Here is a 56,941-nt window from a genome sequence, read left to right as displayed (position 1 = left end):
GCGTCGACGGCTACCGGCCGCCCGAATGGCCCGGCCAGGAGCGCCCGCAACAACTCCACCTGGACTTCGACGTCGACGACCTCGACACCGAGGAGGAGCGGGCGCTCGCCCTCGGCGCGACCCTCCTGGAGCGGACCGACCGGCTCCGCCCCGACGCCAACTGGCGCGTCTACGCCGACCCGGCCGGTCACCCGTTCTGCTTCTGTCTCCACTGAGCCACTACCGGGCTGGGGCGGGAGGCTCGCCCGGACGACCCTAGTAGTCGACCGGGGGATAGCCCTGACCGGCCGGGAAGGCGAACCAGATCTGGTTGTTACCGTTCCAGCAGTCCCACTGCTGGATGCGGACACCGTTGGTGTTCGCCCCGCCCGGGACGTCCAGGCACTTGCCGCTCCACGCGTTGCGCAGGGTGTAGCCGGTGCCCGGGATGTGGGTCCAGATCCACTTCTGGTTGGCGCCGCCGTTGCAGTCCCACTGCTCGGAGGGTGCGCCGTTGTCGGTGCTCCAGCCGCCGATCTCCAGGCACTTGCCGCTGTTCGCGTCGACCAGCGAGCCGTTCACCAGGCTCCAGTTCTGGTTGGCGCCGCCGGTGCAGGACCACATCCGGGCAGCCGCGCCGTTGTCGGTGCTCCAGTCACCGATCTCCAGGCAGTGCGGGCTGATGGCGCTGCCCAGGGAGACGACGTTCGGGACGCCGGACGGGTGGTAGTCGTCGGCGCTCGCGCTCGGGACGGCGACGGTGAGCGCCAGACCGGTGCCGAGGGCGGCAGCGGCTATGCGGGTCTTGAGGGCCAAGGTTGAGATCCTCCGTCAGATGGATGGGTGATGCCGTGGGCGCACCGTTCGCGAGCATGATCGCCCCGGCTGGTCGGCGGTCACCCTAGTGGATCAGCCCCGTGAGGATCACCGGGGTTTCCCGGCAGCGCTCATGACGGACCGGGCCCGCGCGGGCGGGACGGCCGCGTTCGGCGGGAGGGCCGGGTGCGAACGGCGTACGGCGCGGTGCTCAGTGCCGGCGCCGGGCCGGACGGCGGCGGGCCGGCTCGCGCGGGCAGGCCGGCTCGCGCGGGCGGGCCGGGCCACCGGGGTCCGGCCGGGGTTCCGCCGCGGCCGGGGGCTGCGTCCGGTCGGAGCGCAGGGCCAGGCCCACACCGGCGGCGGCCGTGACCAGGCCCAGCAGGGCGAAGGGCCGCGACCACTCGCCCGCCCCCGTGGGGGCGAAGGCCGGCGGCAGGACCAGCAACGAGGCGGTGAGGGCGGTGGCCGCCGCGGCGGGGCGGATGGTCGGACTCCCGGGCCCGAGCGCGTCGAGCAGCAGCAGGTGGGCGGCGAGCAGCACGGTCACCGCGAGCGCCCGCCACCAGGACGGCTCGCCGAGGGCGGCGAGCAGGACGGATCCGGCGCAGAGGAGCGTGGTGCGGGCGGCGGACAGCCGCGCCGGCCAGGTCCTGGCGGCGGGGCCGTCCGGTGCGGGGACGGCGGCCCAGAGGGCGCCGACGGCGACCGGGAGGAGGCCGACGGGCCCGAGCCGGTCGGTGACCGTGCCGTCTCCGGTGCCCGCCGCGGCCAGGGCAAGGGCGGTGCCGGTGCCGCGCAGGGCGGCGCGCTCCAGCCGGGAGGCCCAGTCGCCGCGCCGGGCGGTCCGGGAGCGGCGGGCCGGTTCGGCGAGCGCGCGGGCCGGTCCGCTCGGGCGGCGGTTCGACGCGTCGCTCGTCGGGCGGCCGGTCGACGCGCCGGTGATCGGGCGGCCGGTAGACGCGCCGGTGATCGGGCGGCCGGTCATCGGGCGGCTCCCACGATTCGGCGGCGCAGCAGGGGCGCGAGGGCCAGGTCCAGGGTCTCGCCGGGTGTGTGGCGGACCACCGGGATGCCGCGGCCGCGCAGGGTGGCGCGCATCGCCTCGCGTTCCGCGCGCCACAGGCGCAGCGCGAGGGCGTCGGTCTCGTCGCCGGGGCGGGCCTCCGGTTCGCCGACCGGGATCTCCACCACGACGAGCGGGTTGCCGCGCTCGCGGACCTGGCCGAGGACGTCGAGGACGCGCCGGTCGGCGAGCGGTGTGAAGGCGTAGACGAGGGCGTGGCCGGGCAGCGCCGCGAGCGGCAGGGGCGGGAGCGGGCCGCGCGGGTGGCGGTCCTGACGGACCTCCAGCACGCTCTCCACGATGCGGTAGAGCTGCCGCTCCCCGGTCGCCGCGGTGAGCAGGCGCAGGCGCCCGCCGACCGCGACGAGGCCGATCCGGTCGTGCCGCCGCAGGTAGGCCCGGACCAGTCCGGTGGCGGCGCGCAGGGTTTCGTCCAGGCTGCGCGACCCGTTGGCGGCGTCGATGTAGTCGGCGAGCGTGTCGAGCAGGACGACCGCGTCGGCGGCGCGTTCGGCGGCGAACTGGTTGATCTGGACGGCGTCGCGGCGGGTCGTGGACGGCCAGTGGATCCGCCGCTGCCGTTCGCCGGGCACGTGCGGGCGGACGCCGACGACCTCGACGCCGGTGCCCTCGTGCGCGGTGGTGTGCTCGCCGATCCGCTCGGGCAGGCGGACCGGGATCGGGGTGAGGCGGGCGGCGTCGGGGACGGGGAAGACGTCGACGGTGCCGAGGTCCGCGCGGACGGTGCGACGGGTCAGGCCGCGGACGTCCGGCACGTCGACGTCGACGACGCCCAGGTGCCGTCGGCCCCAGCTGTCGGCGCGGAGGACGAGGTCGACACCGGTGGGGGTGACGGTCAGCGCGTCCAGGGCGAGGCCGGGGCCGAGCGTCACCACGGGCTCGGGCGCGCCGATCCGGCCGTCGTGGTGCACGGTGACGTGCACGGCCACGGGTTCGCCCTCGAAGCAGCGCTGCGGCCGGACGGTGCTCTCGGCGGAGAGCCGGGTGGGGCGGGTGCGGCCGGGGGCCGCCAGCGCGAGCAGGGCGGCCGCGAAGGCCGCCGGGGCGAGCAGCCAGGCGTGGCCGGTGGCCAGGGCGGCGACGGCCGCGACGGTGGCCACCACGAGCAGGCGCACGGTCTGCTCACCGGGCCGCCAGTGCGGTGACGGCGGGCTGTCGGGCAGGCCCTCGGCGGTGGCGCGGACGCTGCGGGCGACGGCCAGTTCGCGGGCGCGGCGGTCGCGGCGGTCGCGGCGCGCGCCGCTGCCCGGGCTTTTGGCGTCCGGCGGCTCCGGGGGCCCGACGGCCATCGCTGCGCTGCTCACCGGGTCCCCGCGCGGGGCAGCGTCCGCGGTGCCGGGACGGAGGCGACCAGCCGGGCCATCACGTCGTCCGCCTCGATCTGGCGTACCCACAGTTCCGGCTTGAGCGTGATCCGGTGGGCCAGGGCCGGGCCGGCGAGCGCCTTGACGTCCTCGGGCGTCAGGTAGTCGCGGCCCTCCACCATGGCGTGGGCGCGGGCCAGTTGGATCAGCGCCAGGCCGCCGCGGGGCGAGGCGCCGACCTGGATCTGCTGGTCGTGGCGGGTCGCGTCGACGAGGGCGATGACGTACTCGACCAGGTCGTCGTCGACCTCCACCCGTTCCACCGCGGCGCGCATGGCGAGCAGTTCCGCCGGACCGGCCACGGTCTCCAGGAGCGGCTCGGGGGCCGCCCGGTCGATCCTGGCGCGCAGCATCGCCGCCTCCGTGGCGGTGGGGAGGTAGCCCATGCGCACGCGCAGCAGGAATCGGTCGAGCTGGGCCTCGGGGAGGGAGTAGGTGCCCTCGTACTCGATCGGGTTGGCGGTGGCGATGACCAGGAAGGGGTCCGGCAGGCGGCGGGTGGCGCCGTCGACGGAGACCTGCCCCTCGGCCATCGCCTCCAGCAGGGCGGCCTGGGTCTTGGGCGGGGTCCGGTTGATCTCGTCGGCCAGCAGCAGCTGGGTGAACAGCGGTCCCGGCCGGAACACCATCTCGCCGGTGCCGCGCTCGTAGAAGGGCGCGCCGGTGACGTCCGAGGGCAGCAGGTCGGGGGTGAACTGGATCCGGCGGAAGTCCAGGCCGAGGGTGGTCGCGAAGGAGCGGGCCAGCAGGGTCTTGCCGAGTCCGGGCAGGTCCTCGATCAGGACGTGCCCGCCGGCGAGGGCGCCGAGCATGACCAGCCGCAGGGCCTCGGGCTTGCCGACCACGGCCCGTTCGATCTCCGCGATCACCGCACGGGCCCGCTCACCGGCCTGCTGCGGGGTCAGCGGCGGCGAGGCTACGGGGACGGCTCCTCCCGGGACGGCGGCGGGCGCGGCCGGACCGCCGGGCCCGGGTACGGACGGGGCGGAGCCGTTGGGGCTGGTCGAAAGGTCGGACATGACGCTCCTGCAGAACGGTTCGGTCAACGGTGGTGGGTGGCGTGGCCGCCCCGGAACGCGGTGGGTCACAGGGAGTCGAGCCGGTCAACGAGCTCGCGCAGCACCTCCGCCGGGAAGGCCTCGGCCGGGGCGGGCCCCGACGGGTCGATCCACGGCCACAGCCGGGGCCCGAGGAGTTCGGCCACCCGCTCGCCGTCGGCCCACGGGTCCAGGCCGTGGACCTCCGTGAGCCGGACCGCGTACAGCCGCTGGAGGCGGAAGCGCAGCGGCCCGGGGTCCCCCTCGGGGTCGAGCCCTTGACGGACCGTCCAGCGCCAGTCACCGAGGCCGGGCTCGTACGCCTCCATCTGCCACGCCCGGTTGCGCAGCGTGCGGGCCCCGGATCCCGCTCCGGCCACCCGGAGGGCGACGAGCAGCCCGGTCACGGTCAGCAGGACCGCGCCGGCGCCCGCCCCGGGCCACCCGCCGACCAGGCCGAACAGCACCTCGGCGAGGACGGCGGGCAGCGCCAGCTCGATCAGGCTGTGGCGGACCGAGCCCGGCCGGGCGAGTTCGCGGCCGGTCCCGTCCCCGGGAGCGCCCTCAGGCCCCTCGCGTCGAGGCGCGGCGCCGCTCAACGCCGCTCCCCCGGGGCGGGGGCCGCCGCGGCCGCCGGAGGTTCGGCGGCCGCGAGCCGGGCGGCGATGGCGTCCAGCGCCGTACGGGCCCGGCGCACCTGGCCGTCGTCCATCGGGTGGGTCGAGTACCGGGCCTCACGGAACAGCGCGGTGAGCTCCCGTGCCCCGGCGGCGTCGATCCGCTCGTCGGACAGCGCGCGCCGCAGCAGCTCGGTCGGGCTCTCCCAGGACTGCCTGGGCAGGCCGGAGGCGGCCAACGAGCCCTCCATCGCCGCGTAGCAGGCGATCACCGCCGCTCGGGCGTCCGCTCCCGCGAGCGCCCTGAGGCCGGAGTCGACGGCCTCGGCGAGGGCGGCTTCGGGGTCGGCGGGCGCGGCTTCGACGGCCGGCAGTTCGGGTGTCTCCGGGCGCCGGGTCCACCGGCTCAGCCGGACCGCGACGACGACGGCGAGGACCACCGCGGCCACTCCCGCCAGGGCCAACAACGCGGTGAGCAGCAGCCCGGCCGCGCCCGCGGCGTCCACGGGGACCGGCGCCGTCGTGGCCGCGGGGACCGGCTGGGGGCTGAAGTCCGGCAGCGGGGGATGCGGCACCTCGGGCGCCCCTGAGGTGCGGCCCTGCAGGACCAGCAGGAGGACCGGCACCACGACGGCCGCCACCGGCAGCAGGACCATGGCCGTCTCCCGCAGGCGATCGGCCCGGGGTGTCGGCCCGTCCAGATGCCGGACCTCCTCACGGAAGCGCACCGCGAACCTGCCGACCAGCGCGCCCCAGCCGAGCACGAGCAGCACCACGAACCCGAGGCCGCCCACCGGCCCGGTGGCCACCGTCCCCAGCAGCCCGCCCTCGGGCCGCAGCGCCGCGGCGGCGGTCACCAGCCCGACGACGACCAGCAGCACGCCCGCCGGCCGACCACCCCGCCCGCGCGTTCGCGCCGGCGCCCCACCGCTCATCTACGAACCCCCCGGCTCCCCGCGCGCGGAACGGCGCGCGAGCTGCAGGGTCGCACACCGACCGTCACGGTGTCACCTCCCGTCTCGGGGGCCCCACGTGCCCCAGGGCCCGTGTGAGCCGGGGGCGACGCCAGCGCGACAACTCGCCCCGCCCGCAGCCGAGTCGACGCCCCACGGTACGTCGGGCACCGCGAGGGGCTCCGGTCACCCCCGCCGGCCACCCCCGCCGAACCCCTCCACCGAACCCCTCCGCCGGGGAACGCGCCACCTGTTCCTTCGCGGCACCACGACCGGCCGTTCCAGGGCCGTCACCCTCGGCGAGGGCCGAGACCCCAGCCCCCGGGCGGCCGGGCCGGTCGGGCATGATGCGTCGGTGTTCTACGAGGATCTCACCGAGTACGCCTACCGTCCCGAGGACGGGTTCACGGACCCCGAGTCCGGCGTCTTCGCGCTCTGGTACGCACCCGCCTACACCAGGTTGAACGTGGGCTGGTTGCAGGCGGGCGAGCCGTACCCGACCGGGGAGGTGCCGGCCGGGTTCGTGGCGAAGCTGGCGGCCGTCCAGCAGGTGCAGTGGATGAACGTGTGCCTCGGCGTGCACGAGTGCGACCTCTGTCCGCCGGGCGAGGGACCGGAGGGCAACGGCGAGATCCGGATCCCGGGCGCGCCGTCGATCGCCTACGCGGCGCCGTTCCTGATCGGCCACTACGTCACCGCGCACGGCTACCGGCCGCCGGCGGCGTTCGTCGACGCCGTCCTCGCGGTCGACGTCGACGCCTGGGCGGCGGCCCGCTGGCCGCAGGTGCCGTTCCCGTGGGTGCCGGAGGAGGGCGTCGAGTGGCTGCTGGAGTGACGGTGGGCGAGGTGGTTCCCGTCGAAGGGGGCACAGCACCGGTCGGGCCCGACCCCCACCCGGACGAGCACGTGCGCTTCGCCCGCTACCGGCGGGAGTTCGCCGAGGTGGCGCCGGAGGACGCGGTGGCGCTGGTGCGGCGGGTGCTGGGCGATCCCGATCGGGCGATGGCGGGCAGCGCGGTGTGCGAGCACCTGGACCGGCGGGCGGCGGAGCTGCTGACGGACCCGGGGTTCCCGGACTGGCACCGGGAGTTGGCCGGAGTGGTGGCGGTGGACGGGTTCGCCGCCCGGCGTCTGGCGGACTGGGCGTTGGCGCGGGCGATGGAGCTGGACGAGCCCTGGGAGGCCGAGCAGTTGCTGTCGGCGTCGAACTGGCTGCAGCTGCGGACGGCCGAGCGGGGATCGTCCGCCGCCGCGCTGACCGTCCTGGCCGGGGGCGGGCGCACCCGGCGCATCCGCAACGTCGCCGCGGACCGGCTGCGGCAGGTGCGGCAGGTGCGGCGCTTGAGGTAGCCGGGCGGAGGGGTCCGCTGCCCGGAGGACCCCTCCGCCCGGTGCCGGGGCGGTCGGCTCAGCCGACCATCGCCGCCAGGACCTCGCGCCAGGTCTCGCCCGGTTCGGGGGTGAGCGGGACGGCGAGCGCGTCGGCCCGGTAGCGCCAGGGGCGGCGCAGTTCCTCGTCGGCGTCGGGGCCGACCAGGACCGGGCTGGCGGAGCCGAGGAGGCGGACCAGTTCGGTGGTGAACTCCGCCCAGGAGACGTGTCCGCTCACCGCGTTGACGACCCGCCCGGCCGCCGGGTGGTCCGGTGCGGCGCAGGTGGCGAGTGCGCGGGCCAGGGCTGCGGCGTGCACCCAGGAGGCGCCGTACCGGTCGTCGGCGGCGGGCAGGCCGATCGGCCGGCCGGCCAGGGCGGCCTGGTAGAGGTCGCCGGTGGAGCCCCAGCGGAGCTGGTCGCGCAGGCGGTGGTGCGGGCCCCAGACGATGGGGGCGCGGACGGCGGTGACCGGACCGCGGCCGGCCCCGGCTCCGGCGGCCTCGAACAGGATCCGCTCGCAGTCCAGCTTGGCCTGTCCGTACGCGGTGACCGCCTCGCCGCTCGGGGCGCCGTCGGGGACCTCGGTGCCCGCCGGGCGGCCGTACGCGTCGATGCTGCTGACGAAGACGAACGGGCCGCCGCGCCAGCCGTCCACCAGGGCGCGCATCGCGGCCACGTCGGTGGCGTGGTCGGTGAAGGTGCAGGCGGAGTGGATGACGGCGTCCACGCCCTCGACGGCGCGCCGCAGGCTGTCGAGGTCGGCGAGGTCGCCCTCCGCCACCTCGGCGCCGTTCAGGGCGGGCAGGTGGGCGGACTCGGGCCGGACCAGGACCCGGACCGGCCGGCCCTGGGCCATCAGCTCCTGGAGGACCGCCGCGCCGACTCCGCCGGTGGCGCCGGTGAGCAGGACGGTGCCGGTACGGGCCCGGAGGCCCGGGCGGGCGCCGGTGCGGGCGAGGGCGGAGCGGCGCTCGTCCTCGCGGCCGGCGAGCAGGGCGGCGAGGGCGCGCGGGGTGCGCTGTTCCAGGATGTCGAGGCCGGTGAGCGGCAGTCCGGTGCGGGTGCGCAGGCGTTCGGCGAGCTGGACGGCGATCAGGGAGTGGCCGCCGAGGGCGAAGAAGTCACCGTCGGCGGGCGGCGTGGTGCCGAGCAGTTCGCCGAAGGCCGTCCGGACGGTGTCGACCGGGCCTTCCGGGGCCGGGGCTCCCGGGGCTCCCGGGGGCGGGCCTTCCCCGAGGCGGGTGGCGCCGGGCAGCCGGCCGTGGTCGGGGGTGCCGTCGGGGTTCCGGGGGATCCGGTCCACCAGGGTGACGGCGAGCGGCAGTTCGGCGGCGGGGAGGCGTCCGCGCAGGGCGGCCCGCAGCTGGGCGCCGTTCGGGGCGACCGGTCCGCGGACCACGGCGTAGGCGAGCGGCGGGCCCTCCCCCGCCGGGCCGGCGTTCTCGACGACGGCCGCCTCGACCACCCCGGGGTCGCTCAACAGGGCTTCCACCAGCGGGTGTTCGCCGGCGGCCAGCAGGGTGCCGGGCAGCTCGGACAGCCTCGGGTCCGCGCCCGTGGCCACGGCGGTGAGCACGGCGGCGAAGCCGTCGAGCAGCTTCCCCGCGGTGGCCTCGTCCAGCGCGTCCCGGTCGTGCTGGACCAGGCAGCGCGGTGCCGGACCGTCCTCGACCAGCATGGCCAGCCCGAACTTGGCCAGCCCCAGGTCGAGTTCCACGTGCTCGGCGTCGAGGCCGGGCAGCGTCAGCGGCGCGCCGGGCTGGACGAGGTCGCAGGTGACCGAGAGCAGCGGGGTGCCGTCCGCGCGGCGGGCCGCCGCGCCGAGCCGCTCGACCACGAGGTCGAACGGCACCTCGTGGTGCTGCTGGGCGTCGAGCAGCTCGCCGCGCACCGTCGCCAGCAGCTCCGCGAACGACGGGTCCCCGGTCGGGGCGACCCGCACCGCGAGGGTGTTGACCCCGAGGCCGACGGTGTTCCGCAGCTCGGGCCGGGCCCGGTGGCCGCTGGCGCAGCCGAGGACCAGGTCGTCCTGCCCGGCGGCGGTCCGCAGGGTGGCGAACGCGGCGGCCAGCACGACGGTGAACAGCGTGGCACCGTGCCGGGCGCCGAGGCCGCGCAGGGCCGCCACGACGGCGGGGTCCAGCGGCGCGGCGTGCAGCGCGGCCCGGCGTTCGCGGGCGCCGGGCGGCACCGGCCGCAGCAGTGCGGGCGGGCGGGCGCCGGCCAGTCGGGCGGCGATGGTGTCGGCCGCGGCCGTCAACTCGGCGTCCCGGGCGCGCTCCTGGCGGGCGTGGTCGGCGTACGACGGCCCGGGAGCCGGGAGTTGCGGCGGCACGCCGTCACGGGCGGCGGCGTAGAGCGCGGCCAGGTCCGCGGCCAGGACGGGCAGTGAGCCGCCGTCGACCGCGATGTGATGGATCGTCAGAACCAGGGTGTGATCCTGATGGCCGTGCCGCAGCAGCAGGGCGCGCAGCACCGGACCGGCCGCGAGGTCGAACGGACGGGCGGCTTCGGCGGCGAGCTGTTCGGCGGCCGCCGGCTCCGTCCCGGCGTCCACGACCGGCAGCGGCACCGGGGCCGACGGGTCGATCTGCTGGTACGGCTGTCCGCCCCGGCGCGGGTAGCGGGTGCGCAGGACGGCGTGCCGCTCGGTGAGTCCGGTGATCGCGGCGGCGAGGGCGACCCGGTCGAGCGGGCCGCGCAGCCGGGCGGCGATCGGCACGTTGTAGAGGGCGCCGCCCTGGCCGAGGTGGTCCATCAGCCACATCCGCTGCTGGGCGTGGGAGAGCGGGGCCGGGCCGTCGGTCCCGGCGGAATGCCGGGGCGCGGCGGTGGCGGCGCTCCGGCGGCTGCGGGCGCGGCGCAGCAGGTCGGCCTGGTCCACGGGGGTCACCGGCTTTCTCCTGAAGTGGCGGTTCCGGCCGGTGCGTCGGCGCCGTGAGCCGGATCCTGCGGCCCGTCGGCGTCCCGCAGCGCCCGTTCGAGCAGCTCCGCCTGCCCGGCGACGGTCGGGTGGTCGAGGAAGTCGGCGAGCGACAGCTCGACGCCCAGGTCCTCGCGCAGGTCGTCGACGACCCACATGGCGAGCAGCGAGTGCCCGCCCTCGGCGAGGAAGTCGGCGGCCGGGTCGGTGATCGGACGCTCCAGGGCCCGGCTCCAGGCCTCGGCGACGACCTGCTGGATCGGGGTGAGTTCGCCGCCCCCGGCGGACCGGCCCTCGGCCGTGTCGCCGTCGGCGAGCGCCCTCCGGTCGACCTTCCCGGTACCGGTCAGCGGCAGCGCGTCGAGCACGGTCCAGGCGGTGGGCACCAGGTGGGCGGGCAGCCGCTCGGCGAGCCGGGCGCGCAGCGCGTCGACGGCCGGTCCGGCGCCCTCGGCGAGGACGACGCAGGCGGTCAGGGCGGCGTCGGTCTGTCCGGCCCGCCGGACCACCACGGCGGCCTCGGCGACCTCGGGGAGTTGCAGCAGCGCGTGCTCGACCTCGCCCGGTTCGATCCGGAAGCCGCGCAGCTTGACCTGCTCGTCCGTCCGGCCGTGGAACTCCAGGACTCCGTCCGGCCGTTGCCGGACCAGGTCGCCGCTGCGGTAGGCCCGCCCGACATCCGGGAGTTCGCGGAAGCGCTCGGCGGTCAGCTCGGGCCGGTTGAGGTAGCCGAGGGCGAGGCGGTCGCCGGCGATCCACAGCTCGCCGACCGTGCCCGGCGGCACCGGTGCGAGCCGCTCGTCCAGGACGAGGGCCCGGGCACCGCCGAAGGTCCGGCCGATCGGGACGGCTCCGGCGCAGTCGGCCTGGGTGACCCGGTGCAGGGTGGTGAAGGTGGTGGCCTCGGTCGGCCCGTAGACGTTGACCAGTTCGAGCCAGGGGAAGGCGCGCAGCACGGCGCCCGCGTGCTCGGGCGAGAGCACCTCGCCGCCGACCGCGAGGGTCCGCAGCACCCCGAAGACCCGCGACTGGCGGGCGGCCAGGTGGTGGAAGAGCGCGCTGGTGAGCAGCAGGGTGGTGACGCCGAACCGTTCGACGTCGCGGCCGAGTTCCTCGGCGGTGGGCCGGTCGGCCGGGGAGACGGCGACGGCGGCGCCGCGGGCCAGCGGGGCCCACAGTTCGAAGGTGGAGGCGTCGAAGGTGACGGCGGAGTGGAACAGCACCCGGTCGCGCGGGCCGAGCGCGATGGCGTCCGGGGCGGTGACCAGGTCGGCGACGGCGCGGTGCGGGACGAGCACGCCCTTGGCCCGGCCGGTGGAGCCGGAGGTGTAGAAGACCAGGGCGGGCGCAGCCGGGTCGGCGGCGTCGGGCAGCGCCGGCCCGGTGGCGTCGGTGCCGTGCTCGGTCAGGACGAGGGTCCGGTCCTCGGCCAGGCCGGCCTCGGCGAGCAGCGCCTTGTCGCCGAGGACGAGCCGGGCTCCGGCGTCGGTGGTCATCTCGGCGATCCGCGGGCGCGGGTAGGCCGGGTCCAGCGGGAGGACGTGGGCGCCGGTGCGCCAGATCGCGAGCTGGGCGACGACGAGGCGGGTGGAGCGGGCGCAGAGCAGTCCGACGGCGCTGCCGGGGCCGATCCCCCGGTCGGCCAGTACGGCGGCCAAGCGGCCTGCGGCGTCGACGAGTTCGCGGTAGGTGAGGATGGTGGCGCCGTCGGTCACGGCGAGCGCGTCGGGCTGCCGTTCGGCCTGGCGGGCGATCAGCGCGGGCAGGGTCGCGGTGGTCATGGTGGTCCCTTCCGGGCGCCCCGGCGGTACTCGCCGGGGCGCCCTGCTGAGGAGGTACGGGGAGGGGCGGGCGGTCGCGGTCAGCCGGTCGCGGTCAGGGCGGCCACCCGCTCCTCGACCAGTCGGGCGACGGCCCGCAGGTCCGGCTGGCGCAGCACCAGGGGCGCGCGCAGCCGGATCCCGTACTCGCTTTCCAGGGCTTCCAGCAGCCGGGCGGCGGCGAGCGAATTGCCGCCCGAGGCCAGGAAGTTGTCGGCGGGGCCGAGCTCGGGGCGGCCGGTCAGCTCGCGGCAGAGCTTCAGTACGGTCCGCTCGACGGGGGTGTCGCCGTCCTCCCCCGTGGACCGCGCCGGTTCGGCGGCCAGCAGGGCCGGGCGGTCCACCTTGCCGTTGGCGTCCAGCGGGAAGCGGTCCACCAGCCGGACGGCGGCGGGCACGGCCTGCTCGGGCAGCCAGGGCCGGACGGCGTCGAGCAGGCGCACCGTCTCCGCCTGGTCGCCACTGGTACCGGCAGTCCCGTCCTCGACCTGGACGAAGGCGAGCAGCCGGACGCCGCCGGCCGGTGCCTGCTCGGCGGCGACCACCGCCCGCCGCACCCGCGGGTCGCGCTCGAACGCGGCCTCGACCTCGGCGGGCTCGATCCGCACGCCGCTGACCTTGACCTGGTCGTCCAGGCGGCCGTGGAACTCCAGCACCCCGTCGGGGCGCATGACGACCCGGTCGCCGGTGCGGTAGACCCGGTCGGTGCCGTCCACGCCTTCGGGCGCGCCGACGAAGCGGCGGGCGGTCAGCTCGGGGTCGAGGTACCCGGCGGCCAGGCCGCGGCCGCCGATCCGCAGCTCGCCGGCCACGCCGTGCGGCACCGGCCGGCCGTCCTCGTCGGTGACCAGCACGACCGCGCCCGCGATCGGCAGCCCGATCGGCGGGGCGCCGGCGCCGTGGTCGCCGCCGGGCGCCATGGTGTGCACGGTGGTGGTGACGGTGGCCTCGGCGGGGCCGTAGGCGTTGTGGACGGTCGCGGTGACCTCGGGCCCGGGGGCGCGGCGCAGCCGGTCGCCGCCGATGGTGAGGTGGCGCAGCGCCAGTCCGGCGGGCCAGGGCCGGCCGAGGACGGGCTCGGCCAGCGGGGTGGGCAGCACGCTCACGGTGACACCGGCCTCGCGCCACCAGTCGGTGAGCGCGCCGGAGTCCCAGCGCACCGCCTCGGGGGCGACGACCAGGGCCGCGCCGGAGGTCAGGCCGGCCCACAGCTCCATCACGTGCGGATCGAAGGCGACGCCGATCAGCAGGCTGTGCCGCTCGCCGGGGCCGAGGCCGGTCAGCTCGCGGTACCACTGCAGCAGCGCGCCGAGCGCGGGCTCGGTGACGGCGACGGCCTTCGGGGTGCCGGTGGACCCGGAGGTGAGCACCGCGTAGTGGGTGCCGGCCGGGACGCTCACCTGCTCGCCGGAGGTCAGTGCGGCCACCACGCCCGGCTCGGGCAGGTCGAGCGCCAGGTGCTCGCCGCCGGGCGGCAGCAGGTCGGGCGCGCCGACCAGGCAGGCCGGGCGCAGCTGCTCGGCGACGGCGCGCAGCCGGCGCTCGCCGGGGCGGGGGCCGAGCGGCAGGTGGACGGCGCCGAGCTTGGCGGCGGCCAGGGTGACGGCCGCCAGCGACACCGAGTGGCCGAGGCAGACGCCGAGCAGGTCGCCCGGGCCGACCTTGCCGCGCAGGGCTTCGGCGGTTCTGTCGGCGAGGCGGTCGAGTTCGGCGTAGCTGTAGGTCCGCTCGCCGTCGATCAGGGCGGGGGCGTCCGGGGTGCGGTGCGCCCAGGTGGTGAACAGGTCGAGGACTGCGCCGTCCTGGTGCGGACGGCCGTACCCGATGCTGAGGGGTTCCATCGTGGTCTCCATTCTCATGACGAGCTGACTGGCGAGTCGGCTGACGAATCCCGGCTGACGAGCCGTCAGTTCAGGCCCATGGAACGGGCGATGATCACCTTCTGGACCTCGGAGGTCCCCTCGATGATCGTGGTCATCCGCACGTAGCGGTACAGGAACTCCAGCGGGTGGCCGCGCACCCAGCCGGTGGCGCCGTGGACCTGGAGCGAGCGGTCCACCGCGCGCACGGCGGTCTCGGAGGCGGTGAGCTTGGCGAGCGCGGCGTTCTCGGGCGACTCGGTGCCCTCGTCGACCAGCCGGGCGCAGGCGAGGGTGAGCAGCTTGGAGGACTCGACCTCGGCCCGGGTGGTGACCAGGTGCTCCTGGACGTGCTGGTACTCGCCGATCACCCGGCCGAAGGCGCGCCGCTCCTTGGCGTACTCGACGCCGGCGCGCAGCGCGTACTCGGCGATGCCGTTGCACATCGCGGCGACCACCAGCCGGCCCCGGGAGAGGCTGTCGATGGCGAGGGCGGTGGCCGCGCCGATGCCCTCCTCGCCGCCGATCACGGCCTCCTGGCCGACGGTGACCCCGTCGAGCAGCAGCTCGAACAGCGGCTCGCCGGACATGCCTTCGTAGCGCTGGCCGATCCGCAGCCCGGGCTGGTCCATCGGCAGCACGAAGGCGGTCGCCCCGCTGGTGGGGCCGGCGCCGTCGCCGAGGTCGGTGGCGGCGATGACCAGCGCGATCCCGGCGTGCTCGGCGTTGCTGACGAAGGTCTTGCGCCCGTTGAGCACCCAGCGGTCGCCGTCGAGCACGGCGGTGGTGGTGAGGCGGAAGGCGTCGGAGCCGGCGTGCGGCTCGGTGAGGGCGAGGCAGCGGGTCTGCTCGCCGCGCACCAGCGGGACGAGGTGGCGCTCGACCTGCTCGGGGGTGCCGTTGCGCAGCAGCGGGCTGGGGCCGTCGGAGCCGGCCAGCGCGTACGGGGCGAGGACGCAGCCGCTGCGCCCGGCGGCGTGGTGCAGCAGGACGACGGCGGTGAAGGGCATGTCGGAGCCGCCGAGCTCCTCGGGGTAGTCGCCCGCGTAGAAGCCGAGCGCGGCGGAGCGCTTGCGGACGTAGCGGCGCAGGTCACCCGGCACCTGGTCGGCGGTCTCGGGCAGCTCGGCGGCCAGCGGCACGAGTTCGCGGCGGATGAAGCTCTCGAAGGCGTCGACGAGTTCGCGGTGGCCGTCTTCCAGGACGGCGGAGGGGGCGGTCACTTGGTACCTCCGGCGAGGGCGCGGGCCTGGTCGGCCAGCACGGCGTGGCGGAACAGGGTGCGCAGCGGCGGGCGGCTGCCGAGGTGCGGCTCCAGGTAGGCCGCGAGTTGGGCGGCGAGCAGCGAGTGGCCGCCGACCTCGAAGAAGTGCGAGTCCGCGGTGAAGCGGTCGTGGCCGAGCACCTCGCGCCAGGCCGCGGCGATCAGTTCCTGGCCGGGGTCGGCGAAGGCGCTCGGCGCGGCCGGTTCCTCGGCGGTGGTGTCGCCGGCCCGGTCCGCGAGCCGGGTGAGCGCGGCGCGGTCGGGCTTGCCGCCGGGCAGGGTCGGCATCGCGGCGACGGCGGTCCAGCTCGCCGGGACGAGTCCGCCGGGCAGCCGGCGGGCGAGCGCCTCGTGCAGGGCGGCCTGGTCGGGGCGGTCGGCGCCCTCCAGGAAGCCGAGCAGCCGGGGCCCGGTCCGCGGGTCGGTGTGCAGCACCACCGCGCAGGAGCGGCCGCCGAGTTCGGCGGAGGCGGCGGCCTCGATCTCCTCCAGTTCGATCCGGTGGCCGCGCAGCTTGACCTGGTTGTCGGCGCGGCCGAGGAAGCGGAGCCGGCCGTCCAGGTCGCGGTAGCCGCGGTCGCCGGTGCGGTAGACCCGGGCGCCGCCGAGCGCGGGGACGGTGACGAAGCGGGCGGCGGTCGGCTCCGGGAGTCCGAGGTAGCCGTCGGCCACCATGGTTCCGCCGACGACGAGTTCGCCGACGCAGCCGGCCGGGAGCGGGCGCAGCATGTCGTCCAGGACGTGCATCCGCACGCCGTCCAGTTCGGTGCCGAGCGGGATCTCGCCGTCCTCGGCGACGTCGGCCGCGGTCACCTCGTACACGGTGGAGGTGACGGTGGCCTCGGTGACCCCGTAGGCGTTCAGCACGGTGGTGGCCCCGGTCAGGTCGGCGAGGGCCCGGGCGGGCAGCCGCTCACCGCCGAGGACGAGCAGCCGGGGCGTCCAGCGGCCGTCGCGCAGCGCCTCGCGCAGGTCCTCGCGGACGGCGAGCAGGTAGCTGGTCGGCAGGTTGGCCACGGTGACGCCGCGGGCGGCCAGGACGGCCACCAGCTCGGGCCCGGTGGGCACTTCGCGCTGCGGCACGACCAGGGCGGCGCCGGCCGCGAGCGCGGGCAGCACCTCCTCCAGGGCCACGTCGAAGGACGGCCGGGCGAACAGCAGCACCCGGTCGGCGGAGGTGAGCCCGTACCGGGCGGCGATCGCGGCGACGTACCCGGCGAGCGCCGCGCGGCCGACCCGGACGGGCTTGGGCACGCCGGTCGAACCGGAGGTGTGGATCAGGTAGGCGGCACCGTCCAGGACGGCGGTCGGCTCGGCCTTCGGGAAGGCCGGGCCGTCCAGCAGCGCCGGGGTGACGCCCTCGGCGGGCAGCGCGAGCGCGCTCTGCCGGGTGGCCAGGACCAGGGCCGGGCTCAGCCGCTCCAGCAGCAGGCCGAGCCGGGCCGCCGGGTCCTCGGTGGACAGCGGCGCGTAGACGGCGCCGTGGCGCAGGCAGGCGAGCAGGGCCACCACGCTGTCGGCGCCGCGCGGCAGCACGGCGGCCACCGGCTGGCCGGGCGTGACCCCGGCGGCGCGCAGCCGCTCGGCCAACTCGGTGACGCGGCGGTCGAGTTCGCCGTAGCTGATCCGCTCGGTGCCGGCCAGCAGGGCGAGCGCGGTGGGGTCGTGGGCGGCGGCCGGGTCGAGCAGCGGGGCCGCGGCGGCGGTCTCCTCGGCGGTCGGCCCGGCGGCGGGCTCGGCCTCGGGCGCCGGGGCCAGCTCGGCGATCGGCGCCTGCGGCTGGTCGAGGTAGCAGCGCAGCAGCTCCAGCAGCCGCTCGGACAGCAGCACCGCCTCCGACTCGCGGAACAGGTCCGCGTCGTAGTCCCAGACCAGGGTCATCCCGGCCGCGCCGTGCTTCTCGCCGACCACCCGGCGGTCGTCGGGCAGCAGCACCAGGTCGAGGTCGAAGCGGGTGGTGCCGGTGTTGAAGCCCTCGTACAGCGAGACCTCCAGCCCGGGCGCCTGGACGTCCGGCAGCGCCGCGTCGTGCGCGCTGAACATCACGTTCCACAGCGGGTTGTCGGCGCCGCTGGTGTGCAGGCCGAGCCGGCGGGTCAGCTCCTGCACCGGCAGGTCCTGGTACGGCAGCGCGCGCATCAGGACGTCGGTGACCTCGTCCACGGCCTCGGTGCCGGGCGCGGCCGGGTCCAGCCGCAGACGCAGCGGCACGGTGTTCACGAACATCCCGACGGTGCCCTCGAAGCCCTCCGGGCGGTTGCCGACGGCGGTGCCGACGACGAGCTCGCGGTGCCCACTGTGCCGGCGCAGCAGCTCGGCGAGCAGGGCCAGCAGGGTGCTGAACGGGGTGTGCCCGTCGGTCTTGCTGCGCTCGCGCAGCCGCCCCGCGAGGTCGGCGCCGATCGCCTGGCGCAGCTGCCCGCCGCGGTGGCGGCGCTCGGTGCCCGGCCGGGCCAGTCCGGGCAGCGTGACCTCGCGCGGCGCGTCGGTCAGCTCCTTGGTCCAGAAGTCGAGTGCGCGGTCGCGGGAGACGCCGGCGGCCGAGCGCGCGTGGTCCTCGTACGAGGGGGCGGTGGCCAGCTCGTACGACTCGCCGAGGACCCGGGCACGGTAGACGGTGAACAGGTCGCGCAGCAGGATCGCGAAGGAGTGGCCGTCGTGGACGAGGTGGTGCTCGACGTGGACCAGGCGGTGGTGGTCCTCGGCGAGCTTGACCAGGTGCCAGCGCAGCAGCGGCGCCCGCTCGGTGTCCAGCGGCTCCTCGGCCTCGGCGGCGAGCAGCTGCCGGAAGACGGCCTCCGGATCCGCCTCGGCGGCGAAGTCGCTGTGGCGCAGCTCCGGTTGACATCCCTCGGCGACCCGCTGCCCGGGCAGCCCCTCCGCGCTGGGCACCAACTCCAGCCGCAGGCCGGGGTGGTGGTCCAGGACGGCGGCCAGACCGGCGTGCAGCGCGTCCCGGTCGAGGGCGCCCCACAGGTCGAGGACGGCGGTGAAGTTGTAGGCGCGGCTTCCGGGCAGCATCTGCTCGTGCAGCCAGACGATCTCCTGCGACGGAGAGAGTGCGAACATGGGCGGCTCCCTTGTGTGGTGGGCTTGTCGGCACTGCGGTGGCCGGTGGCGGGTGTGGGGTGGTCCCGCTCCGGCCGGTGGGCCGGTCCGCACCGGGGTGAGGTGCGGACCGGGTTCTTGGTCCGGGCGTCCGCGCGGATGTGCCCGTGCGGGCACGCCCCGGCGGGGCGCGGTGGATCCGGAGAGGCGGATCCGGTGGGGGAGTTCGGGCCCGCGGCGTGGGGTGCGGGGCGTCGGTGCGCGCGCTCGGGCGCGACGCTTGGCGGCACACGCCCCGTCCGGGGCGGGCGCGTTCGGGCGTGGCGTTCGGGCGTTCTCCGGTACGGACGTTCAGAAGTGGACGTCCGGGTGGGGACGTTCAGGTACGGACGTTCAGACGTGGGCGTGCAGGTGGTGGCGCAGCACGGCAAGCAGGTCGTCGAAGGCCGCGCGGGCGTCCGCCTCGGGGAAGCGGTCGCTGTCCCAGGCGAGCCGGACCAGCAGGTCGTCGCCGTGCGAGGCTGAGACGGCGAGCGGCGCGGCCAGCGGTCGTCCGGCCAGGTGGGTCTCCCGGCCGGGCGTGCCGCCGAGCACCAGCGGCGGGCGGCGGTGCAGGTCCTCCAGGGTGAGCATGGCGTCCAGCGCGCCCGACCAGGGAGCCCCGGCGGTACGGGCGGCGCGGACCACCTCGTCGAACGGGGTGCCGGCGTGGTCGAGGTCGTCCCACCAGGCGTCGGCGAGGGCGTCCAGGTCGCTCGTGCCGACCGGCGCGGCCGGGCTGGCCGGACCGGCAGGGCTGGTCGGACCGGCCGGGCTGGTCGGACCGGCCGGGTGCACCAGGGTGTTGAGGAAGCACCCGAGCGCGGCGGGCGCGCCGGGCGGGCGCCCGCCCCAGGGGTAGCCGAGCGCGAGCGGTCCGGCCTCCCGCTGCAGCCGGTGTGCGGCGGCGCCGACGGCGTCCAGCAGGGCGGGGAAGACCGCGCCGCGGGCGGCGCCCTCGGCGGCGGGCAGCCGTTCGGTGAGCATCCCGGTGGCGGCGGCCGCGCCGCCGCCCGCCCCGGTCAGGCCCCCGAGTCGCCGGCCCCAGTGGGCTTGCGCGGCGGGGCCGCCGGCGGCGTCCTCGGCGGCCAGCTGGAGTTCGACCGCCTGCCGGTAGTCGGCGAGGGCCTGTGGCGCGGGCCCGGCGGCCGGCGGTTCGTCCGCCTCGTAGGCCTGGCTCAGCTCGGCGGTGAGCACCCCGAGGGACTGCTCGTCGCAGGCCGCGTGGTCCAGGGCGAGGGCGAGCAACTCCTCGTCGCCGTCAGGCTCCCGGGCGAAGAGCAGGCGTAGCGCGGGCCCGTCGACGGGCCAGTCCAGCAGGGCCGTGCGGAGCGCTTCGCGGGCGGTGCCGCCGGGGGCGACGGCGATCCGGGCGGCCTCGGCCGAGGGGCCGCCGGTGCGCAGGACGGGTGTGCCGCGCACGGTGGCGAAGCCGCCGCACAGGGCCGGGTGGCGGGCGGCGACCGCGGCGGCGGCGCGGGCCAGCCGCCGCTCGTCGAGGGTGCCGCGCGGGTAGGCGAAGAACAGCGGGACGACGTCGGAGCGGGTCTGCGGTGCGAGTCGGCGGGTGATCAGGAAGCGCCGCTGGGCACCGGTCAGCGGGAGCAGCTCGGCCGGGGAGTCGGCGGCGGCTTTGCGGTACCGGGCGAGGTAGGCGGCGGTGATGCTGGCGTGCACGGGAACGGTCTCCGGTTTCCGGTCGCGGCTCGGCAGGTTCGGCAGGTCTGGTTCGGCAGGTCTGGTTCGGTCAGGAGGTGGTGGGGCTCGCGGCGGGCTCCTGGGCGGGGGTGGTCTCCTCGGCTGCGGCCTCCTGGGCGGTACCGCTGTCGTCCTCGGCACCCGGTGCCGCGCCACCTGGCGCTGCGCCACCCGGCAGGTCGCGCATCCCTCGCAGCGGCGAGAGCAGCAGCGGCACCGGCACGAGCAGGAAGCCGATCGCGCAGAGCCACAGCGCGGTGCGCGGCCCGGCCGAGTCGGCGACGATGCCGCCGCCGAGCGCGCCGATCGGCAGCGTGCCCCACACGAGGAAGCGCATGGTGGCGTTCATCCGGCCGAGCAGCTCGGGCGGGCAGACGCTCTGCCGGAAGCTGACCTGGGCGACGTTGTAGGCGACCGCGCCGAACAGCACCACCCCGGAGGCCAGGCCGAACAGCACCACGCCCGCACCGGCGCCGGACAACGGCCACAGCACCGCGAACGGCGCCGTCACCACCGTGGACAGCCAGATCAGCCGGGCCTGCCCGACCCGCCGCGCCAGGTACCCGGCGCACAGCGCGCCCGCCAGTCCGCCGACGGCGGAGGTCGACAGCAGGATGCCGATGACTCCCGGCGACAGGTCGAGGACCCGTACCCAGAAGACCGTCTGCACGGCCATCAGTACCGCGGCGAACAGGTTGGACACGGCGGTGGCGGTGGCGATCGCCCGCAGCAGCGGGTGCCCGAGCACGAATCGGACGCCCTCGCCGACCTCGGCGCGCAGCGAGCGCCCGGGCTCCGGCTCCGGCCGCGGCTCCTCGACCTTGATCCGGGCGAGCAGCAGCGCGGAGGCCAGGTAGCCGAGGGCGTCGGCCACGATGGCGAGCGGCGCGCCGAGCAGCTGGACCAGCCCGCCGCCGAGCCCGGGCCCGGCGATCTGCGCCGAGGAACGGACCGTCTCCAACGCCCCGTTGCCGCCGACCAACTGCTCGCGCGGCAGGACGGCGGGCAGGAAGGACTGGTGGGCGACGTCGAAGAAGACCGTCGCCACCCCGGTGACCAGCGCCACCAGGTAGAGCTGCGGCATGGTCAGCACCCCGAGTGCCGCGGCCGGCGGGATCGACCCGACGGCCACGCAGCGCACGAGGTCGGCGCGGATCAGCACCGGCAGCTTGCGCATCCGGTCCAGCCAGGCGCCGGCCGGCAGGCCGACCAGCAGGAAGGCGGCGGTCTCGGCGGCGGTCAGCAGGCCGACCTCGAACGGGGTGGCGTCCAGCACCATCACCGCCACCAGGGGCAGGGCGACCAGCGTGACCTGACTGCCCGTCTGGGCCGCCGCGGCTCCGGTCAGCAGGAGCCGGAAGTCGCGGTGGCCGAGCAGACGGGCCGGGCTGGGGTGAGGCTTCTCATTCATCGGTTCGACTCTCGGTCACCCCTTCGAACGGGGCAAGCATCAGGTCCCTTTCCGGACGAACCGAAGGTCGGCCCGATCCCGCCACTCCCCCGGCCACCCCTTGCGCTTCTCCTACGGCCCCTTATGGACCGGCCACGGCGCCCGCACCGCCGGTCGGCCAAGGGGCCACGGGGCAAGGGGAGTACGGGGCACCACCGGGCCGGACCGTCCATTCCACCGTCCGGTATCCGGACACGATCTTTCCGGCCACCGGACGGTGCCACTCAACTTGGCCGGATCCCGTGGAGTGCCACCCGAGCGTCACCTCATCGTGATATCGCCGTGACCGTCGGCAACCGTCGAACTGGGTCCCGGCCGGTCGTTCGGTCGCCGAGCCCGGTCATCGGCCCCCGGTCGCCGACCCGTGCTGCGGCCGGCTCTTCCGCTCAGTCCGCCGCCCGGTGGGTGATCGCCAGCACCGCCATGTCGTCGTCCCGGGGTCCGCCGGCCCACCGCTCGACGTCCGCCACCAAGGCGTCCAGCACCTCGTCCGGGCCGGCGAACGGTCCCAGCGGGGCCAGCCCGAGCACCGGGTCGTAGAACTCCCCCGCCGCGTCCCGGGCCTCGGTCACGCCGTCGGTCACCAGCAGCAGCGTGCACCCGGGCGGGAACGGCCGGGTCTCCGGCGCGGGCCGGGCGATCCCCAGCCCGCCCATCCCCAGCGGCAGCCCCGGGTCGGCCGCGTCCAGCCGCCGCACCCGCGATCCGCCGCCTTGCGGCACCGGGCCGGGGCACAGCAGGTACGGGCCGGGGTGCCCGCAGTCGAGCGTGCGCACCGCGTCCTCCCCGGGCCGGAACTCCACCAGCAGCGCCGTGATGAACCCCTCCAGCCGCAGTTCCTCGCTCAGCCGGTCCGCCTCCCGCAGCAGCGAGTCCTCCAGCGCGTCCGCGAGCGCGGCCAGGTCGGCCACCCGGTGCGAGGACTCCCGGAAGGCCCCCAGCAGCACCGAGACCGCCCCCACCGCGTGCAGCCCCTTGCCCCGCACGTCCGCGATCAGCCCGCGCACGCCGTACGGGGTGACCTGCAGCGCGTACGCGTCCCCGCCGATCAGCGCCTCGTCCTGGGCGGCCCGATAGCAGGCCGCGACCGCCAGCCGGCCCACCCGTCCCGGCGGCTCCGGCAACACCGCCCGCTGCGCGGCCTCCGCCACCGACCGCACCCGCTCCAGCCGCTGCCCGTGCCGGGCCACCACCCGGTTGACCCCGACGCCGAGCAGCGCGGCGAAGGCCGTGTTCGCCAGCTCCAGGTAGCCGTCCCCGGTCCCGATCGACCCGTCCTGGGTGGACAGCAGCAGGATCCCGGTCACATTGGCCACCCCGACCGCGACGGTGTCCCGCAGCCAGAGCAGCGCGCCCGCCAGCACGGCCGCCGCCGCCAGCAGCGGATCACCCCAGTAGTCGGCCGGTTCCAGCGCGTTCCACACCAGCCCGCCGACGATCAGCAACCACGGCGCGACCCGCACGTACGGCGGCCACTGCTCGGACCTCGGGGGCATCGGCGACCTGGCTTCCGTCTCACCACCATCCGGAAGGGCTTCTTCCGATCGTAGTCACGGACGCCCGGAAAACGCGCCCCCTCACCCGCCCCGGGTGAACCGCCCAGCGCCGGGCCCCGCCAGCAGCCCCTCCGGCACCCGCCGCCCGTACGCCACCGCCAGCAGGTATTCCGCCCGTCCTGTCACGGTCAGCGGGCCGTGCCCGTACGACCAGTCGGCGTCCGTCGCCACCAGGCGGACGCCGCCGAGCCGCGCACCGAAGAACCGCAGCGTCCGGGGGGACACCCCGGCCAGCAGGGCCGTCGCGCGGGCCACCGGCAGGCGGGCGGGCAGACCGAGCGCCAGGGTGATGTCGAGGCCGTGCACGGCGTCATGGGCGAGGGCCGCGATCCGGCCGCCGACGGGCGGTCGCCACGGGTCGTCGGCGTGGTCGGCCATCGCGGCCGCGAGTTCGCGCTCGGTCATGACGGCGGCGTCGCGGCGGGCGATCCGGTCGGACATGCGGTGGATGTTGCCGCCGGAGCGGGCGAGTTCGAGGAGCGTGCGCGCCGTCGAGTGCCGGAAGCCGGTGCTCAGGTGCGCCGCCACCTCGCGGACCCGCCAACCCCCGCACAGCGAGGGCGCGTTCCACTGCTCGGGGGTGAGGCCCGCGAGCACCTCGGCGAGTTCGAGGCGCTCGGCCGCGATCTGCTCGCGGACCCACCGGGTCTGCCCGGCGTCCGGGATCGGCGGCGCGGTGGGCGGCGCGGTGTCCTGCGGCACGGTGTCCTGCGGCACGGCGTTCTGCGGCACGGTTTCCATGCGTCCAGCCTGCGGCCGGATCCGTACGCCCGTCCAAGACCGGGGAGTTCTGCCCCCTATGATCAGCAGTTATGGAACTGCGGCAGCTCCAGTACTTCGTCACCGTCGCCCAGCACGGCAGCTTCACCCGGGCCGCGCAGCTGCTGCACCTGACCCAGCCCGGGGTCAGCTCCCAGATCCGGCAGCTGGAGCGCGAACTGGGGCACCCGCTGCTCGACCGCTCGGGCCGCACCGTGCGCCTCACCCCCGCCGGTGAGGCGGTGCTGCCGCACGCCCGGGCCGCGCTCGCCTCCGCGGCCGCGGCCCGGCGCACGGCGGCGGAGTTCGGCGGGCTGCGCCGCGGGCACGTACGGCTGGGCATGGTCGCCGGGGCGGCGCTCACCCCGCCGTCCGAGCTCGGCACCTTCCCGGGGCTCGCCACCACGCTCGCCGCTTTCCGCCAGGAGCACCCCGGCATCGACTTCTCCTTGGCCGAGGACACCACCTCCGGGATGCTCGCCGCCCTGCGCGAGGGGCGGCTGGACCTCGCCGTGATCGGCCTGCCGACCGCCGCGAGCGGCCGCCCGGACGACGACGGCTGGACCACCCTGGCCGGGCTCACCCTGCACACCGTGCTGGAGGTTCCGCTGGTCGCGGCCTGCCCGGAACACCACCCGCTCGCGGACGTCCCGGCCGAGCCCGGCCCGGACGGCACCGCGCCCGACACCGGCTCTCACCGCACGCTCGGGAGCGGGACCGCCCCGCTCCCGGTCGCCGCGCTGGACGGGCACGCCCTGGTGAGCACCCCGCGCGGCACCGGCCTGCGCACCGCACTGGAGCGCGCCCTGGCGGCGGCCGGGGCGAGCGCGGCCGTCGGCGTCGAGGCCGCCGCGCCACCGCAGTTGGCCGAACTCGCCGCGCACGGCCTCGGCGTCGCCGTCCTGCCGGACCCGGGCGCCGTCCCCGGCCTGCGGGTCCGCCCCCTGGCCGGCCCCGTCCCGCTGGTGCGGATCGCACTGGCCTGGCCGAGCGAACGGCCCGCCGCGCCGCCGACCGCCGCCCTGGTGTCCCATCTGCGCACGGCCTACCCGGGCCCGGCCGGTCCTCAGGCCGACGGCGCCGCCTCTGCTGGTGCCACCGCCGCGCCGTCACCGATGTGCAGAAGCGCGGCCGCCCCGTCGAGGACCTCCCGGTCGAGCGGGAAGTAGCCCTGCCGCGGCTCGGTGTCGGTGCGGGTACGGCCTCCGGCGGGCAGGACGGCTCCCGTCAACTCCCAGGCCGTGCCGCGCCGTTGCAGGAAAGCCTCATGGGTTCCCGATGCCGGTTCGCCCAGCCCGATCGCCTCGCTGCGCCCCAGACTCCCGGCGACGAAGGCGTACCTCTCGCCCAGCAGCGCGCCGACGATGCGACCGGCACTGTTCCACCCGCAGTCCAACTCCCCCTGCGCCCAGCCGCTCGGGCTGCGGCGCAGGTGCTGGTTGTGCGAGAAGACCAGGGTCGGCCCGCGCCGCGCCTCCAGGTCGCGGATGTCGAGGAGGTTCTGCGCCATGAGCGTGTCCCGCAGGCCGATCAGGCCGCTCAGCCGGTCGCTCGGGGTGAGGCCGCGGACCGCCGACTGCGCGTGGTAGCGCAGCAGGCCGATGCCCGCCGTCAGCCAGGTCCGGGCCCGGTGCCACTCGGCCGGGGAGGTCGCGCCGATCGACTCCGGTGCCCGGGCGTGGAGCCGGACCGACAGGTCGTCGGCGATGCACCGCAGCCTCCCGGCCTCGGCTGTGGCACCGGGTGACTGCACCGGGTCCAGCACCGCCTCGGCCCGGCTCCAGCGTTCGTCCTCACCGGCCGGTCCGGCGATGTCGAGGCCCGTGTCGGAGCCCGCGCCGAGGCCCGTGGCGGTGCCCGGGCCGCGGTCGGGCCGCACGTAGTCGCGGGCGTGCTCAAGGTAGCGGCGCGGGCTGGGGGCGCTGTAGTTCTCGGTCGGGATGTCGAAGCCGTGGAAGGAGAGCCGGTCCGCGGGCGGCCGGTTCCGGTTGAACTCGCGCATCCAGGCGACGAGTCGGCGATTGGTCTCGTGCGCCCCGAAGCCGTGCGAGAAGCCCTCGGCCATCGCGGTGTCCAGGGTGCCCACGCCCTCCCGGACGTAGTCGTCCACGGCGAGCGCGGCCACCCGGTCGGTTTCGAGGGCGATCGACCGGAAGCCCCGGTCGACCAGCCGGGCGAACAGTTCGTTGCGGACCCATCCGAAGGCCGGCTCCTGATGCGTCGGCTCGCCGAGCCCCAGCAGCTCGCACGACGGGACGACGAAGGCGTGAATGTCCTGACTCATGAGCCTCAAGCGTATCCTTGAAAGAACGGTTGAGACTTTGCCCGAGCCAGGCCCCTGAATGCCAAGAGAACGGCCCGGAGAAGTCTCCAACGGGCCCGAACGGAAGACGAGCATGCGCCCCTCCGACCTCGCCCGCGAACACGGCATCTCGACCCAGGCGGTCCGCAACTACGAGCGCGACGGCTGCCTCCCGCCGGCCGCCCGAACCCCCACCGGCTACCGGATCTACAGCGAGCTGCACGCGGCCGCCCTCCGCGCCTTCCTCGCCCTGGTCGCGGCCAACGGGCACGCGACCGCCGGCCAGGTGATGACCGCCGTCCACGCCGAGCGCCTCGACGGGGCGCTGACCGCCCTCGACCGCGGCCACGCCCAACTCCTGCGCGACCGGGAGACCTTGGCCGCGGTCCGGGAGGCCGTCGATCACCTCACCGCCACGGCCGCTTCATCCCCCGGCCCGCCGGACCGTCCGACGCCGTCCGGCCCGCTCGCCCCTCCGACGCCGTCCGGCCCGCTCAGCATCGGCGAGGTCGCGCACCGGCTCGGCCTCACGCCCGCGACCCTGCGCACCTGGGAGACCGCCGGGATCCTCACCCCGGCCCGCGACCGCACCACCGGCCACCGCGGCTACCTCCCGGCCGACGTCCGCGACGCCGAACTCGCCCACCTGCTCCGCCGGGGCGGCTACCCGCTGCACCACATCGCCACCGTGGTCCGGCAGATCCGCACGGCCGGCGGCACCGAGGAGCTGGCCGCCGCCCTCGACGGCTGGCAGCGACGCCTCACCGCCCGCGGCCTCGCCATGCTCACCGCGGCCGCCCGCCTCGGTGACTACCTGACCCTCCGTTCCCTGCCGGAATCCGCTTGACCTCAAGTCGACTTGAGGTGTCAGGATGATCTCCATGAACACCGAAGCCGCAACCACCCGGCCCACCGAAACCCACGCCGCCGACATCGACGCCATCGAGCAGGTCGTCGCCACCGTCGAACGCACCCAGCGCGCCAAGGACGCCGAGGGCTTCCTCGCGCTCTTCCACCCCGACGCCCTGTGGACCACCGCCCACGGCAAGGTCCTGATCGGCCTCGACGCGATCGCCGAGTTCACCCGCGCCGTCCTGCCCGCCGCGACCTGGGACGGCAAGGTCACCTACGAGGTGGCCCACGTCCGCTTCCTGCGGCCCGACGTCGCGGCCGTCAAGGTCCGCCAGGTCTACCACTCCGCGGCGGGCGACTCCGAGGGCGCTCCGCTCTACGTCATGACCAGGCAGGACGACGGCCGCTGGCTGCTGCACGCCTGCCAGAACACCGAGGTGAAGGCCGACCGGTAGCACCCTGTCGGCCCGGGAGTGGGCTCACCCGTGCCCCCGGACTTCCGAAACTCCCGGAACGGGCAAGGGCGCAGCCGTCAACCGGTGTTGGCCAGGGCCTGCCCAGGCCCGACGGGGCGCGACGGGCCGGTCGCGCACGACGGTCCGGTGGATGACGGCACCCGCGCCCTGGCCGCGGCGGTGGCCGTGGACCGGGCCGGCCACCGCCGCCCGCCCGCCGCACCGCTCCGTCCTCCCAGCCGTCCGGATCCGCCCTCGGCGCGTCAGCCGACCCGGGTGAGGCGGGCGGGGCGGGACGCGACCTCTTCGGCGAGGGCGGCCGGCTGGTCCTGGTCGGGCCGTTCGGGGCCGGCGAGCAGGATGGAGCGCTGCAGCCGGCGCAGCGCGGCGGAGGGCTCCATGCCCAACTCCCTTACCAGGGTGTTCCGCAGGCGCTGGTAGGCCTCCAGGGCCTCGCCTCGTCGTCCGGAGCGGTGCAGGGCGATCATGTACTGGCCGTGCAGGCTCTCGTGGGTGCGGTAGCGGTCGACCAGGACGGTGAGTTCGGCGAGCAGCACCCGGTGGCGCCCGAGTCGCAGGTCCGCCTCGATCCGCTGGTCCAGCGCGCAGAGCCGGGTCTCCTCCAACCGCTTGGCCTCGACGGCGAGTTGGCCGCCGACCGGGACGTCCGCGAAGGCCGGAGCCCGCCACAGCGCGAGCGCCTCGCCCAACTGGCGGGCGGCGAGCGGGAAGTCACCGGCGTCCATGGCGCGGTAGCCGTGCCCGGCGAGGCGGTCGAACTCCTTGAGGTCGACGAGCCCGCCGCCGCTGTTCAGCATGTAGCCGCCGGCCGAGGTGACCAGGACGTCCTTCGCACAGGACGCCCCCGGACCGCCCTCCCCCTGGGCGAGTGCGCGGTCGATGAGGTCGCGCAGTTGCAGGACGTAGGTCTGCACGGTGGTGCGCGCACTCCGCGGCGGCCGGCCGCACCACAGTTCCTCGGCGAGGACGCCGGCCGGAACGACCTGGTCGGCCCGTAAGGCCAGCAGGGCGAGCACCTGCCGAGGCTTCGGGGCCGTCGGCACCACCGACACCCCGCACAGTTGGACCCCCAAGGCCCCCAGCACCCGGATTTCCATGATGACCACCCCAAATCCAGACGGATCGGCGACCCCGACGGCCACCGACCGGGCGGGCGCTCCACTGCTCGATCCCTCCGCGAGGTTGCGTAGCGGGATCGGTCGAGCACCCAACGCCTATCCAAAAACAGGACGGACGGTTTGTCAATACAAAACCGAACGCGCTGTTTGTTTTTGGGCGGAGGATTCGCCTCTGGACTGGGACCGCGGACCTGCCGATGCCCGAAGGACGCTCGGAGCGGGAGGGAAACCGATCGGCGTCGGAGCGCCCCGCGGCGCCAGCAGGGCACCGGGGAGGCCGACTTGGGGACGCGGGACCGAGGATGCGGGCCCGAGAACGCGGGCTCGAGGATGCGGGCCCGAGGTCGGAAGGCTCAGGCCGGCTCGGCCGCCGCGGCCCGGGCCGCCTCCAGCTCGGCCACCACCCGGCCGCCCCGGTCCACCCCCAGGTCCAGCGTGGCCAGCACCCCGGGCACGGCGATGCTCGGCATCAGGTGCTGGTAGAGCACCGCGACCCGGCGCTCCAGGTCCGCCCGGCCGGACATCTTCTGGGACTGGATCTGCACGCCCGTCCAGGCCCCGGTCACCAGCCACGCGGTCTCGGCCGGCACCACCTGCGGCAGCAGTTCGCCGCGGTCGCCGGCCAGCTTCAGCACGCCCTCGGCCCGCTCGATCCACCCGGGCGCGGCGCCGCCGCTGAAGTCGCCGAAGACGTCCTGGCCGAGGGAGAGCCGGGCGCCCGCGCTCAACAGCGGGTCACGCGGCATGAGATGGGCGACCACCATGCCGAGGTCTACGAACTCCTGGAGCTTGCACTGCCGTTCAGGGATCTCGTCCCGGCCGAACTGCTCCTCCACCACCCCCTGGGCGAGCTCCCGCTTCGACGCGAAGTGGAAGTACACCGCACCGCGCGTCACCCCCGCCCGGGCGACGACCTCCCCGATCGTGGCGCCCTCGTACCCGTACTCGTCGAAGACCGACGCCGCCGCCTCAAGGATCAGCCGACGCGTCCGGACCGCCCGTTCCTGCCGCACCACCGCAACCACCCCACCCGAAACGCTCGGCAAACAAAACCAAACACCCCGTATCTTACCCGCCGAGCGCCCTGACGATCCTGCGCCCCAGGTCACATCCGGCGGCCTTTGAGCGAGGGAAAACCGCGTGGACGGTACGAGTCGACGAGGTGACCGGGACCCCCATCGGGAGCCTCCGAACCGGAGCGGCGGCTGCTACTTGTGGCCGCCACTCCCGCACGCGACCCCCTCGTGATAATGAACCCGTCAAGTTTCGGTCATGAAATCACCGCAGGTCAGCCGAGATTCACCAATCCGCCACAGCCTCGGAAGGGTTCGCACCTCCCGCCGGGACGTCCACCGGCTCTGCTCGGCCGCCGACGAACCTTCGCCTTGGCTCCTTGAAAAGCAAACCGGTAGGTACGTATCTTACGAGCCCTGAGCAGCCCACCCCGCCCGTCCCGGCCCTTTGGAGCGCTCCCATGACCCTGCTTGCCTTCCGCACGCCTGCCTCCGCCCTCACCGGCGCCGAGGCCCCCGAGACCGTCCCCGGCCCGGCCCTGGCGACCGGCTCGGCACCCCGCCTGACCAGCACCGTCGCCAAGGAGTACGTCCACCGGGCCTGCCACGCCGAGGTCTTCCTGACCGACAGCGAGCAGCTGAACGAGACCACCTTCGCGGTCTCCGCGCAATGGCCCCGCGCGCACACCTTCTTCAGCACCCCGGACGGCACCCGGCACGACCCGATCCAGGCTGCCGAAACGATCCGCCAGGTCGGCCTCTACCTCGCCCACACCCGGTTCGGCGTCCCGCTCGACCACAAGTTCATGATGTGGAACCTCGACTACACCACCCGCCCGCGCCAGCTCCTGATCGGCGCGAAGCCCACCGACCTCGCCATCGAGGCCAAGCTCGTCGCCCAGCCGCGCCGCACCCGCAACACCGTCGACTTCACGCTCAGCACGGTCGTCCGGCGCGGCCCGCACCTGGCCGCCACCGGGTACGCCCGGTTCACCACCGTCCCGAACACGACCTACCAGCGGCTCCGCCGCGGCCGCGTCGACGACGCCGCGCTGCCGGCGCCCGCCCCGACCGCCGAACCGCTGCCGCCGGCCCGGGTCGGCCGGCTCCGCCCGTGCGACGTCGTCCTGGCCCCGGCCGGCACACCGGGCACCTGGCACCTCACCCCCGACTTCTGGCACCCGATCCTCTTCGACCACGCCAACGACCACATCCCCGGCATGGTGCTGATCGAGGCGGCCCGCCAGGCGACCAACGCGCTGACCAGCCCCGTCACCATCACGCCCACCTCCGCGGCCACCACCTTCCACCGGTACGCCGAGCACGACGCGCCCACCGTCATCACCGCCCGGCACACCCCCGGCGAGGACCCGGACGCCCTCACCACCACCGTGACCGGCCACCAGCACGGCGAACCGATCTTCACCACCGTCCTCACCGGCCACCCGGACCACCGCTGACCCGACGCCCGCCACCGCACCGCGCGGGCAGCCGGTGCGGCAGGGCAGTCGGCACGACCCGCGGCGGGAACAGCGGTAAAACCCGAGGCACGACTCGCAGTAGGACCCGCCGCATGAGCACGACCCGCACCAGCAGCACGGCCCGCCCGGCCTTCCCGGTCCGGCGGGCCGTCGGCCGTACGGCGCCCCGGGCGCCCCGGGCTCCCGGCGTCGCGAGCTCCCGGCGTCCCGGCGTCCCGGCGGGAACACGGCGGCCCCTCGGTCTGGCACCGGAACGAACACCTGCGCGAGGATGTCAGCCCTTGAACCGCTGCCACCGGGAGCACGCCGTGAGTGAAGTCGCTTCGCACCAGCACGAGTTGATCAGATTGACGGACCGTCCCGGCACCGATGACGCCCCCGGCCGCACCGGTCGGACCGGCGGCCGCAACGTCCGGGTCCGGGTGCTCGGCCGGCACGCCCCGGGCTCCCTGCTCGGGCACGACTGGCTGGACTGCGAGATCACCGTCACCGCCGACTCGGTACGCGGACACTTCGTCACCCTGGTGACCGACAGCCACCTGCGGCAGTGGGAGGCGGCCCTGGACCGGCTCGACCGGGGCTTCGCGGTCCGCTGGCTGGACGAGGAGCACGGCCCGGAACTGCGGATCGAACCCGGGCGCCCGGGCGGGCTCTGGGTGACGGTCTCGGACGCAGAGGATTCCGGCGCCACGCTCCGGGTCGTCCTCTCCCCCGCCGCCGGGTGGCTGGACGAGCAACGCGCCCTGCTCACCCTCGTCCGGAACGCCTATCCGACCGAGGTGGTCGAGGTCACCCCCGGCGTGCACGCCTGGCGGGGAACGCCGGTCGCCGACGACTGACCGATCGTCAACGCATCGTCAACGTCCGGTACTGCCGAGGCCGGCCAGCCGCCCCAACGAGCGGTCCGGCAGGGTCAGCAGGAACAACAGGGCCGCGCCACCGAGCATGAACAGCGCGAGGTGGTGCAGCCCTCCCGTGGTCGCGCCGTGCGGGAAGAAGGCGGCGCTCGCGGCGGAGGCGGCCATCGCGCCGAGGTACATGAAGGTGCGCAGCAGCCCGGCCGCGGAGGCGATGGCGGCCGGGTCGGCCTGGTGGTAGAGGGCGGTCTGGGTGGCGAGCCCGATCAGGCCCTGCGGGACGCCCGCCACCACACCGACGACGATCAGCAGCACGGCCGGACTGTCCGCGCGCACCAGCAACAGGCCCGCACAGGCGGCGATCTGGCACCCGGCCCCGGTCAGGAGCTTGCCCCGCACGGCCGGACTGCGGCCGGTGAGACCGGAGACGGTGAGGGCGGTGAGCGAGAGCGGCAGCAGGACCAGCCCGGCGGTGGCGGCGGACAGTCCGCGCCCCTCCTCCAGCCACTGGGTGTAGCCGTAGAGGAAGGCGTAGATCGCGGTGTAGCCGAGGAGTTGACGCAGGTAGGTGGCGATCAGCGGCCGGTTGCGGGCGAGCGCCCCCAGGTCGATGAAGGGCGTACGGGCCCGCGTCTCGCGGACGGCGAAGGCCACCGCCGCCAGCAGGGCCAGCACCGGCAGGTACCAGAGCGCCGGGGCGGGCTTCATCAGGAACAGCATCAGCGAGAGCAGCAGGACCGCGAACAGCGCGATCCCGGCGTGGTCCAGCCGGTCGCTTCCGGCGGGGCGGTCGCGCCGCGCAGCCGTCGCCTCCTCCGCCGTCCCTGCCTGCACCGCCCGCACCGTCGGTACGGTCGCCGGGAGGCGGGCCGCCCCGAGCGCCAGACAGGCCAGCGAGAGCGGGACGTTGACGGCGAAGACGGTCCGCCAGCCGCCCGCACCGATCAGCAGCCCGCCGAGGGTCGGGCCGACCACGGCGACGGTCTGGTTGGCGACCGCGAGGACGGTCAGCACCCCGGTCGGGCTGGACCGCCCGGTGCGCTCGGCCTCGCTGCGGGTCAGGTGCATCGCGGCGGGGTACGCCGCCGAGGTGCCCAGCCCGAGCAGCACCCGGGCGACGATCAGCAGCCAGAGCGACGGGGCGAGCGCGCCGAGCAGGCCGGCCGCGCCGACCATGGCCGTCCCCGCGAGGTAGAGGCGGCGCGGTCCGTGGGTGTCCACCAGCCGCCCGATCACCGGCTGGCCGATCGCGGTGGCGAGGTAGAGCCCGGTGACCAGCCAGGCGGTCTCGGCGGGCGGTGCGCCGAAGGCCGCGCCCACCGGCACCAGGGCCACCGCGATCATCGAGGAGTTGACCGGGTTGAGCACCGAGCCCAGCACCATCGGGGCGATCAACCGCCGATTGAATCCGTCGTCCGGCGCGTCCGGCGCGTCCGGCCCGTGGGAGGACGGCCGGCGGGAGGACGGCTGGTGCGAGGACGGCCCGGGGGAGGGTAGTCGACGGCCGGCCCGGAGGCGGGCCAGCAGGGCGGCCGGGCCGGTCATCGCTCGCTCAGCCGGTCGAGCAGGGCCAACGCGGCGAGCACGGTGGCGCGTTCGTCCTCGGTGTACCGCTCCTCCATCGCCCGGGCCAGCCACTCCTCGCGCACCCGGCGGCTGTCCGCGATCCGGGCCAGCCCGTCCTTGGTGAGGCTGACCAGCTGGCGGCGCCCGTCCTCGGGGTCGGGTCGGCGTCCGATCAGGCCGTGCCGTTCGAGCACGGCCAGGGTGGCGGCCATCGACTGCGGGCGGACCCGCTCGGCGGCGGCCAGTCCGCTGGCCGAGGCCGGGCCGTCGTTGATCAGCCGGCTGAGCACGGCGGCCTGGGAGGGCGTGAGGTCGGTGGTGGCGCTCGCCTCCCGGAGGGTGCGGCGCAGCCGACTGAAGACGGCGCGCAGCTCACGCGCGGCCACGGCCGCGGAGTCAGCGGGGACGGTTCGCTTCTCGGTCACGATTCCACGGTAATTTCATCAGTCTGAACTGTCCAGTCTGAACTGAAGACTTTTGCGAGGGGCGGTTTTCCGTCCCCCGACGGCCTGGATAATGGCGGCATGACCGACAAGCAGCTCCGCGTCGTCCTCGCCGAGGACTCGGTGATCCTCCGGGACGGGATGGTCGAACTCCTCACCGCGCGCGGCTGCGCGGTGGTCGCCACCGCCGGAACGGCGCCCGAACTGGTCGCCGCCGTCGCCGAGCACCGCCCCGACGTGGCCGTGGTGGACATCCGGATGCCGCCCACCCACACCGACGAGGGGATCCGGGCGGCCGTCGAGATCCGCGCCACCCAGCCCGAGGTCGGGATCCTGGTCTTCTCCCAGCACGTCGAGACCACCTGGGCGGCCCGGCTCATGGCCGGCGGCGCCGCCGGTATCGGCTATCTGCTCAAGGAGCGAGTGGCCCGAACCTCCCAGTTCGTGGACGCCCTGCACCGGGTCGCCGCAGGAGGCACGGCGCTCGACCCGGAGATCATCAACGGGCTGATCAGCGGCCGTCGGCGCAGCCTGGTCGACGCGCTCACCCCGCGCGAGCGGGAGGTGCTGGAGCTGATGGCGCAGGGCCACTCCAACCGGTCGATCGCCACCCAGCTCGTGGTGTCGGAGCGTGCGGTGGAGAAGCACGTGGCCGCCGTGTTCGCCAAGTTCGAGCTGCCCTCGACCGAGGCCGACAACCGGCGGGTCAAGGCCGTGCTCACCTACCTCGCGGAGAGCGGCACCTCCTGAGCCGAGGGGCTGCTCCCGGACATGCCCGACGGGCGCCGCTCATGCAGCGGCGCTCATCCGGTGGCGCTCCTGCCACGGCGCTCATCCGGCGTCGTTCAGGAGCGTCGTTCATACCGGCCCCACCCTCCCTGGGCCGCCGTCACAACCGGCTCGGCAGCTCGGCGCTGACCACGGTCGGCCCGCCCGGCGGGCTGTCCACCCGCAGCACCCCGTCCACCGCCGCGAGCCGTTCGGCCAGACCGGCCAGACCGGTGCCCGCGCCGATCGAGGCGCCGCCGCGCCCGTCGTCACGCACGGTCAACCGGACCCTCCCGTCGGCCGCGGTCACGGCGAGCTCCGCCGATCGCGCGTCGCTGTGCTTGGCCACGTTGGTGAGCAGTTCGGCCGCGCAGAAGTAGACGGCCCGCTCGATCACCTCCTCCGGCCGCTCCCGCAGGTCCAGCCGGACCGTGACCGGCACCGGCGAGGTGGCGGTGAGTCCGGGCAGCGCCTCGGCCAACCCTCCGTCCAGCGCCACCGGGTGGATGCCCCGGGTCAGCCGGCGCAGGCCCGTGATGGTGTCGTCGGTCTGCCCCCGGGCCCGGTCGACCAGGGTGCGCAGCCGTCCGAGGTCGGGCTCTTCCGGGTCGGCGAGGGCGTCGTCGGCCAGGGAGAGGGTGATGGCGAGCGCGACCAGCTGTGCCTGGGTGCCGTCGTGCAGGTCGCGTTCCAGACGCCGCAGCCGTCCGCTGTTCTCGGCCAGCAGGGTGGCCCGGGCGGTCTCCAGCTCGCGCACCCGCTGCTGGGAGCGCACCGGGCCGAGCAGCGTCCGGGCGAGGGACCGGTTCGCCCGGCTCAGCAGCCGCAGTACGGCGGGTACGGTGGCCAGCAGGAGGAACCCGACCGGGACCGCGCCGATGTCGGACCAGCCGACCGGCCTCGCTCCCGGCTCCAACAGCCGTACCCAGAGCGGGAATCCCGTCACCCAGAGGGACCCGAGGGGCAGGCCCACCGCGGCCAGGAAGCCCCCTACCCCCACGGGCAGCCGCAGAAGGAGGTAGAGCAGCACCCGCCAGCCCACCGGATCGGTCAGCACCGCCCGGCCCCGGGCGAACATCCCGGGCGGGCGCGGCAGCGGCGCCGGTTCGGGCACCGTCTCGTCGAGCAGCGACTCGACCAGCCAGCGGTGCAACCGGCCGATCCGCCGGGCCCCGAGCAGCGCGGCCACGACGAACGGCAGGCCCAGCACGGTGAGCGAGAACAGCGCGCCACCGTAGAGGGCGGCGACGGCGTAGACGCCGCCGAGGACACCCAGCGGCAGTCCGAGGACGGCGAACGCCACCTCGTCACCCCGCACCGCCAGTCGCGGCCGCCACTGAGCCACCGTCCGTGTCACCGCCTTCGCCTCACCGTCGCCCAGCGCACCGCCGTCCACCGCACCCCTCACCCTCACACCTCACCCGCCGACCCAGCATCCACCAGACGCCACCGGATCACCGCATCCGCCGTCCTTTCCCCCGACACCGCCGCTCGTACTCCCCGCCCAGGCACCGCATCGCCCTCTGCGAGGCGCCCTCACGGCACACGCGCCCGTGCCCCGCCGACGGCCTGTCACCTCACCCCCGGTCCACGCCCACCGACTCCACCGCCGACCCACCCGTCGCCCACAGCCCCGTGCCCACGATCCCGGGCACCGTCAGGGCCGCCGCGCCCAGCACCACCCAGGCGCAACCGGCGCCCGGCATCGCCGGCACCACCGTCCCCCGCACCGCCCAGCTGAACGCCCCCGAGGCCGCGACCGCCACCGCCGCGCCCAGCAGCACGCCGACCACCGTGGTGAGGACCGCTTCCACGGACAGCATCCGCAGCAGCTGCCGCCGCGTCGCTCCGACCAGCCGCAGCAGCGCGAACTCGCGACGCCGGTCGGCGGTCAGCGCGACCAGGGTGTTGACCGTGGAGACCGCCGCGAAGCAGACCAGCAGTCCGAGTTCCGCCTGCCGCAGCCAGACGTCGCTCGCCTTGGTCACGCTGGTCATCGCACCGCTCGCCCGGGCCGCGCGCTCGGCGGTGCTGGTGATGATCAACATCGTGCCGGCCAGCCCGACCAGCAGCGCGACCGGAACCACCGCCGAGGAGAGCCTGGCCGCGTAGCCGCGCAGATTCGCGTCGGCCAGCCAGCCGGCCCGCGGGACGAGCACCCGGACCGGAAGGCCCAGCGCGGCGGCCAGTGCCCGTGCGGCCAACGGCCCCAGCAGGGCGACCGCGGCCAGCAGCACCAGCGAACCGAGCAACGCGGCCTGCGCCGCCTTGTCCAGCTCCCCGGCCGGCCTGGTCGCGGCCAGCCGCAGCAGCAGCACCCCTCCCGCCAGCACGGCCGCCCCGGCCAGCGGCCGCAGCACTCCGGTCGGTCGTGCACCGCCCGTCCCCTCGGTCAGGGCGACGGCCGGCGCGGGCCGGGTGACCCGCCAGGCCGCGGCCGCGGTCGCCGCCAGGCCGACCAGCAGCGCCACCCCGAGCGCGATCAGCATCGGCACCGGCGTCCCGGGTATGCGCAGTCCGGGCGCCGCCATCCCGCGCCGCTGGAGGGCGGCGAGGAAGGCCCGGGCGGCGAGGAGCCCCACCGCGCAGCCGGGCACGGCCGCCAGCAGGACGGTCGCCACGACCTGGGCGCGCACCACCCGCCGCACCTGACGGGGCGTCGCCGCGACGGTGCGCAGCAGGGCGAGGTCACGGTGCTGCTGACGCAGGGTGAAGCCGAGCGCGTTGACCACGGTGAACAGCGCGACCAGCACGGCGATCTCGCCGAACGCGCCGGCGATCACCAGCACGCCCGGCCCGGCCACCGGTGCCCGCGCGACCGAACGGGGAGCCGTCACCTGCGCGGCGACCAGCGAGCCGAACAGCGTCACCGCCGCCGTCGCCAGCAGCAGCGCCGCGGCCAGGCCGGCGAAGGCCGCGGGCCGGCGCCGGATCTGCCCCGCGGACAGGGCCAGGACAGGACTGCTCATCGCGCTCACCCGCCCAGCCGGCTCAGCCGCTCGCCGACCTGTGCGGCGGTCGGCCTGATCAGCTCGTCCACCAGCAGCCCGTCCGCGAGCAGCAGCACCCGGTCCGCGTACCCGGCGGCCACCGGGTCGTGGGTGACCATCACGCACGTCTGCCCGTCGACGTCGACGCCCGTGCGCAGCAGGTCGAGGATGTCGTGCCCGGTCGCCCGGTCGAGCGCGCCCGTCGGCTCGTCGGCGAACAGCACCTCCGGCCGGGCGACCAGCGCCCGGGCGATCGCCACCCGCTGCTGCTGGCCGCCCGACAGCTGCCCGGGCCGGTGCCGCTCGCGCCCGGCCAGCCCGACCCGGGCCAGCGCCTCCCGTACCCGGTCCCGCTCCGGCGGCCGACCGGCCAGCCGCCCCGGCAGCTCGACGTTCTGGGCGACGGTCATCGCGGGCATCAGGTTGAAGGCCTGGAAGACGAAGCCCATCCGGGTGCGGCGCAGCTCCGCCAAGCGCCGCTCGGGCAGTCCGGACACCTCCGTGCCACCCCAGCGCACGGTGCCCAGGGTCGGCCGGTCCATCCCGGCCAGGCAGTGCAGCAGGGTGGTCTTGCCGGAGCCGGAGGGCCCCATCACCGCCGTGAACGTCCCCGGCGCGAAGGCCACGGACACCCCGTTCAAGGCCCGGACGGCTGCCGCGCCCCGCCCGTACTCGCGGTGCAGTCCGTCCCCGCTCAGGGCCGTGCCCGTCGCCCCGTCATGCGCCGCCGGGGCTGCGGCTGTCGTCATCCCGTTCATGCCCTCCATCGTGGGCGTCCGGGACCGGAAGATCGATTGTGCTGGCCCCCGAATCCGGGGTTCGGAAAACCGAACCCCGGAAGTGGTGCTGGTGACACCTCCGGAAGGGCCGGCAGGCGGTCAGGCTGCCCGCGGCCGGAGGAACTCCAGGCGGTTGCCCAGCTTGTCGAAGGCGTGGAAGCGGTCGTAGCCGGGCAACTCGCCGTCCCACAGCACCTCGTGCCCGGCCGCCGCCAAGCGCTCGGCCACCTCCTCCAGCCCCCTCACCAGGATGCCCGGGTGCGCCTTGCGGGCCGGTCTGGACCCCTCCTCCACACCCAGGTGGATCTCGAACCCGCCGCTGCGGAACCAGCACCCGCCCCGCGCCGCCAGCACCGGCGGCTTCTCCAGCTCGGTCATGCCGAGGACGCCGCCCCAGAACTCCCGGCACAGGTCCTCCGAACCCGCCGGGATGGAGATCTGGACATGATGCAGCCCAACAAACAGATCATCGGATTCACTCATGGCCCCGACCGTACCGGGGAGGGCTCGACTCCTCCGAGGGGGTCGTCACCCGAGGCGCTTCCCGAGCCGCTTTCCGAGGCGCTTTCCGAGACGTCTCCCGAGGCGTTTCCCGAGCCGCTTTCCGAGGCGTCTCCCGGGACCGTCGACCGGGCCGACTCCGGGGTCACCCGAAGGTGCAGCGCGGCGAGCAGGAGGCAGAACACGGCCATGGCGGACCACAGCGCGGTCGTCCCCGCGCGGGCGAGCAGCTGGGTGCCGAGGACGGGTGCGAGCGTCGCCGCGATCCCCCAGCTGGTACCGAAGACCGCCAGATAGCGGCCGCTTCCGCCCGGTGGCGCGAGCTCGGTGACCAGTGCGTAGACGCGCCCCATGACCAGCAGATCGCCGAGGCTCGCCACGGCGGCCGAGGCGAGCAGCACCGGCAGGGTGCGGCCGACGGCGTAGCCGGTCAGCCCCACCGCCAGGAGGAGATGGGCCAGGGCGAGCGCGACGGGTGTGGTGAGCCGGGTCGTCCAGGGCAGCCGGATCAGCGGCTGCGCGAGCACGGTGGTGGCCGCGGCGGCGGTGAACAACAGCCCGGCGTCGGCGGCGGGCAGGCCCTGCCGCGAGAGTGCGAGCGGCAGGGTGATCACGGCCTGCTGGTTGATCAGCGCGTAGGCGGTCCCGGTGGCCAGGACCGTCAGCAGGGCCCGGTCGCGCAACGGTCGTACGGCGGTGTCGTCCCTGCCCGCGCCGGGCGGTGCCGGCCGGTCGCGGGGCAGGGCCAGCCGGATCAGCAGGGCGCAGGCCAGGCACGTGGCGGCGTCGGTGACGAAGAGCCAGCGCAGGTCCCAGCGGCCGAGCAGGGCCGCGAGCAGCCCCGCACCCATGCCGCCCGCCGCGAGCGCGGCGCTGAACAGGCTGAACGCCCGCACCCGCTGGTGCTCCGGCACGGACTCGCCGATGATCGCCTGGCTCGGGGGCTCGTAGAGCTCGAAGGCCAGCCCGAGCAGCACCGCCCCGGCGACCGCCCAGGTCAGCGACGCGGAGGCCGCGATCGCCAGCTGCGCGGCGGCGCACCCGCAGAGCCCCAGCACGATGGTCGTGCGCCGGCCGATCCGGTCCGCCAGGTGTCCCCCGACCAGCCGCGAGGGGATCGTCGCGAGCCCGAAGGCGGCGCTGACCAGCCCGGCGGCGGTCAGGCTCGCCCCGTGGTCGGTGCTGATCAGCGCGGTGAGGAACGGCAGCGAGAAGGCCCCGAGCCGGTTGACGACCCGGGCGAGCAGCAGCAGGCGGACGGTACGGGGCAGCGGTTCGGAGCGCGGCACGGCGCCTCCCGTCACTCGTGGATCGTCATTGTCGGTGATCAGCGGGCGGTACGTGAGCCGATCGCATGGGTCGGCCCGGCCGGGGTCGACGTTCCACCGTTGCGCCGTCGGGGCGTCGGGCCGTCGCGCCGTCGGGGCCGAGGGCGGGGTGCGTCGTCCCTCCGTCACTTCGCCAGGGCCGCGCGGAGGAACGCGAGGATCTCCGCCCGGGCGGCCCCGGCCTGTGGCTCCACGCCGGGCAAGGTGAGGAACGCGTGCTTCGCTCCCGGGTATTCGGAGAGCCGCACGGGGGTCCCCGCCTCGCGCAGCCGCTCGGCGTAGCGGCGGCCGTGGTCGGCGACCGCGTCCCGGGTGGGCAGCACCACGAGCGCCGGAGCGAGCCCGCCCAGGTCGTCCGTGTACAGCGGCGAGACCGCCCCGGCGTCGGTGCCCGGCGGGACGGCGAGCCGCTGGAAGAACCGCAGTTGCGGCAGGGTCAGGGTCGGGCTGTCCGCGTACTCGGTGACCGAGGGGTGGTCGAACATCGTCCCGGTCACGTCGACCACGGGGTTGACCAGTACCTGCGCCTTGAGTTCCAGGCCGGCCCTCCTGGCCCGGACGGCGGCCAGCGCGCCGATCAATGCGCCGCAGCTCTCACCGAAGACGGCCGCGCGCGCCGGGTCGACGCCCCACCGCGCGGCGTGCCGCAGGACGTGCCGGAGCACGTCCCAGCCGTCGTCGACGGCGTCGGCGAGCGGGCTGCCGGGGGCGAGGAGGCGGTGTTCGACGGAGACGACGACGGCGGGCAGCTCCGCAGCGAGGTGGCTGTTGGTCCAGTCGCACTGCGCCGCCGTTCCCACGAAGCCGCCGCCATGGACATGGAGCACGAGTGGCAGGTCGCCTCGGGTGTCGGCTTCGCCGTCTCCCGTCGACACCGCCGGTACACCCGGACCGGGAGGTCACGGCCGGGCAGCGCGACCTCCTGCCAGCCGATCGTGGCACCGGTGTCCGGCTCGCCTAGCAGCGCCCGCGCCGCGCCGGAGGCCCGGAAGCGGTTCTCCGCGTCGCGGTAGGCGCGCAGCTCCTCGGCCGTGATCGCCGAGAAGTCCGGCGCGGCCGGCCGTACCGGGGCAGTGGTCTCGCTCATATGTCCTTCTCTCCTCCCGACCGGATACGGGTGTGCCGCCCTGGCATGCCGTCCTGGCCGTGCCGCCCGTTGCCCTCATTATGCACGCAGTGCGTGCATCACCAAGTGCATAAGTTAGGCTGAGCCCGGACGAGAGGAACGAGATGACCGGCCGAAGGCGATGGTCGACCGAGGAGATCCTGGACACGGCGGCAGAACTGCTGCGCACGGGCGACGCCGATTCCTTCAGCGTGCGCAAACTCGCCGCAGCGCTCGGGACCGACTCCTCCAGCCTCTACCGGCACTTCCGCAACAAGACCGAACTGCTTCGCGCGGTCGCCGACCGGATCCTGCTGGCCGCCATGGACGGCTACCGCCCCGAGGGCGACTGGAAGCAGCGCATCACCGCCCTGGCCCTGCGCCTGCGCGAGGCCTTCGGCGAGCAGCCCCAACTCGCCGCGGTGTGGGGACGCTACGCGTCCGGCGGCACCGGATCCCGACTGGTCATGGAGGAGCTGCTGCAGGCACTGCGCGCGTCCGGCCTGCCCGACGAGGAGGTCCCGGTGCGGTACCACCGCATCGTGCTCCTCCTCGCCGCGCTGATCGCCTCCGACGCCGGCATCAGCACCATCACCCCCACGGAGTACGAGCAGGCCATGGAGCAGTTCCGCGTCGCGGTGCTCGGCGCCGACCCCGACCGCTTCCCCGCCCTGGCCCACTTCGCCCGCGACATCCGCCCCCTCGGAGCGGACCGCCGCGCCGCGTTCGAGGAGGTCCTCGCCGCCCAACTCGCCCACATCGAGGCCCGGATCACCTGACGGACCGGATCCCCTGACGGACCTGATCAGCTGACCGCCCGGATCACCCGACCGGCCGGATCACGGGTGCGATCCGGCCAGGCCCGGACGGATCACCCACCGTTTCCCGCCCCGGTCTCCCGTCCGCCCGCCGTACGAGGAATCATGATCGGGTGACCATCGACCTGCTGCCCGGCCGGGGCGTGCGCCTGCCGGCGCCGCTGCCCGAACTCGGCTTCGGCCTCACCGAGACGGCGGTGCGCGCACTGCTGGCCCCGCACGGCGGGCTGCTGCCCGACGGGGTGCGGAACACCTTCGTCTGCGGGTGCAGCTGGGCGCTGGCCTTCCAGCTGCCCGGGGTGAGCGTCACCCTGTGCGCGGACGACCGCGACCGCCTCCGCAGTGTGACGGTCGGCCGGAACCCGAGCGACGACCGTCCCGTCTGCCCGGTCGGCTACCGCGGGATCGACCTGCTCGGCTGGCCGGCCCTCGAACTGGTCGAGGCGCTGCGCGCCGAGGGGCTGCCGGTTCCCGACCCCATCCGCGGCACCCTCCACCACCACCCGCTCCACCTCTCCTGCCACCACCCGCCGGGTCGGCCGTCCGCGCCGCGGGGGTCGTCCGCCGCGTGGGGGCCGTCCGCGCCGGGCCGGAAGCCGCGCCACGAAGGGCCGTTCAGCTTCGACGTCGTCTCCCTCTACCAGGCCACCGAGGGCAACGACGACACCGCAGCCGACGACGACACCGGAGCCACCCGATGACCGCGCCCCTCGCGCCGGTCCCGCGGCCCACCGGCACCGCCACCGGTCCGCACGACGCCGCCTTCCTCCCCCGCCTCCGCCTGGTCCCCCGGGCGTCCGAGCGGCCGATCACCGCGCCCGTCCCCAAGCTCGGCGGCGAACCGTGCTGGCTGGCCGGTCCCACCTGGCCGCTCTCCCCCGCCACCGGTGAACCGCTGGTGTTCATCGGCCAGTTCCCCGTCCCGGGCGAGGAACCGCGGCTCGCCTACCTCTTCCTCGCCGCGGACGAGGGCATGATGGCCGGCCCCGACCCGGAGGCGGGCGACGCCCTGCTGCTCGTCCAGCCGGGCGGGCGGATCCCCGCCTTCGCCGTGATCGGCCCGCCCGGCACCCGCGGCCGTACGCTGTGGCGCCGCGAGCCCGACGGCGGCGAGACGCCCGTCGAGTTCCACCTCGATCTGCTGCCGCTGGAGCCCGAGCTCGACCGGTCGATGGACGAACGCGCGGCCTTCCAGCGGCACTTGCGCGGCGAGGGCCCCGAGGTACGGTTCCCGGACGGCGGTCACGTGCACGACCACATCGGCGGCCTCCCCTCGTTCCCGAGCGGCCGGGCCGAGGTCCCCGCCCCGTGGCGGTTCCTCTTCGCGCTCACGGACGCCCCGTACGAGGACGATCCGTACTTCCTCGACTTCGGCAACGGCGACGGATTCGGCTTCCTCAGCCCGGACGGTCTGGAGGGCCGTTTCTCCTGGGACATCCCGTGACCGTCCGTCCCTCGCCAACCCCCTTCTCACTGACGGGAGTCAGCATGACCACCACCCCCCTGACCGTCGCGGTCCTCGGACCGGGCGGCGTCGGCGGACTGATCGGCGCACTGCTCGCCCGCGACGGCCACCGGGTCGTCTGCCTGGCGGGCGAGGAGACCGCCGCGGCCATCGACCGGGACGGACTTCGCGTCCGCAGCGCGCAGTTCGGCGAGTTCACGGCCCGCGTGGAGGCGGCCACCGAGCTGCGCGAGCCGGTCGACGCCGCCTTCGTGACCGTCAAGGAGACGGCGCTGACGGCCGCGCTCGACCGGCTCCCCCCGGACCTGCTCGGCACCGGCATCGTGGTGCCACTGCTCAACGGCCTGGAGCACATGGCGGTGCTGCGCGAGCGCTACCCGGCCGCCCGGGTCGTGGCCGGCACCATCCGGGTCGAGACCACCCGGACCGCTCCCGGACGGATCGAGCACACCAGCCCGTTCACCGCCGTCGAACTCGCCGCGCCCACCGCGACGGCCGCCCCCGTCCAGGAGTTCGCCGAGCGGCTGCGGCACAGCGGCCTGAGCGTGACACTGTGCGAGGACGAGACGGCGATGCTCTGGAGCAAGTTCTCCTTCCTCGCCCCGCTGGCCCTGCTCACCACCCGCCACGCCGCCGACGTGGGCACTGTCCGCACCGCCCACCGGCCCGAACTCCTGGCCGCCCTGGCCGAGGTCGTCGCCCTCACCCGGGTGGTCGGCGCACCCGGGGACGCCCAGACGCTGCTCGCGCTGGTCGACCGAGTCCCGGGGACGATGAAGTCCTCGATGCAGCGCGACGCGGAGGCCGGACGCATGACCGAGCTCGACGCCATCGGCGGCGCGATCCTGCGGGCGGCCGACGCCCACGGGGTGGCCGTCCCGACCTTCACCCGCCTGGTCGCCGAACTCTCCGGGACCGCCACACGATGACGGGACCGGCCGGCGCCCGGCAGGCCTGCGCCGGCCTCAACGGAGCGGAGGCCTCCGGTCCGCCCGGCCGAACCCCCGAAAACGACTGACTGAGCATCACATTCAGGACGAGGAAAAGGATTTGCCAGCCGTTCACCCGCCTCGCCGGAACCGCCGTACGGCACCGCGGCGTTCAGCAGGGCGGGAGGGATACTGACATGACAAGGAAGCCGTACCGCTTGGCCGCCACCGTACTCGCGGTGCTCCTCGCGGCCCCGTTCTTCACCTCGTGCAAGGAAGCCGACCAAGCCATCGACTGCGGGAAACGCGCGATCAGCATCGCCGGAGACGTCCAGGACCTCTCGGACGCGGCGGGCAACGTCGGCCAGATCGTCGACGACCAGCGCCGCCAGCAAACCGTCAACGCGTTGAAGAAGCTCGTCGACGACGCCAAGAAGGTCCGGCAGGACGGCGGGGGCAAGCTCGACAAGGCGGCCGACAAGCTCGTCAAGGCCGTCGACAACGCCATCGACCAGGTCAACAACGACAAGCAGCCCGACCTCGGGGCGATCGCCGGCGCCGCCGGCGAGGTGACCAAGGCCTGCGCCGGGGCCTGACCGGACCCACGGACCGACCCGCACCACCGGGAACCACCGCTCCCGGCCCGCACCGACCGGGCCGGGAACACCCCACCACCGGCCGCCACCGCGCCCGGCAACGCCGCCATGCCCGACAACCCGGCCCGCCCCGGTCGCCGACTTCGCGGCCTGGGGTAGATGCGCAGGCGTCGGCCCCGAGGTCCCCGGCGCCACCGACCCGTACGGCGTCGCTGAATCCGTCGCGTACCACCAGTTCGCGGCACATCTCCTCGAAGCGGGTCGGTGTGGCGGCCTCGAACGCCTCCAGGGTGTGATCGAGGGAGCGCCGTGTGTAGGACGCGACGGGTTCCGCGGGCGTCGCCTGACGCACCGGTCGGTGGGTCCACTGCTCAATACGGCCGGTGACGGACGCCGCTGCCCTGGTGCGGGCAAGCGTGAACCGCATGGCGATGCCGGCGCGGACCATGAGGAATCGGCGCAGCGGTGGGCCGACCAGGGTCTTCACCGGGCCCTCGGTGCACAGCACCGCGTCGGTCCGCTCGAACAGAGCGTCACGCCGCCCGGTCAGGCAGTTGTAGAAGACCCCCCGGAAGCGTGACAGTTCCGCGAACGGCTCGCACTGCACGCCCTCTTCCACCACACTCACCACAACGGCCTTCGCGACAAGTCCATTACCTCTTGGTCGAGTTCAGGATCACGCGAAGGCCGTTCCGCTGTCCCAGGAACACTCGGAACAGTGATCGCTGTGCCCACGTGTTCGAAGCCGGACGTTAAGCCTGGCGGTACCTCATGCGATCAACGTCCCGCCGCCCGTCGTGACCGCTCGATTCGAGCGAGGGAACCGATGCCAACGACGGTGAGAGCAACGACCCCGAGTTGCTCGACCGTGTCTTCCCAGAGCAGGTTGATCATCCACTGAACTATGCCGTGCGTTTCATTCACAGGGTGATCGTATGCAGAGCCTGAGTGCGTTTTTGCTGGTGAGAGCGAGATCGTGGCAACGATCTGGTGTCAGCTGAACGCGGTGGCCGTCCCACCGCCCCAGGAGTGCCGGATCGGTGATCACCAGGCTCGCCTGTTCGAAGCCAGGCGTTAAATCACCAGCTGTGCCCGAATCCCGTTGCGCCCAGCGATCAATGGTCGACGTTCCGTCAGTTCGTGTCGGAGGGAACTGCTACATCAGAGGGCGGAACGGGCCGCGAGGGGCGGCCCGCCGACGGGAGGGGAGACCATCCGATGCCGGTGCCCGAGGGATACCACGTCGTCCACAGCCACATCCGACGCACCCCGCGGCCGAGCGCGAAGAAAATGAGCGGCTGGACGATCGTCGGCGCCTGAGCGCCGGTGTGGCTGTGGAGCCACTTCATCGGCTTCGGCGACACCGGCACCGCAACGCCGAACAATCCGGCGCCGACGGCCACCTCCGCCCCAGTGGCGCCGTGATGGCTCGCGGGCGACGCCGGTGGCTGCGCCGGCCCCGGGGAGCCACCGAGCACATGGCGGCCGGTGTCGCCGCCCCGGCGGTGGCCACCCTGCTCGCTCAGGCCGCGACCGCCGGCCCCCGGGTCGCCGCCCGGCACTGGCCCGCCCTCGCTGCTCTCGCCGCCACAACCCTCGTCGGCGCGGCGCTGTGGTGGGTGCGGCGCCGAAACGCCGATCGCGCCCGCGCGGCGCGACTGGCCGGTCTGCGGCTGACCCTGAACGGCATCGACGCGCTGGACGACCAGGAGTTCGAGTTCGCGTTGCGGGACCTCCTGGTCCGCGACGGCTGGACGGCGCGGCAGGTCGGCCGGCAGGGCGACCAGGCCGCCGACGTGATCGGCCAGCATCCGGCGCTGGGCCGGATCGTGTTGCAGGCGAAGCACACCACAGTCGGCGAAAGGTCGGCTCCCCGGTGATGTACCGGGTCAAGGGGCACCGCCGGCCCCGTCCACGGTGCCGACAGCGCCGTCCGCCGCCGGCACCAGCGGAACGGTCCTCTACAGCGCCGTCGGCGGCCGCCCGCGGCCCAGCCGACGAGCCGCCTGTTTCCTCGACGGAGATCAGGCATGGTCCATAGACCAACTCCAGTGAAACACCGCAGGGCACGGTCCGATCCGGCAGTCTGCGCCAGCCGTCACTGGACGGGACGGGCGGCACGGATGCCGCGTGGAGACGCCCCGAGTTCACGACGGCAAGTCTTGTTGAACGCCTGCAGGTCGGGAATGCCGACCGAAGCGGCGACGGCCGTGATGGAGAGCGTGGTGGCGTGCAGGAAATGCCGCGCCCGCTCCATCCGCCGGGTCCGGATGTAGCCGACCACCGTCTCCCCCGTGGCAGCCCGGAACAGCCGTGTCAAGTGGTTGTGGGAGACACCCACGGTCTTCGCGATCTCCGGCACCGTCAGGGGCTCCGTCAGCCGCGCCTCGACCAAGGCCACTGCGGCTGCCACCGCGGGATGGACGGCCCGCGCGCTCCGCTCCCGTGGCGGGGTGAGCCGGGCGATCCGCCACAGGGCACCCCACACCTCGGCGACCGCCCGCGATGGCGTGTGCGGCCAGGCGGCCAACGCCTGCTGCAACTGCACGGTGAGGAAACCCAGTTCTGGACCAGCCTGCTGAACCACCGGGATGCTCGTGGCCGCTCCCCCGGTGCCCAGGCGGAAGTGGGCGTAGAGGTGTTCGGACCGGCCCCGGTAGCGGTAGCGGACTTCGGTCCCGGGCGGTACGAGGCCGACCCGGCCGGGGCGGATCGAGTGCTCGGTACCGTCGACAGTCAAGTCGGCGTCGTAGCTGTACAGATGGAGCTGCCACAGGTCCGGCAGCGAGAACACGTCCACGTGGCCGGCCGGCCCGTGCACGCCGATGCCGACGGCGGCGAGTTGCGGAGGCTCGTCGAGACGGGCGATGGCCGTGTGCATGGTCACGTGTTCTACCACGGCGTCCGCAGTCCGATCCAGGGCCGCGAGCCCCGATTCACCCGCACCGGGCGGGCGGCAGGGTGAGAATCGACCACTACTGGGTGAACGCGGCCCACGCGGGAGGGTTGCGGGCGGGCCTAGCGTTGCCGTCATGGAGAACAGGCAGGAGTTGCTCAGCTCAGTACAGATGGCGCGCTTCGTCGCGCGCGGATCGCTTCGGCTGGACGCAGTGGTCCCGGCCGAGCTGAACGCCGAGGGTCTGGGGGTGCTGGCTGACGACGTGCCGCCGGTGCCGTACGGAACGCCCCTGTCCGCGGCCTATCCCGAAGGCTCGTTCGTCCGCAGGCTGCTCGAACTGCCGCAGGTCGCAGGGGCACTGCGCAGCATGGTGGGCCCCGAGCCCTGGGTGGACCACCACTTCGTGCACACTCGCGAACCTCACGGCGGCGACGCCCAGGCGTTGCACGGGGATGCCATCATCGATGTCCGTCCGGACGCCTTCGACGTGCAGCTGATGTACTACCCGCAGGCGGTGACGCTGGAGATGGGCGGCACCCTCAGCGTGCCGGGCAGCCATCTGCGCCGGACCAACGAGTCGGACACCGGCCGCTACCAGAACCTGCTCGGACAGGACCGGCTGGTCTGCCCGGCCGGGACGGTGGTGTTTCTGCACCACGGCCTCTGGCACGGGGGCCGGCGCAACGACAGCGACACGCTGCGCTACATGTTCAAGATCCGCTTCAATCCGACGGTGCGTCAACAACGGCTGTGGGACACGTCGGATCTCCACGACCCACAGGTGAATACCGAGTTGGACGCGATGTTCCCGTGGTACGAGGGGGCGACCGGTCGCCTGGAGCGGTACAACCGCATCCTGCTGTGGCGGGCGCTGACCGGCGACGACAGCTACGACCTCGACCACTGGGTGACCAGGGTCTCCAACCGTCCCGGGGGGAAGACGCCATGACGACCGACTCGGCCCGGCAGCAGATACTGGTGCTCTACCTCTCCAGCTCCGCGCTGGACTCCCACGTCGTAGGCTGGGCGAGGTACGACGGCACCGGCCGCACCTCGCCCACCACCGGCGACAGCGACGAGCCGCCGTACGAGACGGGGGTGGCGGCGCTCCGGGACGGCTGGCGGCTGTTCCAGGCCGCGCAGCTGATCCCGCCGTACCCGGGACACGAGTACGACGTCTCCTTCCTCAAGCACGAGTTCTTCTTCGAACGGATCGTCGACACGTCGGCGCCATGACGTGCCCGAGGGACCACCGGCCCGCCCGGCCGGCCTCCGGACCGCGCAGGTCAGTGAGCCTTTCAGCCGCGCAGCTCCAGGGTCGCCGCCGACGTCGTCGTGTCGCGTCGCACGGCTTCGACCTCGGTCGCGAGTCCCCCGGACGCGGCGCTGTGGGTCTCAGCACTCCTGACTCCGCGGGGAATCGGCGTCGACGTGCTACAGCCGACCGCCGGCACCCGCACCGCTGCCGGTCCGGGGCCCGGCCATCCCCGCCACCCTTCCAAACCCCGCCGGAGACCGACGGGGTGGAGCCAGGACCGGCGGAGGGGGCCGCCGCGCCGGCGCGCCGATCGGGGCGGGCGCCGCCGGCCTGGTGGGCGGTGCCCTCCTCAACGGGCGTTCAGCGATACCGGCAAGAGGTGCGGCGCGGATGAACTGGCCCGCGATCGGACATGGGATGTATACAGGCCGCCGTGGAGTGGACGCACTGCTCAAATCCTGCGACAGGTAGTGCCTGTTGAGCGGCTTTGCAAGTCCTGGCCTGCTATCGCGACTCCTGCGTCCATTCCTGGCCATGGGATGTTCAGCGCGAGGGCGAACGTGTTATCTCTAGGAGTGCACTCCGTCGGCGGGGGGGCGGAAACCAACCCGCCGACGAAGGGAGCCCGAACCGGCGAACGCGTCGGCAAGGGCAGTTTGTGAGCGCTAACGGACCCGAACGGGTCCGTGGGCCGGACGGCTCCGGCCGTGCCTCGGGCGGATGAGGACGCTTCCGCGCCGGGCACGGCTCGGTGACCACTGCGGTGACCGCATCGCCCCCGTCTCCCCTGGCAGTCGTGCTGCCGTGGGTTCGGCGTGGCGCCCGCCGGGCACTGGACCAGGACCATCCCCTGAACGAGGACGAAATGACTGAGGCGAACCTCGTCGTGCTGTCGGCCGGTGACACGGCCCTCGCGCTCGACGCCACCGGACCCGAGATGCCCCGGGTGCTGCACTGGGGCGTCGATCCCGGCTTCCGCGCCGGCGATGCCGCACAGGTGCTCGATGCCATGGGCCGGACCTCGCGCCACCAGGCCGGGAGTCTGATGCCCTCCCAGGGGCAGGGCTGGGGCTGGTTCGGACGTCCGGCCCTGTCCGGGCACCGCGACGGCCGGGTGCGCCCCCTGCGCTTCGAGCTCGCCGAACCGGTCGCCGTGCGTGCCCAGGACGGCCGGGGCGGCACCGTACACGTGCGGGCCCTGGACGCCGGCGCGGGGCTCGCGCTGGACACCGAGTTGCAGATGACGGAGCAGGGCGTGGTGCGGCTGCGCCACACCCTGACCAACACGGTCACGGACACCTACACCCTGGACGGGCTGGCCTGCGTGCTGCCGGTGCCCGCCCAGGCCGCGGAGCTGATGGACTTCGCGGGCCGCTGGGCCCGGGAGCGCTCCCCGCAGCGCGCTCCGCTGCGGCAGGGCGTGTGGTCGAGGGAGAGCCGGCGTGGCCGCACCGGCTTCGACGCCGGGCTGCTGCTCGCCGGTACCGAGAACTTCGGCTTCCGGCACGGCGAGGTCTGGGGCGTGCATCCCGCCTGGAGCGGCAACCACGTCCAGTACGCGGAGCGGCTGGCCGACGGGACGACGGTCCTCGGCGGCGGCGAACTGCTGGACGCGGGTGAGATCCGGCTGGCGGCGGGCGAGTCGTACCAAACCCCGTGGGTGTACTTCGCGACCTCCGGCGCGGGTCTGGACGGGATCAGCCGAGGATTCCACGACATGCTCCGGAGCCGGCCCCGGCACCCGAACTCCGCCCGGCCGGTCACCTTGAACATCTGGGAGGCCGTCTACTTCGACCACGACCCGGAGCGGGTGCGCGCCCTCGCGAACACCGCGGCGGCGGTCGGGGTGGAGCGGTTCGTCGTGGACGACGGCTGGTTCCGGCACCGCCGCCACGACCGGGCCGGCCTCGGCGACTGGTACGTCGACGAGAAGGTGTGGCCCGACGGGCTCCGCCCGCTCGCCGACCACGTGCGCGGGCTCGGCATGCAGTTCGGCCTCTGGGTCGAGCCCGAGATGGTCAACCCCGACTCCGACCTGGCCCGCGCCCACCCCGACTGGTTCCTGGCCGACCCCGAACGCCTCCCGTTCGAGCAGCGCAGCCAGCACGTCCTGGACGTCGCGCACCCCGGCGCCCACGCCTACCTGCTGGAGCGGTTCAGCACCCTCGTCGGGGAGGTGGGGATCGACTACCTCAAGTGGGACCACAACCGCGACCTCGCCGACGCCGTCCACGACGGCCGACCCGGCGTCCACGCGCAGACCACGGCGGTCTACCGGCTCCTGGACGAATTGCGCGGCCGCCACCCCGGGCTGGAGATCGAGTCCTGCTCCTCCGGCGGAGCCCGCGCCGACCTCGGCATCCTCGAACGCACCGACCGGATCTGGGGATCGGACAACATCGACCCGATCGAACGCCAGGCCATCCAGCGCTGGACCGGCCTGCTCCTGCCCCACGAGCTGATCGGCTCCCACATCGGCTCCGCCCCCGCCCACATCAGCCACCGCGACACCACACTCGCCTTCCGCTGCGCCACCGCCCTGTTCGGTCACGCCGGCATCGAATCCGACCTCTCGACCTGGTCGCAGGACGACCTGGCCGCGCTGACCGCGTGGGTCACTGCCTACAAGCAGCTGCGGCCGCTGCTCCACGGCGGCGACGTCGTCCGTACCGACCACCCCGACCCGGCCGCCTGGGTCCACGGCGTCGTCTCGCGCGACCGGACCCACGCCGTCTTCGCCTACGTCCAGCTGGAGACCTCCGTCACCGAGAACGGCGCACCCGTACGCCTCCCGGGCCTGGCCCCCGAGACCCACTACACCGTGCGGGTGCGCCCCGAACTCTCCTCCCCCGATCACACCTGGCCCGCCTGGGCACGACGGGCGTCCGCGATCACCCTGACCGGCCGGTACCTCGCCCAAGTCGGCCTCGCGGCCCCGGCCCTGACCAACCACCCCGGCCACGCGCTGGTCGTCGAGGCGCAGGCGCAGGCGCAGCCGTCGGCCTCGTAGGAGTGATCCCCCGCCCCGGCCGCAGGAGCAGGACCCCTGCAGCCGGGGCGGAGCTGTGCCGCGGTCCGGCGCGCTCTGGTTCGACGGGAAGCTGTCCGGGCCGCCGCGCGGGCGCCCCGGCCGCTGCCCGGCCGTCCCCGCCGTGGTTGGACCTCGTGCGTCTCCTCGCGCAATCCTGTTGCCCGGCAAGCGCCTTGACGCACTGCTACCGGTTCCCTAGGTTGGGCGAGGAATCGAAGCGCTTCGATCGACGACTCGTCCGACCGGCAACCACCGCACCGACCCGCTCACGAAGCGCCGGGGCGAGGCGCGCCGGCGGTGGAGGAAGCACTGAAACACCAGCCGTCCCGGCGGACCCGCTCGCCCCCGACCGGCCCCGGGCCGGCGTCCCTCGGCCGGTCGGCCCCCTATCCGCCGAACTCCTCGGGAGCACACCCGCCATGACCACGGTCCCGTCCGACAACCGCCCTGCCCGACGCCCGTTCCCGAGTGGCTTCGCCTGGGGCGCAGCCACCGCCGCCTATCAGATCGAGGGGGCGACTACCGAGGGCGGCCGCACCCCCTCGATCTGGGACACCTTCAGCCACACCCCCGGCAGGACCGAGAACGGCGACACCGGCGACACCGCCGTCGACCACTACCACCGCTTCCGCGAAGACGTCCGCCTGATGGCCGACCTCGGCCTGACCGCCTACCGCTTCTCCATCGCCTGGCCCCGCATCCAACCCACCGGGCGCGGCCCGCTCTCCCAGCCCGGCCTCGACTTCTACCGCGCCCTCACCGACGAACTGCTGGAGCACGGCATCACCCCCGCCGCCACCCTCTACCACTGGGACCTCCCCCAGGAGCTCGAGGACGCCGGCGGCTGGCCGGCCCGCGACACCGCCTACCGCTTCGCCGAGTACGCCGCCCTGACCGCCGAGGCCCTCGGTGACCGCGTGCCCACCTGGATCACCCTCAACGAGCCCTGGTGCAGCGCCTTCATGGGGTACGCCGCCGGCGCCCATGCCCCCGGCCGTACCGACGCCGCCGACGCACTGCGCGCAGCCCACCACCTCAACCTCGGCCACGGCCTGGCCGTCGGCGCCCTGCGCGCCGCGCTGCCCGCTTCCGCCCGACTCTCCGTCTCGCTGAACCTGCACGCGGTGCGACCGCGCAGCGACCGCCCGGAGGACCGGGAGGCAGCCCGCCGGATCGACGCCGTCGGCAACCGGATCTTCACCAGCCCGATGCTCAAGGGCCGCTACGACGACGACCTCCTCAAGGACACCGCCCACCTGGTCGACTGGGACACCCTGGTCCACGACGGCGACCTCGCCGAGACCTCCCGCCCCATCGACCTGCTCGGCCTCAACTACTACGCCCCGACCGTCGTCTCCTCCCCGGCGAACGGCGAACGGCTCCCCCGCGAGGACGGGCACGGCACCGGCTCGCACTCGGTGTGGCCGGGCGCCGAGGACGTCGCCTTCCACCGCGCCAACGAGGACGTGACCGCGATGGGCTGGCCGATCGACCCCACCGGCCTCTCCGACACCCTCACCGCCTTGCACCACGAGTTCGGCCTGCCCCTGCTCGTCACCGAGAACGGCGCCGCCTTCGACGACACCGTCTCGCCCGACGGCACCGTCCACGACCCCGAGCGGACCGCCTACGTCCGCGACCATCTCGAAGCCGTCGCCGACGCGATCGCCGCCGGCGCGGACGTCCGGGGCTACTACCTGTGGTCGCTGATGGACAACTTCGAGTGGGGGTACGGCTACAGCAAGCGCTTCGGCATCGTCCACATCGACTACGCCACCCAGAAGCGCACCCCGAAGTCCAGCGCCCACTGGTACTCCGAGGCCATCCGCCGCGGCGGACTGGACTAGACCTTCGGACGGGGAACCGGCGGAGAGCGCGGCGCTCGCCGGCTCCCCGTCGTGGCCGTCCGGCACATCCGACTCGTCGCGAGCCACAGCGAACCGGGTGCGGGAGAACCCGGAGGAAGAGCCTTCGACCGGGCGGCGACCTTTCCGGGCCGGGTGGGCACCCAGGGGTGCATCACCGGGGCGGACCGCACTCGGCTGCGGCCCGCCCCCGTGGCTGTCCACGCATTCCGGAGGCAAGCCCACATGTCGGCTGACGACCGGACCACCGCCCGGCAGCCGGCGCCCCGGAAGCCCACACGCCGCCGCACGGTCGCGGCCGCGAGTCGCCCGCGACCTCGCCGAGCCGCTGGTGTCCGACGGCCTTGGCGATCTGGGTGTCGGCGGGCATCCCGTCGAGGACGTCGCGGTGCTCGCGCAACGGGCCGCGCAGGGGCCGGTCGAGGAACCGGCGCGCCGGGGCAGCGCACCGGTCCCTGCCGGTGACGTCGGCGAGGTCGGCAAGGCCCTCGCACATCCCGCCGAACTCCGCGTAGAGCATGGCTTCGTGGGTCTCGTCGTCCACCCCCGCCGCCACCCGGTCCCACCAGTCGGACAGCCCTCGCACCGCGGTCAGCGCCAGGTCCGACCCGGCGTACCGGTGGGCGTCCAGCAGCGCAGGGGTGCGAGGAGCCGGTGGGGATCGAGGGAGAGCAGGTGTTCCAGGGCGGTGCTCTGGGCGTCCAGGAAGGGACCGGGAAGAAGGCGCACTGCGCCGCGAGGGAGAGCTTGCACGACCGTTCCTTCATTCGTCAGGCCTCAGAAGATGTCAGCCGGGCCGCGACGTCGGCGCCTTCCCGTACGAAGACCGGGATGCGTTCCAGCGGGGCCTCGGCGTCGAGTGTCGTTCCGCCTTCCAGCACGCGGCCGGTGGCCGGGTCGAGCCAGCGGGTGCCGGAGGGCAGGTACACCCGGCGGGAACGGGCGCCCGCCTCGTACACGGGTGCCACCAGCAGGTCGGGGCCGAGCAGGAACTGGTCGTCGACGTCCCAGGCGCGCTCGTCCTCGGGGGCGTCGAAGAACAGCGGTCGCATCGGCGGGGCGCCGGTGCGGTGGGCGTCCTCGGACAGGCGGTGCAGGTACGGGCGCAGGCGCTCGCGCAGCAACAGGTGGTCACTCAGGATGCCGTACGCCTCCTCCCCGTACGACCAGACCTCGTTCTGCCCGCCGGTCATGTCCGCGGAGAACGTGGGGTGGTTGGGCTCGCGGTCACCGTGCAGCCGCATGACCGGGCTGAAGGTGCCGTACTGGAACCACCGGATCAGCAGTTCGCGGTACCCGGGGTCGGTCGGGTCCCCGCCGAAGAACCCGCCGATGTCGGTGGTCCACCAGGGGATGCCGCTCATCGCGACGTTCAGCCCGGCCCTGATCTGACGCCCGAGGGAGTCGAAGGTGGTGGGGATGTCGCCGGACCACAGCAGCGCCCCGTGCCGCTGGCTGCCCGCCCACGCGGAGCGGACCAGCGACAGCGGCCGGTCCTCCCCCGCCGTGCGCAGGCCGTCGGCCACCGCGCGGGTGTGCTCCAACGGGTAGAGGTTCGCGGCCTCGGCGGCCGGCCCGGCCGCGTAGACGGCGCGCTCGGCGATCTGGCGGGGCAGGTCGGGCTCGCAGGCGTCCAGCCAGAAGCACGCCACGCCCAGCGAACGGTAGTTGTCGTTCAGCCGCTGCCACAGCGCGGCGCGCGCTCCCGGGTGGGTGGCGTCGTAGTACGCCATCGGGCGGATCAGCGCGTCCCCGCCGAACCGGGAGGGCCACGGGAAGGTGAGCAGGCCGCCGGCCGTGTCCCGGACGAGGTGCCCGGCCGAGCGCAGTTCGTCGTAGGTGTCGCTGTCGGGTTCGACGGTGGGCCACACCGAGACCGCGAGCTTGACGCCGAGGTCGGCGAGTTCCTTCGTCATGGCGGCGGGGTCGGGCCACTCGCTCTCCTCGAAGCGCCAGTCGCCCATCCGCGGCCAGTGGAAGAAGTCGCAGACGATGACGGACAGCGCCAGCCCACGCTCCTTGTACTCCCGCGCCACGGCCAGGAGTTCGCCCTGGGTGCGGTAGCGCAGCTTCGACTGCCAGAACCCGGACGCCCACTCGGGCAGCAGGGGCGGGCGGCCGGTGGCCCGGGTGTAGGAGTCCAGGATCCGGGCCGGGGTGTCGCCGGCGGTGATCCAGTAGTCGATCCGCCCGCCGCCGTCGGCGGTCCACCGGGTGGTGTCGGCGCCTAGCTCGACGCGGCCGGTGGCGGGGTTGTTCCACAGCAGTCCGTAGCCGCGCGAGGAGTGCAGGAAGGGGACGGTCACCACGGTGTTGGCCTGGACGAGGTCGATCACACAGCCCTTCTGGTCCAGGCGCCCGTGCAGATGCTGCCCCAGGCCGTGCAGCCGCTCACCGTCGTACGCCTCGAAGGACTGTTCCGTCCGGCCCCCCGCCGCGTGGACGCGGGAGCCGGCGTGCTGCGCGTACGGGCTGCGCTCGGCGAGGAGTTCGCGGCCCGAAGCCGCGTGAAGGAACCGCAGCCGGCCGTCCGCCGCGGCCTCGACCACGAGGCGGCCGTTGACCAGGCGGGCACTGCCGTCGTCCGAGACGGACACCTCCGCGTGCGGCGCGGGCCCCGGGTCCTCCAGCGCACCGGGAGCGGCGGGGTCGATCGTCCCGGACGAGGCCCGCACCCGGACGGCGTCCGGCCCCCAAGGCTCGATGCGGAGGATCTCTGCGGCGGTACGCCGTTCCAGAGCGCCTGTTCGGACGGTGTAGGACAAGGCTGGCTCCTCTGTTCATGGGGTCGGTCGGGTGGTGTCACTGTCGTTTTCCGGGACCCCTCCGTCACGCGAGCCGGGCCCGCCACCCCCCGC

At 74.7% G+C, this 56,941-nt stretch carries 49 protein-coding genes and 2 pseudogenes (1 of these 51 cut by a window edge); 19 read left to right on the top strand and 32 right to left on the bottom strand.

Annotated features, from left to right (window positions below):
• Positions 1–215 carry the 3' portion of a VOC family protein gene (locus tag IE332_RS25715; protein WP_189920696.1) on the top strand. Its footprint begins 160 nt before the window's first position, so 215 of the gene's 375 nt are visible here — the last part of the coding sequence; the start codon falls outside the window, past its left edge; the stop codon is at positions 213–215.
• A gap of 40 nt (positions 216–255) precedes the next feature.
• On the opposite strand, the gene IE332_RS25710 is transcribed toward IE332_RS25715, so the two are convergent.
• From IE332_RS25710 to IE332_RS25685, 6 genes are all read right to left on the bottom strand, one after another.
• Positions 256–795: an RICIN domain-containing protein gene (locus IE332_RS25710; protein WP_189920694.1), complete on the bottom strand. Its 540-nt coding sequence runs from the start codon at positions 793–795 to the stop codon at positions 256–258.
• 211 nt (positions 796–1,006) lie between these two features.
• Positions 1,007–1,783: a hypothetical protein gene (locus IE332_RS41975; RefSeq protein ID WP_189920692.1), complete on the bottom strand. Its 777-nt coding sequence runs from the start codon at positions 1,781–1,783 to the stop codon at positions 1,007–1,009.
• Positions 1,780–3,186: a DUF58 domain-containing protein gene (locus IE332_RS25700; RefSeq protein WP_229928906.1), complete on the bottom strand. Its 1,407-nt coding sequence runs from the start codon at positions 3,184–3,186 to the stop codon at positions 1,780–1,782. The genes IE332_RS41975 and IE332_RS25700 overlap by 4 nt, the downstream gene beginning before the upstream one ends.
• Entirely contained in the window at positions 3,183–4,265 is a 1,083-nt protein-coding gene (locus IE332_RS25695) for an AAA family ATPase (RefSeq protein ID WP_189920690.1), read from the bottom strand. The genes IE332_RS25700 and IE332_RS25695 overlap by 4 nt, the downstream gene beginning before the upstream one ends.
• A 65-nt stretch (positions 4,266–4,330) precedes the next feature.
• Positions 4,331–4,882: a hypothetical protein gene (locus IE332_RS25690; protein ID WP_189920688.1), complete on the bottom strand. Its 552-nt coding sequence runs from the start codon at positions 4,880–4,882 to the stop codon at positions 4,331–4,333.
• Positions 4,879–5,781 carry a DUF4129 domain-containing protein gene (locus tag IE332_RS25685; protein ID WP_189920686.1) on the bottom strand — a complete coding sequence of 301 codons (903 nt, stop codon included), beginning with the start codon at positions 5,779–5,781 and terminating at the stop codon, positions 4,879–4,881. The genes IE332_RS25690 and IE332_RS25685 overlap by 4 nt, the downstream gene beginning before the upstream one ends.
• Positions 5,782–6,208: 427 nt before the next feature.
• On the opposite strand from IE332_RS25685, the gene IE332_RS25680 reads away from it, so the two are divergent.
• Positions 6,209–6,688, top strand: a complete 480-nt coding sequence (locus IE332_RS25680) for a DUF7919 family protein (RefSeq protein ID WP_189920684.1) — start codon at positions 6,209–6,211, stop codon at positions 6,686–6,688.
• Positions 6,673–7,203: a hypothetical protein gene (locus tag IE332_RS25675; protein WP_189920682.1), complete on the top strand. Its 531-nt coding sequence runs from the start codon at positions 6,673–6,675 to the stop codon at positions 7,201–7,203. Before IE332_RS25680 ends, IE332_RS25675 begins: the two co-directional genes overlap by 16 nt.
• Positions 7,204–7,261: 58 nt before the next feature.
• Here the strand turns inward: IE332_RS25675 and IE332_RS25670 are convergent, their stop codons facing one another.
• The 9 genes from IE332_RS25670 to IE332_RS25630 form a co-directional block, all read right to left on the bottom strand.
• On the bottom strand, positions 7,262–10,120 hold the full coding sequence (locus tag IE332_RS25670; RefSeq protein ID WP_189920680.1) for a condensation domain-containing protein: 2,859 nt from the start codon (positions 10,118–10,120) through the stop codon (positions 7,262–7,264).
• On the bottom strand, positions 10,117–11,931 hold the full coding sequence (locus IE332_RS25665) for a non-ribosomal peptide synthetase (RefSeq protein ID WP_189920678.1): 1,815 nt from the start codon (positions 11,929–11,931) through the stop codon (positions 10,117–10,119). Before IE332_RS25665 ends, IE332_RS25670 begins: the two co-directional genes overlap by 4 nt.
• An 80-nt stretch (positions 11,932–12,011) precedes the next feature.
• Positions 12,012–13,811, bottom strand: coding sequence for an amino acid adenylation domain-containing protein (locus IE332_RS25660; protein WP_229928905.1), 1,800 nt, complete (start codon positions 13,809–13,811; stop codon positions 12,012–12,014).
• Between the two features lie 65 nt (positions 13,812–13,876).
• A complete protein-coding gene (locus tag IE332_RS25655; RefSeq protein ID WP_189920674.1) occupies positions 13,877–15,052 on the bottom strand; it encodes an acyl-CoA dehydrogenase family protein in 1,176 nt (391 codons plus the stop codon).
• Positions 15,049–18,162, bottom strand: a complete 3,114-nt coding sequence (locus tag IE332_RS25650; RefSeq protein WP_189920672.1) for a non-ribosomal peptide synthetase — start codon at positions 18,160–18,162, stop codon at positions 15,049–15,051. Before IE332_RS25650 ends, IE332_RS25655 begins: the two co-directional genes overlap by 4 nt.
• Before the next feature lie 372 nt (positions 18,163–18,534).
• Entirely contained in the window at positions 18,535–19,857 is a 1,323-nt protein-coding gene (locus tag IE332_RS25645; RefSeq protein ID WP_189920670.1) for a non-ribosomal peptide synthetase, read from the bottom strand.
• A gap of 70 nt (positions 19,858–19,927) precedes the next feature.
• On the bottom strand, positions 19,928–21,289 hold the full coding sequence (locus IE332_RS25640; RefSeq protein ID WP_189920668.1) for an MFS transporter: 1,362 nt from the start codon (positions 21,287–21,289) through the stop codon (positions 19,928–19,930).
• Between the two features lie 425 nt (positions 21,290–21,714).
• Positions 21,715–22,824, bottom strand: coding sequence for a PP2C family protein-serine/threonine phosphatase (locus IE332_RS25635; RefSeq protein WP_189920666.1), 1,110 nt, complete (start codon positions 22,822–22,824; stop codon positions 21,715–21,717).
• A gap of 81 nt (positions 22,825–22,905) precedes the next feature.
• A complete protein-coding gene (locus tag IE332_RS25630; protein ID WP_189920664.1) occupies positions 22,906–23,625 on the bottom strand; it encodes a maleylpyruvate isomerase family mycothiol-dependent enzyme in 720 nt (239 codons plus the stop codon).
• A 71-nt stretch (positions 23,626–23,696) separates the two neighbouring features.
• Here IE332_RS25630 and IE332_RS25625 point away from each other — a divergent pair, with 71 nt between their 5' ends.
• On the top strand, positions 23,697–24,812 hold the full coding sequence (locus IE332_RS25625) for a LysR family transcriptional regulator (RefSeq protein WP_189920662.1): 1,116 nt from the start codon (positions 23,697–23,699) through the stop codon (positions 24,810–24,812).
• On the opposite strand, the gene IE332_RS25620 is transcribed toward IE332_RS25625, so the two are convergent.
• On the bottom strand, positions 24,710–25,927 hold the full coding sequence (locus IE332_RS25620) for an erythromycin esterase family protein (RefSeq protein ID WP_189920659.1): 1,218 nt from the start codon (positions 25,925–25,927) through the stop codon (positions 24,710–24,712). The genes IE332_RS25625 and IE332_RS25620 overlap by 103 nt on opposite strands.
• Before the next feature lie 112 nt (positions 25,928–26,039).
• Between IE332_RS25620 and IE332_RS25615 the strand changes: the two genes are divergently transcribed.
• Complete coding sequence (locus IE332_RS25615) at positions 26,040–26,792, top strand: TioE family transcriptional regulator (protein ID WP_189920657.1); 753 nt, start codon at positions 26,040–26,042, stop codon at positions 26,790–26,792.
• 25 nt (positions 26,793–26,817) lie between these two features.
• Positions 26,818–27,252 carry an SgcJ/EcaC family oxidoreductase gene (locus IE332_RS25610; RefSeq protein WP_189920655.1) on the top strand — a complete coding sequence of 145 codons (435 nt, stop codon included), beginning with the start codon at positions 26,818–26,820 and terminating at the stop codon, positions 27,250–27,252.
• Between the two features lie 263 nt (positions 27,253–27,515).
• Here IE332_RS25610 and IE332_RS25605 read toward each other — a convergent pair whose 3' ends face one another.
• Both IE332_RS25605 and IE332_RS25600 read right to left on the bottom strand, forming a co-directional pair.
• A complete protein-coding gene (locus IE332_RS25605) occupies positions 27,516–28,370 on the bottom strand; it encodes an AfsR/SARP family transcriptional regulator (RefSeq protein ID WP_189920647.1) in 855 nt (284 codons plus the stop codon).
• A gap of 374 nt (positions 28,371–28,744) precedes the next feature.
• Entirely contained in the window at positions 28,745–29,407 is a 663-nt protein-coding gene (locus tag IE332_RS25600) for a ScbR family autoregulator-binding transcription factor (protein WP_189920645.1), read from the bottom strand.
• Between the two features lie 458 nt (positions 29,408–29,865).
• On the opposite strand from IE332_RS25600, the gene IE332_RS25595 reads away from it, so the two are divergent.
• Both IE332_RS25595 and IE332_RS25590 read left to right on the top strand, forming a co-directional pair.
• The gene (locus IE332_RS25595; protein ID WP_189920643.1) at positions 29,866–30,864 is read left to right on the top strand and encodes a ScbA/BarX family gamma-butyrolactone biosynthesis protein; all 999 of its coding nucleotides are present in this window, start codon (positions 29,866–29,868) and stop codon (positions 30,862–30,864) included.
• Between the two features lie 329 nt (positions 30,865–31,193).
• Positions 31,194–31,724, top strand: a complete 531-nt coding sequence (locus tag IE332_RS25590; protein ID WP_189920641.1) for a DUF5959 family protein — start codon at positions 31,194–31,196, stop codon at positions 31,722–31,724.
• Between the two features lie 18 nt (positions 31,725–31,742).
• Here the strand turns inward: IE332_RS25590 and IE332_RS25585 are convergent, their stop codons facing one another.
• Both IE332_RS25585 and IE332_RS25580 read right to left on the bottom strand, forming a co-directional pair.
• A complete protein-coding gene (locus IE332_RS25585; protein WP_373313838.1) occupies positions 31,743–33,125 on the bottom strand; it encodes an MFS transporter in 1,383 nt (460 codons plus the stop codon).
• 158 nt (positions 33,126–33,283) lie between these two features.
• A complete protein-coding gene (locus IE332_RS25580; RefSeq protein ID WP_189920637.1) occupies positions 33,284–33,733 on the bottom strand; it encodes a MarR family winged helix-turn-helix transcriptional regulator in 450 nt (149 codons plus the stop codon).
• A gap of 99 nt (positions 33,734–33,832) precedes the next feature.
• Between IE332_RS25580 and IE332_RS25575 the strand changes: the two genes are divergently transcribed.
• Positions 33,833–34,501, top strand: a complete 669-nt coding sequence (locus IE332_RS25575) for a response regulator transcription factor (RefSeq protein WP_189920635.1) — start codon at positions 33,833–33,835, stop codon at positions 34,499–34,501.
• A 139-nt stretch (positions 34,502–34,640) separates the two neighbouring features.
• On the opposite strand, the gene IE332_RS25570 is transcribed toward IE332_RS25575, so the two are convergent.
• The 6 genes and pseudogenes from IE332_RS25570 to IE332_RS25545 all read right to left on the bottom strand — a co-directional run bounded on the left by IE332_RS25570 (position 34,641) and on the right by IE332_RS25545 (position 41,204).
• Entirely contained in the window at positions 34,641–35,927 is a 1,287-nt protein-coding gene (locus IE332_RS25570) for a sensor histidine kinase (RefSeq protein ID WP_373313835.1), read from the bottom strand.
• Between the two features lie 169 nt (positions 35,928–36,096).
• Positions 36,097–37,488, bottom strand: a complete 1,392-nt coding sequence (locus IE332_RS25565; RefSeq protein ID WP_189920633.1) for an FtsX-like permease family protein — start codon at positions 37,486–37,488, stop codon at positions 36,097–36,099.
• A 5-nt stretch (positions 37,489–37,493) separates the two neighbouring features.
• On the bottom strand, positions 37,494–38,258 hold the full coding sequence (locus tag IE332_RS25560) for an ABC transporter ATP-binding protein (protein WP_189920631.1): 765 nt from the start codon (positions 38,256–38,258) through the stop codon (positions 37,494–37,496).
• A gap of 129 nt (positions 38,259–38,387) precedes the next feature.
• Positions 38,388–38,771: a VOC family protein gene (locus IE332_RS25555; protein WP_189920629.1), complete on the bottom strand. Its 384-nt coding sequence runs from the start codon at positions 38,769–38,771 to the stop codon at positions 38,388–38,390.
• Positions 38,768–40,078: an MFS transporter gene (locus tag IE332_RS25550; protein ID WP_229928902.1), complete on the bottom strand. Its 1,311-nt coding sequence runs from the start codon at positions 40,076–40,078 to the stop codon at positions 38,768–38,770. Before IE332_RS25550 ends, IE332_RS25555 begins: the two co-directional genes overlap by 4 nt.
• Before the next feature lie 164 nt (positions 40,079–40,242).
• Positions 40,243–41,204 (bottom strand): annotated as a pseudogene (locus tag IE332_RS25545) (alpha/beta hydrolase).
• Positions 41,205–41,347: 143 nt separating this feature from the next.
• Here IE332_RS25545 and IE332_RS25540 point away from each other — a divergent pair.
• From IE332_RS25540 to IE332_RS25520, 5 genes are all read left to right on the top strand, one after another.
• Complete coding sequence (locus IE332_RS25540) at positions 41,348–42,001, top strand: TetR/AcrR family transcriptional regulator (protein ID WP_189920627.1); 654 nt, start codon at positions 41,348–41,350, stop codon at positions 41,999–42,001.
• A 152-nt stretch (positions 42,002–42,153) separates the two neighbouring features.
• Complete coding sequence (locus IE332_RS25535; protein WP_189920625.1) at positions 42,154–42,741, top strand: hypothetical protein; 588 nt, start codon at positions 42,154–42,156, stop codon at positions 42,739–42,741.
• Positions 42,738–43,484 (top strand): hypothetical protein, encoded by a 747-nt coding sequence (locus IE332_RS25530; RefSeq protein WP_189920623.1) that lies wholly within the window; start codon positions 42,738–42,740, stop codon positions 43,482–43,484. The genes IE332_RS25535 and IE332_RS25530 overlap by 4 nt, the downstream gene beginning before the upstream one ends.
• A gap of 44 nt (positions 43,485–43,528) precedes the next feature.
• The gene (locus tag IE332_RS25525) at positions 43,529–44,434 is read left to right on the top strand and encodes a ketopantoate reductase family protein (RefSeq protein ID WP_189920620.1); all 906 of its coding nucleotides are present in this window, start codon (positions 43,529–43,531) and stop codon (positions 44,432–44,434) included.
• A gap of 197 nt (positions 44,435–44,631) precedes the next feature.
• The gene (locus IE332_RS25520) at positions 44,632–45,030 is read left to right on the top strand and encodes a hypothetical protein (protein ID WP_189920618.1); all 399 of its coding nucleotides are present in this window, start codon (positions 44,632–44,634) and stop codon (positions 45,028–45,030) included.
• On the opposite strand, the gene IE332_RS42450 is transcribed toward IE332_RS25520, so the two are convergent.
• Positions 44,951–45,457 (bottom strand): restriction endonuclease, encoded by a 507-nt coding sequence (locus IE332_RS42450; RefSeq protein WP_373313837.1) that lies wholly within the window; start codon positions 45,455–45,457, stop codon positions 44,951–44,953. The genes IE332_RS25520 and IE332_RS42450 overlap by 80 nt on opposite strands.
• A gap of 45 nt (positions 45,458–45,502) precedes the next feature.
• Positions 45,503–45,649 (bottom strand): annotated as a pseudogene (locus tag IE332_RS41205) (NF041680 family putative transposase); the annotation flags it as partial.
• An 859-nt stretch (positions 45,650–46,508) separates the two neighbouring features.
• Here IE332_RS41205 and IE332_RS25515 point away from each other — a divergent pair.
• Positions 46,509–46,910 (top strand): restriction endonuclease, encoded by a 402-nt coding sequence (locus tag IE332_RS25515; RefSeq protein ID WP_189920616.1) that lies wholly within the window; start codon positions 46,509–46,511, stop codon positions 46,908–46,910.
• A 218-nt stretch (positions 46,911–47,128) separates the two neighbouring features.
• On the opposite strand, the gene IE332_RS25510 is transcribed toward IE332_RS25515, so the two are convergent.
• Entirely contained in the window at positions 47,129–47,911 is a 783-nt protein-coding gene (locus IE332_RS25510; protein WP_189920756.1) for a helix-turn-helix transcriptional regulator, read from the bottom strand.
• A 151-nt stretch (positions 47,912–48,062) separates the two neighbouring features.
• Here IE332_RS25510 and IE332_RS25505 point away from each other — a divergent pair, with 151 nt between their 5' ends.
• From IE332_RS25505 to IE332_RS25490, 4 genes are all read left to right on the top strand, one after another.
• Positions 48,063–48,878: a phytanoyl-CoA dioxygenase family protein gene (locus tag IE332_RS25505; protein WP_189920614.1), complete on the top strand. Its 816-nt coding sequence runs from the start codon at positions 48,063–48,065 to the stop codon at positions 48,876–48,878.
• Entirely contained in the window at positions 48,875–49,165 is a 291-nt protein-coding gene (locus IE332_RS25500; RefSeq protein ID WP_189920612.1) for a hypothetical protein, read from the top strand. The genes IE332_RS25505 and IE332_RS25500 overlap by 4 nt, the downstream gene beginning before the upstream one ends.
• An 887-nt stretch (positions 49,166–50,052) precedes the next feature.
• Positions 50,053–52,197 carry an alpha-galactosidase gene (locus IE332_RS25495; protein WP_189920610.1) on the top strand — a complete coding sequence of 715 codons (2,145 nt, stop codon included), beginning with the start codon at positions 50,053–50,055 and terminating at the stop codon, positions 52,195–52,197.
• A 440-nt stretch (positions 52,198–52,637) separates the two neighbouring features.
• Positions 52,638–54,065, top strand: a complete 1,428-nt coding sequence (locus tag IE332_RS25490) for a GH1 family beta-glucosidase (protein WP_189920608.1) — start codon at positions 52,638–52,640, stop codon at positions 54,063–54,065.
• A gap of 172 nt (positions 54,066–54,237) precedes the next feature.
• On the opposite strand, the gene IE332_RS25485 is transcribed toward IE332_RS25490, so the two are convergent.
• From IE332_RS25485 to IE332_RS25475, 3 genes are read right to left on the bottom strand one after another with little or no spacing between them, the layout of a single operon-like run.
• The gene (locus tag IE332_RS25485; RefSeq protein ID WP_229928901.1) at positions 54,238–54,669 is read right to left on the bottom strand and encodes a beta-L-arabinofuranosidase domain-containing protein; all 432 of its coding nucleotides are present in this window, start codon (positions 54,667–54,669) and stop codon (positions 54,238–54,240) included.
• A gap of 5 nt (positions 54,670–54,674) precedes the next feature.
• Positions 54,675–54,836 (bottom strand): hypothetical protein, encoded by a 162-nt coding sequence (locus IE332_RS25480; RefSeq protein WP_189920606.1) that lies wholly within the window; start codon positions 54,834–54,836, stop codon positions 54,675–54,677.
• Between the two features lie 17 nt (positions 54,837–54,853).
• The gene (locus IE332_RS25475; RefSeq protein ID WP_189920604.1) at positions 54,854–56,848 is read right to left on the bottom strand and encodes a glycoside hydrolase family 31 protein; all 1,995 of its coding nucleotides are present in this window, start codon (positions 56,846–56,848) and stop codon (positions 54,854–54,856) included.
• Between the last annotated feature and the right edge of the window lie 93 nt (positions 56,849–56,941).

Origin of the sequence: Kitasatospora xanthocidica, from assembly GCF_014656195.1 — a bacterium.
In the GTDB taxonomy this organism is placed as follows: domain Bacteria; phylum Actinomycetota; class Actinomycetes; order Streptomycetales; family Streptomycetaceae; genus Kitasatospora; species Kitasatospora xanthocidica.
The sequence above is the reverse complement of the archived record's forward strand: the minus strand, read 5'-3'. Positions and strand labels throughout refer to the sequence as shown.

Coding starts and splice junctions, on each gene's coding strand:
- IE332_RS41975 (WP_189920692.1), bottom strand. CDS start 1,783: ATGACCGGCCGCCCGATCACCGGCGCGTCTACCGGCCGCCCGATCACC.
- IE332_RS25695 (WP_189920690.1), bottom strand. CDS start 4,265: ATGTCCGACCTTTCGACCAGCCCCAACGGCTCCGCCCCGTCCGTACCC.
- IE332_RS25665 (WP_189920678.1), bottom strand. CDS start 11,931: ATGACCACCGCGACCCTGCCCGCGCTGATCGCCCGCCAGGCCGAACGG.
- IE332_RS25660 (WP_229928905.1), bottom strand. CDS start 13,811: ATGGAACCCCTCAGCATCGGGTACGGCCGTCCGCACCAGGACGGCGCA.
- IE332_RS25650 (WP_189920672.1), bottom strand. CDS start 18,162: ATGTTCGCACTCTCTCCGTCGCAGGAGATCGTCTGGCTGCACGAGCAG.
- IE332_RS25640 (WP_189920668.1), bottom strand. CDS start 21,289: ATGAATGAGAAGCCTCACCCCAGCCCGGCCCGTCTGCTCGGCCACCGC.
- IE332_RS25635 (WP_189920666.1), bottom strand. CDS start 22,824: ATGCCCCCGAGGTCCGAGCAGTGGCCGCCGTACGTGCGGGTCGCGCCG.
- IE332_RS25630 (WP_189920664.1), bottom strand. CDS start 23,625: ATGGAAACCGTGCCGCAGAACGCCGTGCCGCAGGACACCGTGCCGCAG.
- IE332_RS25625 (WP_189920662.1), top strand. CDS start 23,697: ATGGAACTGCGGCAGCTCCAGTACTTCGTCACCGTCGCCCAGCACGGC.
- IE332_RS25620 (WP_189920659.1), bottom strand. CDS start 25,927: ATGAGTCAGGACATTCACGCCTTCGTCGTCCCGTCGTGCGAGCTGCTG.
- IE332_RS25615 (WP_189920657.1), top strand. CDS start 26,040: ATGCGCCCCTCCGACCTCGCCCGCGAACACGGCATCTCGACCCAGGCG.
- IE332_RS25610 (WP_189920655.1), top strand. CDS start 26,818: ATGATCTCCATGAACACCGAAGCCGCAACCACCCGGCCCACCGAAACC.
- IE332_RS25605 (WP_189920647.1), bottom strand. CDS start 28,370: ATGGAAATCCGGGTGCTGGGGGCCTTGGGGGTCCAACTGTGCGGGGTG.
- IE332_RS25595 (WP_189920643.1), top strand. CDS start 29,866: ATGACCCTGCTTGCCTTCCGCACGCCTGCCTCCGCCCTCACCGGCGCC.
- IE332_RS25585 (WP_373313838.1), bottom strand. CDS start 33,125: ATGGTGCTGGGCTCGGTGCTCAACCCGGTCAACTCCTCGATGATCGCG.
- IE332_RS25575 (WP_189920635.1), top strand. CDS start 33,833: ATGACCGACAAGCAGCTCCGCGTCGTCCTCGCCGAGGACTCGGTGATC.
- IE332_RS25565 (WP_189920633.1), bottom strand. CDS start 37,488: ATGAGCAGTCCTGTCCTGGCCCTGTCCGCGGGGCAGATCCGGCGCCGG.
- IE332_RS25560 (WP_189920631.1), bottom strand. CDS start 38,258: ATGACGACAGCCGCAGCCCCGGCGGCGCATGACGGGGCGACGGGCACG.
- IE332_RS25555 (WP_189920629.1), bottom strand. CDS start 38,771: ATGAGTGAATCCGATGATCTGTTTGTTGGGCTGCATCATGTCCAGATC.
- IE332_RS25540 (WP_189920627.1), top strand. CDS start 41,348: ATGACCGGCCGAAGGCGATGGTCGACCGAGGAGATCCTGGACACGGCG.
- IE332_RS25530 (WP_189920623.1), top strand. CDS start 42,738: ATGACCGCGCCCCTCGCGCCGGTCCCGCGGCCCACCGGCACCGCCACC.
- IE332_RS25525 (WP_189920620.1), top strand. CDS start 43,529: ATGACCACCACCCCCCTGACCGTCGCGGTCCTCGGACCGGGCGGCGTC.
- IE332_RS25520 (WP_189920618.1), top strand. CDS start 44,632: ATGACAAGGAAGCCGTACCGCTTGGCCGCCACCGTACTCGCGGTGCTC.
- IE332_RS42450 (WP_373313837.1), bottom strand. CDS start 45,457: ATGCGGTTCACGCTTGCCCGCACCAGGGCAGCGGCGTCCGTCACCGGC.
- IE332_RS25515 (WP_189920616.1), top strand. CDS start 46,509: ATGGCGGCCGGTGTCGCCGCCCCGGCGGTGGCCACCCTGCTCGCTCAG.
- IE332_RS25510 (WP_189920756.1), bottom strand. CDS start 47,911: ATGCACACGGCCATCGCCCGTCTCGACGAGCCTCCGCAACTCGCCGCC.
- IE332_RS25505 (WP_189920614.1), top strand. CDS start 48,063: ATGGAGAACAGGCAGGAGTTGCTCAGCTCAGTACAGATGGCGCGCTTC.
- IE332_RS25500 (WP_189920612.1), top strand. CDS start 48,875: ATGACGACCGACTCGGCCCGGCAGCAGATACTGGTGCTCTACCTCTCC.
- IE332_RS25495 (WP_189920610.1), top strand. CDS start 50,053: ATGACTGAGGCGAACCTCGTCGTGCTGTCGGCCGGTGACACGGCCCTC.
- IE332_RS25490 (WP_189920608.1), top strand. CDS start 52,638: ATGACCACGGTCCCGTCCGACAACCGCCCTGCCCGACGCCCGTTCCCG.